Consider the following 40,635-nt stretch of genomic DNA (forward strand, 5'->3'; position numbering starts at 1 on the left):
CCGCCCCGCCCGCACCGCCGCCGCCCCGTGCGCCAGCGCCGCGTTGAGCCCCGCCGCCGGCCGGTCCCGCACCACGCCGGCGCCCAGCGCGGAGAGCTCGGCTGCGGCCTCCCCGTCGTCCGTGACGACCACCACATCCCGTACCGCGCCGCAGGTCAGCGCCGCCGCCACGGTGTCCAGTGCGAACGCGAGCGCGAGCCGCCGCCGCTGCGCCGGTGCGAACGCCCCCGCGAGTCGGGTCTTCGCCGCGCCCAGCGGCTTCAACGGCACCACCAGCGACCAGAACCCGGGCTCCGCCCGCGCCGCCGTCCCCGTCTCTGTCCCCGTCTCCGTCCCCGTGTCCATCCCGGACATTGTCGCCCTCCGTGCCGCGCACCGGCCGCCGCTCCTCCCCGCCGGAGCCCACGACACGGCTCCCACCACCCGGAACACCGCTGTCGGAGGCGGGGCGTACGGTGTTCTCGACAGACCAGGGGCATGGGGTGACACTTGACCCCCGGCACGACCAGTACCGACGCGTACTGGCGAGTACGACCAGCAGTCCCACAGGAAGGTGTCCGCGTGTCCCGCCGCAGAATCGGCTTCTGGTACCGCCTGGCGGCGGTCATCGCCAAACCGCCGCTGGTGGTGTTGTTCAAGCGGGACTGGCGCGGAACGGAGCACATCCCGGCCGACGGCGGCTTCATCACCGCCGTGAACCACAACTCGTACCTGGACCCGCTGTCGTACGCGCACTTCCAGTACAACACCGGACGCGTGCCCCGCTTCCTGGCGAAGGCCGGGCTGTTCAAGGGCTCGTTCGTCGGCACGATGCTGCGCGGCACCGGGCAGATCCCCGTCTACCGCGAGACCGCCAACGCCCTCGACGCCTTCCGCGCCGCCGTCGCCGCCATCGAACGGGGCGAGTGCGTCGCCTTCTACCCCGAGGGCACCCTCACCCGCGACCCCGACATGTGGCCCATGCCGGGCAAGACCGGCGCCGCCCGCGTCGCCCTCCTCACCAAGGCCCCGGTCATCCCCGTCGCCCAGTGGGGCGCCAACCTGGCGATGCCGCCCTACGCCAAGCAGGACAAGCTCCGGCTCTTCCCCCGCAAGACCCTCACCGTGGTGGCGGGGCCGCCCGTCGACCTCTCCCGGTTCCACGGCCAGGAGCCCACCGCCGACGTGCTCCGCGAGGCCACCGAGGAGATCATGGCCGCCATCACCCGCCTCCTTGAGGACATCCGGGGCGAGAAGGCCCCCGGCGAGCCGTACGATCCCCGCAGGGCCCGCCAGCAAGAGCGCCGCAAGGTCGCAGGGGAGGAAGCCAAGTGACACGTCCCGCAGACCCCGCACGTCCCCTCAAGGCAGCCGTCTACGGGACCGGCTCCTGGGGCACGGCCTTCGGCATGGTGCTGGCCGACGCCGGCTGCAACGTGACCCTGTGGGCCCGCCGCGCCGAGATCGCCGACGCGGTCAACACCACCCGCACCAACCCCGAGTACTTCCCGGGCGTGGAACTCCCCGCCGGCATGCGCGCCACCACCGACCCCGCGGAGGCCGCGGAGGGCGCCGACTTCACGGTCCTGTCGATCCCGTCCCAGACGCTCCGCGAGAACCTCGCCGCGTGGGCGCCCAAGCTCGCCCCCGACACCGTGCTCGTGTCGCTCATGAAGGGCATCGAACTGGGCACGTGCAAGCGGATGAGCGAGGTCGTCCAGGAGGTCGCGGACGTCCCCGCGGAACGTGTCGCCGTCGTCACCGGGCCCAACCTGGCCAAGGAGATCGTCGCGCGCATGCCGGCCGCCTCCGTGGTCGCCTGCAGCGACGAGAGCGCCGCCCGGCGGCTGCAGGCCGCCTGCCACACCCCCTACTTCCGCCCGTACACCAACACCGACGTCGTCGGCTGCGAACTGGGCGGCGCCGTCAAGAACGTCATCGGCCTCGCCGTCGGCATCGCGGACGGGATGGGCCTCGGGGACAACGCCAAGGGCTCGCTCATCACCCGCGGACTCGCCGAGACCACCCGCCTCGGGCTCGCGATGGGCGCCGACCCGCTCACCTTCTCCGGCCTGGCCGGCCTCGGGGACCTCGTGGCGACCTGCTCCTCGCCGCTGTCCCGCAACCACACCTTCGGCTTCAATCTCGGCAAGGGCATGACGCTCCAGGAGACCATCGCGGTCACCAAGCAGACCGCCGAGGGCGTCAAGTCGTGCCAGTCCGTCCTCGACCTCGCGCACCGGCACGGCGTCGACATGCCCATCACCGAGACCGTCGTCGGCATCGTCCACGAGGGCAAGCCCCCGATGGTGGCCCTCAAGGAGTTGATGTCGCGCAGCGCCAAGCCGGAGCGGCGCTGACGGCGGACCGGAGCGGCGTCGGCGGCGGACGCTGACGCGCGACGTAGGAGCGGGTACGCTCATCGCGATATGAGCAGCGAGAACCTCCCCACCACCCCCGGGCGCAAGCCGCGTGTGGCCGTCGTCTTCGGCGGACGCAGCTCCGAGCACGCCATCTCCGTCGTCACGGCGGGCGCCATCCTGGGCGCCATCGACCGGGCGAAGTACGACGTGCTGCCCATCGGCATCACCACGGACGGCCGCTGGGCGCTGACCGCCGACGCCCCCGAGCGGATGGCCATCGCCGGCCGGACGCTGCCGAGCGTCGACGACGTCGCGGAGCCCGGGGACGGCACCGTCGTCCTCTCCGCCGACCCCACCAGCCGGGAGGTCGTCTACACCGAGCCCAGCGCGGTGCCCAAGGCCCTCGGCGAGGTCGACGTCGTCTTCCCCATGCTGCACGGCCCGTACGGCGAGGACGGCACCCTCCAGGGCCTGCTGGAGCTCGCCGGCGTCCCCTACGTCGGCGCGGGCGTGCTCGCCTCCGCCGTCGGCCAGGACAAGGAGTACATGAAGCGGGTCTTCACCTCCTTCGGCCTGCCCGTCGGCCCGTACGAGGTGGTCCGCCCCCGCGAGTGGCAGCAGGACCCGCTCGCCGCCCGCCGGCGGATCGTCGACTTCGCCGAGCGGCACGGCTGGCCGCTGTTCGTGAAGCCGGCCCGAGCCGGCTCCTCCATCGGCATCACGAAGGTCGACGACGAGTCGGGCCTGGACGCGGCCGTCGAGGAGGCCCGCCGCCACGACCCGAAGATCCTCGTCGAGTCGCTGCTCACCGGCCGTGAGATCGAGTGCGGCGTCCTGGAGTTCGAGGACGGGCCGCGCGCCAGCGTCCCCGCCTGGATCCCGCCCGTCGGCGACCACGACTTCTACGACTTCGACGCCAAGTACATCGATGCCGCGTCCGGTGTCGTGCCCGCCCCTATCACCCCGGAGCAGACCGCCGAGGTGCAGCGGCTGGCCGTCGCCGCGTTCGAGGCGGCCTCCTGCGAGGGCCTCGTCCGCGCGGACTTCTTCCTCACCGACGACGGCGAGTTCGTCATCAACGAGATCAACACCATGCCGGGCTTCACGCCCATCTCCATGTACCCGCGCATGTGGGAGGCGTCCGGCATCGACTACCCCGACCTCGTCGACCGCCTCATCCAGGCGGCCCTGCGGCGCTCCACCGGTCTGCGCTGACCACCGGCCGCACCACCGCGGGCATCCCCACGGGGCACCCGTGGACGGTACGGGCCGGGCACGGCCTCGTGCGTACGGGCGACCAGCCGCGGCCGCACGGCCTGCGACACGCCCCGCCGCTCCACTCGCCGTGCAGGGCGTCCCCGTACCCGGTGGGGTGGATGCGCCGTCACGGGAGCGCCCCGCACGGCAGGCGAGCGGCTCCGAGGACACCGCCCCCCGGCACGCACGTGCGGCCGCGCGGGGGCCCGGTGGCGGTGCGGAGCCGGGCCGGACGCGCGCGGTGGCGGGGGGCGACGCCCGCCGGGCCTCTGCGGGGAGGCGCCCCGCCGCGGGGGCGCTTCGCCGCACAGGCCCGGCGGGGCTACAGGTGGACGACCGGGCAGGTCAGCGTGCGGGTGATGCCCTCCACCTGCTGCACCTTGGCGACCACCATCCGCCCCAACGCGTCGACCGTGTCCGCCTGCGCGCGCACGATCACGTCGTACGGACCCGTGACGTCCTCGGCCTGGAGCACGCCGGGGATCTTCCCGATGGTCTCGGCGACCAGTGAGGCCTTGCCCACCTCGGTCTGAATCAGGATGTACGCCTGTACCACGAAACCTCCAGGGCGGCCGCGAGGATCATCCTGGGTGGAAGGACCCAGGGAGGAAAGGGACGCCACGGTACCGCGTCGCCGCGCGCCGCGGGGAGACCCACGGGGCCGGTGGCGCGCCCGTGGTGGGCGCACGGCGGACAGAAGTTGACGGCTCGGCCCGTCTACTCGACCGTACCTACAGCAGTGACGGCTCGCGACCGCAACCGCACCGGGACCAGACCGGTCACTCCGGTCGTACGGTGAGCCCACGACGACATGGAGAGGTGAACCTCGGTGAAGGGCACAGTCGGCGAGCTCGGGGAGTTCGGGCTGATCAGGGAGCTCACGTCCCGGCTCACCACCACCCCGGCCGTACGCATCGGGCCGGGCGACGACGCGGCCGTCGTCGCCGCCCCCGACCGGCGGGTGGTCGCCAGCACGGACATCCTCGTGGAGAACCGCCACTTCCGGCGGGACTGGTCCACCGCGTACGACGTGGGCCGCAAGGCCGCCGCCCAGAACCTCGCGGACATCGCCGCCATGGGCGCGGTGCCCACGGCCCTCCTCCTCGGGCTGGTGGTGCCTCCCGAACTGCCCGCCACCTGGCCCAGCGAGCTCATGGACGGCCTGCGCGACGAGTGCCAGGTCGCCGGGGCTGCCGTGGTCGGCGGCGACGTCGTGCGCGGCGACACCATCACCGTCTCGATCACCGCCCTCGGGGACCTGCGCAACCACGAACCCGTCACCCGCGGCGGCGCCCGGCCCGGTGACGTCGTCGCCTACACGGGCTGGCTCGGCTGGTCCGCCGCCGGGTTCGCCGTCCTGTCCCGCGGCTTCCGCTCGCCCCGCGCCTTCGTCGAAGCGCACCGCAGGCCCGAGCCCCCGTACCACGCGGGGCCCGCCGCGGCTGAGCTCGGCGCCACCGCCATGTGCGACGTCAGCGACGGCCTCATCGCGGACCTCGGGCACATCGCCGAGGCCAGCAAGGTCCGCATCGACCTGCGGTCCGGCGCCATCGACGTGCCCACCCAGATGAACGACATCGGCCAGGCCGTCGGGGTGGACCCGCTCCAGTGGGTGCTCACCGGCGGCGAGGACCACGCCATCGTCGCCACCTTCCCGCCCGACGTGAAGCTGCCGGCCCGCTGGAAGGTCATCGGGGAGGTCCTCAACCCCTCCGCGCTGCCGCAGGTCACCGTCGACGGCGCGCCCTGGCACACCAAGGGCGGCTGGGACCACTTCGGAGGCCACGAGTGACCGCCCGCCCGGCCCCGCCCCGCGTCCTGACCGTCGCCGGATCCGACTCCGGCGGCGGCGCCGGCATCCAGGCCGACCTGAAGACCATGCAGGCGCTCGGCACCCACGGGATGAGCGTCCTCACCGCGGTCACCGCCCAGAACTCCCTGGGCGTCCAGGGCGCCTGGGAGCTGCCGGTGGAGGCGATACGCGCGCAGTACCGCAGCGTCGTCGACGACATCGGCGTCCAGGCCGTCAAGACCGGCATGCTGGCCTCCGCCCCGCTGGTGGAGGCCGTCGCCGACCTGCTGGCCGGGACCGCCGCCCCGGTCGTCGTCGACCCCGTCGGCGTCTCCAAGCACGGCGACCCCCTGCTCGCCGCCTCCGCGCTGGACTCCGTCCGCACCCGGCTGCTGCCCGCCGCCACCGTCGCCACCCCGAACCTGGACGAGGTGACGCAGCTCACCGGCGTACGGGTCGAGACGGAGGACGACATGCGGCGGGCCGCCGACGCCGTCCTGTCCTACGGGCCGGGGTGGGCGCTCATCAAGGGCGGCCACCTGCCCGGCGACGCCGCCGAAGCCGTCGACCTGCTCACCGACGGCACCGAGGAGCACTGGCTGCGCGCGCCCCGGTACGACAACCGGCACACCCACGGCACCGGCTGCACCCTCGCCTCCGCGACCGCCTGCGGACTCGCCAAGGGCCTCACCGTCCCCGAAGCGGTACGGGAGGCCAAGGAGTACGTCACCGGGGCCGTCGCCGCCGGGTTCGCCCTGGGCGGCGGCATCGGCCCCGTCGACCACGCCTGGCGCCTCGGCACGCGCGCGTAAGGGCGCCCGGGAACGGCAAGAAGCCGGTCCACCCGAAGGTGGACCGGCTTCCAAGGCAACCGCAGAGGCTGCGCTACGACGAAGAACGTCCGTCGCGTGTTAGCGCGAGACCTTGCCGGCCTTGATGCACGAGGTGCAGACGTTGAGCCGCTTCGGCGTCCGACCGACCACGGCACGCACGCGCTGGATGTTCGGGTTCCAGCGACGGGACGTACGGCGGTGCGAGTGCGAAATGTTGTTGCCGAAGCCCGGCCCCTTGCCGCAGACGTCGCAGTTGGCAGCCACGGGTCACTCCAAAGACTTCAGATGCACTTACAGTGAAATCCGGCGAAGCCGGAATCAGATCGGTGACATCGGGGTCGGTGACTGAAGTGGCGTTGCCGGGGGAACGGCCCGATTCTCATCGGGCAACCGGAGCAGCATACAACGACCACTTCGGCAGAACGAAATTACCACGGACGGCCGGGGCCCCGGCCGCGGCCCCCGTGATGCGGCCCGGCCTCCCCGCGGGGTCTACCCTGCGGTGCAGCCCACCGCGCGAGGAGGACCACCAGGTGCCGCACACCGCCCAGACCGTCGACCCCGCAGCGGTACGCGCCTGGTGCGCCCTGGCGGCGGAGGCGCTGGGCCGGGAACGCGAGGAGATCGACGCGATCAACGTCTACCCGGTCCCGGACGGCGACACGGGGACGAACCTGTACCTCACCGCCGACTCCGCGAGCCGGGCCGTCGAAGACGTCTTCACGGCTCACGCGACCGGCGCCCCCGAGCTGCCCGACGTGGTCCGGGCCATGGCGCACGGCGCGCTGACCGGCGCCCGCGGCAACTCCGGCACGATCCTCGCGCAGCTGCTGCGCAGCGTGGCCGAGGTGCTCACGCGCGGACGGGACGGCCACCACCTGGCGGAGGCCCTGCGCGCGGCGGCCGCCGCGGCGCGGCAGGCCGTCGCCCACCCCGTGGAGGGCACCATCCTCAGCGTGGCCTCCGCCGCGGCCGAGGCCGCGTCCCGCGCCCCGTCCGCCGCCCCCGCCGCCACCGCCGCCGCCGCGTACGAAGGCGCCCGCACGGCCCTGGAGGCCACCCCCGAACAGCTCGCCGTGCTGCGGGAGGCGGGGGTCGTCGACGCGGGCGGGCGGGGACTCGTCACCGTGCTGGGCGCGCTCGTCGAGGCCCTCACGGGGGAGGCGCCCGAGCGGACCCCGGACCACCAGGCGGGCGTGGTCGCCCCGCGGGTCCTCAAGGAGACGTGCACGGCCGACGGGCCCGGTTACGAGGTGATCTACCTGCTGGAGGCCGGCGACGACGCCGTGGCCCGGCTCCGGGCCCGCCTCGACGCACTGGGCGACTCCCTGGTGGTCGTCGGCGGCGACGGCCTCTGGCACGTCCACGTCCACGTGGACGACGCGGGCGCCGCCGTGGAGGCCGGTGTCGAAGCCGGCCGCCCGCACCGCATCCGCATCACCCACTTCGCGGCGGCCGCCGCCGGCCACGGCCACCCCGCCGAACCCGCCCAGCGGGCCGTCGTCGCCGTCGTCCCCGGCGACGGCCTCGCCGCCCTCTACGCCGAGGCCGGCGCCGTCACCGTCCCCGCCCGGCCGGGGGAGCCGCCCGCCGGGGGTGTGCTCCTCGACGCGATCCGCCGCGCCCACGCGCGCGAAGTGGTGCTGCTGCCCAACGACGCCGACCTGTGGCAGGCGGCCGCGGCCGCCGCGGAGCAGGCCCGGGCCGAAGGCGTGCGCGTGGCGCTCATCCCGACCCGGGCCGCCGTCCAGGGCGTCGCCGCGCTCGCCGTCCACCAGCCCGAGCGGCGCTTCGACGAGGACGTCGTCGCCATGACCGCCGCCGCCGGCACCACCCGCTACGGCGAACTCGCCGTCGCGGCTCACCGGTCCTTCACCTCCGCGGGCGTCTGCCAGGCCGGGGACGTCCTCGGCCTCATCGAGGGCGACGCCGCCGTCATCGGGCGCGACCTGGCCGACACGGCCCGCACGGTGCTGGACCGGATGCTCGCCGCGGGCGGCGAGCTCGTCACCCTGATCCTCGCCGACGACGCCCCGCCCTCCCTCGCCGACCACCTGGAGGCCCACGTCCGGGCCCGCCACCTGGCCGTCGACACCTGCGTCCACCGGGGCGGCGACCAGCACGCCCCGCTGATGATCGGCGTCGAGTAGCGCGGGGTCCCCGGCGCTGTCAGTGGGTTGGTGTGCAATGGCTCCAGGCGCACGCACCCGCGGGGGAGGCGCCGGACCGCGCCGGACGAGCCGCCGGCCGGGCAGCGGCACCCCCGGCAGGCGGCGGCGGCCCGGCCCGTCGGCACCGCCCGCCGGAGGGCCGGCGGCCCGGAGGGCCGCCGCACCGACCGGAGGACGCGCGGCGACCGTCGTGGGACGACTGCGACGACCGCCGCGCGAAGAAGCGCACGGAAGCTGTACGGAGATGAGGTGCCCGGCCCATGCTGGACGAGCCGCTGACCAAGGTCCTCGGCCCCGCCACCGCCAAGGTGATGGCGGAGGGCCTGGACCTGCACACCATCGGGGACCTGCTGCACCACTACCCGCGGCGGTACGCCGAGCGCGGCGAGCTGACCCGGCTGTCCGACCTGCCGCTGGACGAGCACGTCACCGTCGTCGCCCAGGTCGCCGACGCCCGTGTCCACACCTACAGCGGCTCCCGGGGGAGCGGCAAGCGCCTGGAGGTGACCATCACCGACGGCAGCGGCCGGCTCCAGCTCGTCTTCTTCGGCAAGGGCGTCCACAAACCCCACAAGGACCTCCTGCCCGGCACCCGGGCGATGTTCGCCGGCAAGGTGTCCCTGTTCAACCGCAAGCTCCAGCTCGCCCACCCGGCGTACGAGCTCCTGCGCGGCGAGGGCGCCGACGACGCCGTGGGCTCCTGGGCCGGGGCCCTCATCCCGATCTACCCCGCCACCACCAAGCTGGAGTCCTGGAAGATCTCCAAGGCCGTGGACGCCGTCCTGCCCCGCGCCCGGGACGCCGTCGACCCGCTGCCCCCCGCCCTGCGCGAGGGGCGGGGCCTTCTCGACCTGCCCGACGCCCTCCAGAAGGTCCACCGCCCCGGCAGCAAGGCCGACGTCGCCGACGCCCGCGACCGGCTCAAGTGGGACGAGGTGTTCGTCCTCCAGGTCGCGCTGGCCCGCCGCCGGTACGCGGACACCCAGCTGCCCGCCGTCCCCCGCAAGCCCGCCCCCGACGGGCTCCTCGACGCGTTCGACGCCCGGCTGCCCTTCACCCTCACCGAAGGCCAGCGCACCGTCACCCGTGAGATCTTCGACGACCTCGCCACCGACCACCCCATGCACCGGCTCCTCCAGGGCGAGGTCGGCAGCGGCAAGACCCTCGTCGCCCTGCGGGCCATGCTCGCCGTCGTGGACGCCGGCGGGCAGGCCGCCATGCTCGCCCCCACCGAGGTGCTCGCCCAGCAGCACCACCGGTCCGTCACCGAGATGATGGGCGATCTCGCCGAGGGCGGCATGCTCGGGGGCTCCGAGCACGCCACCAAGGTCGCCCTGCTCACCGGCTCCCAGGGCGCCGCCGCCCGCCGCAGGACCCTCCTGGACCTCGCCACCGGCGAGGCCGGCATCGTCATCGGCACCCACGCCCTCATCGAGGACAAGGTCCAGTTCCACGACCTCGGCCTCGTCGTGGTCGACGAGCAGCACCGGTTCGGAGTCGAGCAGCGCGACGCCCTGCGCGGCAAGGGCCACTCCGGCGGCGAGAAGCGGACTCCGCACCTCCTTGTCATGACCGCCACGCCCATCCCGCGCACGGTCGCCATGACCGTCTTCGGCGACCTGGAGACCTCCGTCCTCGACCAGCTCCCCGCCGGCCGCTCCCCGATCTCCAGCCACGTCGTCCCCGCCCGGGACAAGCCGCACTTCCTCGCCCGCGCCTGGGACCGCGTCCGCGAAGAGGTCGAGGCAGGCCACCAGGCGTACGTGGTGTGCCCCCGCATCGGCGACGACGAGGACGACACCGCGTCCGCGAAGAAGCAGTCCGCCGAGGACGCCGCCGAGAAGCGGCCGCCGCTGGCCGTCACCGACGTCGCCGAGCAGCTCGCCCGGGGCCCCCTCGCCGGCCTGCGCGTCGAGGTGCTGCACGGCCGTATGCACCCCGACGACAAGGACGCCGTCATGCGCCGCTTCGCCGCGGGCGACACGGACGTCCTCGTCGCCACCACCGTCATCGAGGTCGGCGTCAACGTCCCCAACGCCACCGCGATGGTCATCATGGACGCCGACCGGTTCGGCGTGTCCCAGCTGCACCAGCTGCGCGGCCGCGTCGGCCGCGGCTCCGCCCCGGGCCTCTGCCTCCTCGTCACCGACATGCCCGGGGCGAGCCCCGCCCGGCAGCGGCTGAACGCCGTCGCCTCCACCCTCGACGGCTTCGAGCTGTCCCGCATCGACCTCGAACAGCGCCGCGAGGGCGATGTCCTCGGCCAGGCCCAGTCCGGCGCCCGCTCCTCCCTGCGCATGCTCGCCGTCATCGACGACGAGGAGGTCATCGCCGCCGCCCGCACCGAGGCCGACGCGCTCGTCCGTACCGACCCCGACCTGGAGCAGCACCCCGCGCTGCGCACCGCGCTCGACGCGCTGCTCGACAAAGAGCGGGAGGAGTACCTCGACAAGGGATGAGGAGCCGGGGAACGCCCCCGCGGCCCGTGAGCCCATATCGTGGACCCGAACGCAGGGCGACCACGTGGTCGCCCTGCCGGACCACCTGCGAAGACCGAAGGACCGACATGACCCGCGTGATCGCCGGTGCCGCCGGCGGACGCCGCCTGGCCGTCCCGCCGGGCAACGGCACCCGCCCCACCTCGGACCGTGCGCGCGAGGGCCTGTTCTCCACCTGGGAGTCGCTCCTCGGCACGCTCGGCGGCATCCGCGTCGCCGACCTGTACGCCGGCTCCGGCGCCGTCGGTCTGGAGGCGCTCTCCCGGGGCGCGGCGCACGCCCTGCTCGTGGAGGCCGACAACCGGGCCGCCCGCACGGTCCGCGAGAACGTCAGGAGCCTCGGACTGCCCGGCGCCGAGGTCCGCACCGGCAAGGCCGAGCAGGTCGTCGCCGGACCCGCGCCCGCGGAGCCGTACGACGTGGTGTTCCTGGACCCGCCGTACGCCGTCCCGGACGACGATCTTCGCGAGATACTCCTCACACTCCGGCGAGAAGGGTGGCTCGCGGACGACGCGGTCGTCACCGTGGAGCGCAGCACCAGGGGCGGGGAATTCGGCTGGCCCGACGGGTTCGAAGCGCTGCGGGCCCGCCGCTACGGCGAGGGAACGTTTTGGTACGGTCGCGCCGCCTCTACGTGCGAAGACGCACCATGACCGGACCGGAGAGCGAGGGACTTCAGTTGCGCCGAGCAGTCTGTCCGGGGTCGTTCGACCCCATCACCAACGGACACCTCGACATCATCGGCCGTGCCTCCAAGCTCTACGACGTCGTGCACGTCGCGGTGATGATCAACAAATCCAAGAAGGGCCTCTTCACCGTCGAGGAGCGGATGGACCTCATCCGCCGGGTCACCCGGGAGTACGACAACGTCGTGGTGGAGGCGCACCACGGCCTGCTGGTCGACTTCTGCAAGGAGCGCGACATCCCGGCCATCGTCAAGGGGCTGCGGGCGGTCAGCGACTTCGACTACGAGCTGCAGATGGCGCAGATGAACAACGGCCTCACCGGCGTGGAGACGCTCTTCGTCCCCACGAACCCCACCTACAGCTTCCTGTCGTCCTCCCTGGTCAAGGAGGTCGCCGCCTGGGGCGGGGACGTGTCCCACCTGCTGCCGCCGGTCGTCCACGAGGCCCTGGTCGAACGCCTGCGCGGCACCTCGTCCGGCGCGTGACCCGCTGACACCTCCTCAGCCGCTGTCGGAGCGGTGCCGACTGGCCGTACAGTCGTCCCGTCCGTCTCCAATCCGGCTGTAGGAAGTGGCGAGCACACGGTGGACGTGCAGAAGAAGCTCGACGAGATCGTCGAGGCGGTCGGGAACGCCCGCTCCATGCCCATGTCGGCCTCCTGCGTGGTCAACCGCGCCGACCTGCTCGCCCTGCTGGAGGAACTGCGGCAGGCGCTGCCGGACTCGCTCGCCGAGGCCCGGGAGCTGATCGGCGGCCGGGAGCAGATGGTCGAGCAGGCCCGCGAGGAGGCCCAGCGGATCATCGAGGCCGCCCACGCCGAGCGCGGTTCGCTCATCTCCGACACCCAGGTCGCCAGGGAGTCCCGGGAGCAGGCAGACCGCATCCTGGCGGAGGCCCGCCGCGAGGCCGAGGAGATCCGCGCCGAGGCGGACGACTACGTCGACTCCAAGCTCGCCAACTTCGAGGTCGTGCTCACCAAGACCATCGGCTCCGTCGACCGCGGCCGCGAGAAGCTCCTCGGCCGGGGCCCCGGCCTGGACGCCGACGGGTACACCGACGAGGACGCGCCCGAGTACAGCGACGACCCGCAGACCCTGGTCCAGCGTGCCGACGCGTACGTGGACGCCAAGCTGAGCGCCTTCGAGGCGGTCCTCAGCAAGACCCTGGAGGCCGTCGGGCGCGGCCGCCAGAAGCTGCACGGCCGGACCGCCGGCGACGACCTCGGCGACCACATGGCCGCCCAGGACGCGGCCGGCTCCCACCAGGTCCACACCAGCGACGCCGACTACCTCGCCGGCCTCGCCGAGATCGCCGACCCCGGGCCCGTCACGGGAGCACCCGAGCCCCTCGCCCCGGCCGCGGCCATCCCGCAGCAGGTCCCGCCGCCCCCCGCGCACCAGCCCGACCCGTACGGCTACGGGACGGTCCAGCAGCCCCAGGACGCCTACGCCGCCTACCAGCAGCCCGAGCCGTACGCGTACCAGCAGCAGGGCTACGGCCCGGCCGCGGCCCAGGCGTACGACCAGCACGGGTACGCGGCCCTGCAACCGGACCCGTACGCGTACCAGGAGCCGCAGCAGTACCAGGCCCCGCAGCAGGTGCCCCAGCAGGCCGCCGCGCTCGACGAGACCAGCTTCTTCGACACGAGCATGATCGACCTGGAGCAGCTGCGCCGCTACGAGCAGGGCCGCTGACGACCTGCTGTCCGTGACCGGATTGGGCCCAGGGCGGAGCGTCCAGTATCCTGGCTGTTCGGTCGCGAGTACGTCCGCGATCCCTGCTGCCCGCGTCACCCTCGGTGCGTGCGGGACGGCACACTCCACGACTCCGAAAGCAGGAAGAGCCCTGAGTACGCGCCTCGACCACCGCAACCCCCTCGTGTTCGACACGCACGAGCTGGGGCGGCGTCCGGGTGCCCTCCAGCGGCTCTCCCGCGAGGTGGCGGCCCCCGCCGACCTCGGCATCGACGGAGTCGTCGGCGTACCGGAGGGCTCGCCGGTCGAGCTGGAGCTCCGCCTGGAGTCGGTCATGGAAGGGGTGCTTGTCACAGGCACCGCCCGTGCCGCCGCCGAGGGGGAGTGCGTAAGGTGTCTGGAGCCGCTGCGACGCGACGTCGAAGCGGACTTCCAGGAGATGTTCTCGTACCCCGACACCGACGACCGGGGCCACCGCAAGGCGGCCGCGGACGACGATGCCGAGGAGGACGAGGGCCTCATCCCCCTCGAGGACGGCATGTTCGACCTCGAACCCGTGCTGCGTGACGCGGTGGTGCTCTCACTGCCGATGCAGCCGGTGTGCCGGGAGGACTGTGCGGGGCTGTGCGCCGACTGCGGCGCCAACCTGAACGACGACCCGGACCACCACCATGACGCCGTCGACATCCGTTGGGCGGCACTGCAGGGACTCGCCGGTTCACTCCGGACCGGCGATAAGGACGACATGAGCGGCGCCGCCGAACCGGGCGCCGACGAGAAGCAGGAGAAGTAGCCGTGGCTGTTCCGAAGCGGAAGATGTCGCGCAGCAACACGCGCCACCGCCGGTCGCAGTGGAAGGCTGCGGTCCCCACCCTGGTTTCGTGCGAGCGTTGCCAGGAGCCGAAGCAGCAGCACATCGCGTGCCCGAGCTGCGGCACGTACAACAAGCGCCAGGTCCTCGCGGTCTGAGCGGCTGGTGAGAGGCACCGTGTCTAGCCACACCACGGCGGATCACGCCAAGAAGCAGGCGGACAACACGGCCTCGTCCCACACGCTGTTGGAAGGGCGGCTCGGCTACCAGGTCGAGTCCGCCCTTCTGGTGCGTGCGCTGACCCACCGTTCCTACGCGTACGAGAACGGCGGTCTGCCCACCAACGAGCGGCTGGAGTTCCTCGGGGACTCCGTGCTCGGCCTGGTGGTCACGGACACGCTGTACCGCACCCACCCCGACCTGCCCGAGGGCCAGCTGGCCAAGCTGCGGGCCGCGGTGGTCAACTCGCGTGCGCTGGCGGAGGTGGGCCGCGGCCTCGACCTGGGCGCCTTCATCCGGCTCGGCCGGGGTGAAGAGGGCACCGGAGGCCGGGACAAGGCGTCCATCCTCGCCGACACCCTCGAAGCGGTGATCGGCGCTGTCTACCTCGACCGGGGCCTTGAGGCGGCCTCCGAACTGGTCCACCGCCTCTTCGACCCGCTGATCGAGAAGTCCTCGAACCTCGGTGCCGGACTGGACTGGAAGACCAGCCTCCAGGAGCTCACCGCGGCCGAGGGCCTCGGCGTTCCGGAGTACCTGGTCAGCGAGACCGGGCCGGACCACGAGAAGACCTTCACTGCTGCCGCCCGCGTCGGTGGTGTCTCGTACGGCACCGGCACCGGCCGCAGCAAGAAGGAAGCGGAGCAGCAGGCCGCGGAGTCCGCGTGGCGGGCCATCCGCGCCGCCGCGGACGAGCGCGAGGCGGCGGCGAAGGCCGAGGCCGAGGCCGGCGCCACGGCGACGGCCGTGCTCCGGGCAGGAGAGGCCGCCGACCCCTCTTCCGCCCCCGCCGAAGACGGGACGGCCGTGGGCTCCACGGCGGACCCGGCCTCGGCCTGACGCTCACGCTTCCCGCCCCGCCGCACCGCGCCCGCCGCCGGTGCCGGCGGGGCTTCGCCCGTTGAAGTCCCCGCTGACGAGGAGACCGTCCCGTGCCCGAGCTGCCCGAGGTGGAGGTGGTCCGGCGCGGGCTCGCGCGCTGGGTCAGCGGCCGCACGGTCGCCGACGTCGAGGTGCTGCACCCGCGTGCCGTGCGGCGGCACCTCGGGGGCGGCACGGACTTCGCGGCCCGCCTCAAGGGACACCGCTTCGGCACGGCGCAGCGGCGCGGCAAGTACCTGTGGCTGCCCCTGGACGACGCGGAAGCGGCCGTCCTCGGTCATCTCGGCATGAGCGGTCAGCTCCTCGTGCAGCCGGAGGGCGCGCCGGACGAGAAGCACCTGCGGATCAGGGTCCGCTTCGACGACGTGCTCGGCACGGAGCTGCGCTTCGTCGACCAGCGCACCTTCGGCGGGCTCTCCCTCCACGACACCACCCCGGACGGGCTGCCCGACGTCATCGGCCACATCGCCCGGGACCCCCTGGACGAGGTCTTCGACGACGCCGCGTTCCACGCCGCGCTCCGGCTGCGGCGCACCACCGTGAAGCGGGCCCTGCTCGACCAGAGCCTGATCAGCGGCGTCGGCAACATCTACGCCGACGAGGCGCTGTGGCGGTCCCGGCTCCACTACGACCGCCCCACGGCGACCTTCACCCGCCCCCGCTCGTACGAACTGCTGGGGCACGTCCGGGACGTGATGAACGCGGCCCTGGCGGTGGGCGGCACCAGCTTCGACAGCCTGTACGTGAACGTGAACGGCGAGTCCGGTTACTTCGACCGGTCCCTGGACGCGTACGGCCGCGAGGGGAAGCCCTGCCGACGGTGCGGCACCCCGATACGCCGCCGTGCGTGGATGAACCGCTCCAGCTACTTCTGCCCCCGCTGCCAGCGCCCCCCGCGCGCCGTCTGACACCCGGCAGGCCGGGCGGCCCCGCAAGCACGGCGGCGACCAGGCGTGTCGCCGGGGCGCCTCCTTCCCGCGACCGAACGCCGGTCGGCCGGCAGCCGGCCGCCCGCCACACCCGGGAATCGCCTCGCCCCCTACGCGGGTAGGCGGACACCCCGAACGCACCGGGCCCGCCCCCTCCGCACCTGCCGAAGGCCGCCGCCGTCAGCGGTGCTCCGCGTCGTACCGCTCCCGGGCCGCCAGCACCTCCGCCATGCTGCCCTCCAGGAGGCGGATCAGCCCCAGGAGCCGTTCCGCGACCCCGTGGCCCAGCGGCGTCAGCTCGTAGTCCACGCGCGGCGGGTTGGTCGGCTGCGCCTCCCGGTGCACCAGGCCGTCCCGCTCCAGCGCGTGCAGCGTCTGGGAGAGCATCTTCTCGCTGACGCCGTCCACCCGGCGCCGCAGCTCGTTGAAGCGCAGGCTGCCCTCGTACAGCGCGCCCAGGGTGAGCGCGCCCCACCGGCCGGTGACGTGCTCCAGGGTGCGGCGCGACGGGCACGCCTTGGCGAACACGTCGAACGGCAGGTCGCGTCCCGCGTCCGCGGAGACCCCCGCCGCTTCCACCACCGTTTCGTCCATGCCACCACCATACGCGGACGCAGCGCTAACCAATGGGTTGCGCTTTCGAAAAGTTAGTGCTTACCTTGCGGTGTCACTCCACCAGACCCACGACCCGGGAGCACCACCGTGACCACGCCTGTCGTCTCGATCGCCTACCACTCCGGCTACGGCCACACCGCCGTCCTGGCCGAGGCCGTCCGCGCGGGCGCCGCCTCGGCCGGCGCCACCGTCCACCTCCTGAGCGTCGACGCGCTCACGGACGCCGACTGGGAGCTGCTGGACGCCTCCGACGCGATCGTCTTCGGCTCGCCCACCTACATGGGCACGGCCTCCGGTGCCTTCCACGCCTTCGCGGAGGCCACCTCCAAGCGCTGGTTCACCGACGCCTGGCGGGACAAGCTGGCGGCGGGCTTCACGAACTCCGCCTCCAAGAGCGGCGACAAGCTGCACACCCTGCAGTTCTTCCAGATCCTGGCCGCCCAGCACGGCATGCACTGGGTGAACCTCGGCCTCAAGCCGGGCTGGAACGCGAGCACCGCGTCCGAGTACGACCTCAACCGCCTCGGCATCTTCGCCGGGGCGGGCGCCCAGTCGAACAACGACGAGGGCCCCGACGCGGTCCACAAGGCGGACCTGGCCACGGCCGAGCATCTCGGCCGCCGCGTCGCCGAAACCGCCCGCACGTTCGCCGCGGGGCGTGCCGCCGTCGCCTGACACCTGAACGCCCCTTGGCCGGGGGCCGCGCCGCCGTCGCCTGACGACCGGACGCACACGAGGGCTCCGTCGCCGGGAAGGTGACGGAGCCCTCGTGCGTGCGGGAGCCGACCTGGGTAGGCGCGTGGGCGCATGCTGTTCGGCGGCACCGCTCTCCGGTGCTGATCCTGGTGGCGCCGCCCGGCTGGAGCCGACCTCCAGTCAGCCTCCGACGAAGCGCCCCGGTCTGGTGGACCGTCCCGTGTCCGCGGGCCACTGTGATCACTTCCGGTGCTTTGTCCTCGCCTTGCGCTCTGCTTCCTTGCGCTTCTTGATCGTGTAGGCGGACCAATCACCGCGATGCAGGTCGCAGCGCGACGCCCCGACCATGGCGAGTCGGCGACACCTGGTCCTCTTCTCTGTCAGTGCTCCACACCTGGACTGCGTCGCCATGTTTCTCCCCCCAGTGCCTCCGTATTGTCGAACCCGTAAGCCTTCCAGCACGTCGACGGACTGGGAAGGCGCGCACGGGCGCATTGCCGCGTCGGTCGACGCGCGGGGGCGCATGCTCTCCCGGCCGCAGAAGGGGGCGAGTGCTCCGGGCTGCGCTGGGCGCCCGCGTTGACGGGCTGTCGGGTGGCGGAGGAGACGCCCGGCAACGTTTCCGGGTCACCGGTCGTGCGAAGCCGCGCGCCGGAGGCGGGGCCGATACGCCGTGCCGCTCACTCTCCGGGGTGGTCGATGCCGAACTCGTACGCCACTTCCCACCGGACATCCGGCACGACGATGTCGGCGGTCTCTACAGGGCGGCCGTCCGTGTCGTAGTAGGTCCGCTCGATCACCAGCAGCAGGTCGCCAGGGTGCATGCCCAACAGATTGGCTTGCTCCTGGGTGGCGCGACCCGGTCGGGGCAACTCGACGGCAGTCTCGATCACCACGCCGATGGATCGCATCCGCTCCACGACCCCCATGCCGGCCAGCGGTCCCATCTCCGGGAGCACGACCGGGGTGCCCTCCGTGATGGCCATGGGCTCCCAGGATTCGGAGAGCTGTACGGGCTGCCTGTCGGCCATGAACTCGTAGCGAGTCACTACGCAGAGATCCCCGGGCTCGATCGCCAGGCGCTCGGCGATCCGCTGAGGTGCCGGCGTGCGTGCGGTGCTGTGAGCCTCCCACGTACCGGACTTCCCGCGCTCCTTCATGTCCGCGCGGAAGGGGGAGCCGCCTCGGCGCTCGCGGTGGCGTGAGCGGACCATGCGCATGCGTTCACGCGGCCTCCGTACGTAAGTGCCAGAGCCTGCCCGGCCCTCAAGAAGCCCCTCGATGATCAACCGGTCCACAGCTCGCTGCGTGACGTTCCGTCCTACGCCGTACTCGGCGGCAAGGTGGGCGTGAGAGGGCAGTCGTTCGCCCACGGCCCATTCGCCCGCCAGGACGCGAGCACGTAGGGCATCGGCTACCTGCAGATACGGAGCCTCACGGGGCATGGGCGGCTCTCCGATTGCCCCGGCCGGGGCGGGCGGTGCGTTGTGGTCGACATTGACAAGCTACTGCATGAGGTGAAAGCTACTTAAGTAGGAGCACGAAGCGTGGTCACGCGTTCACGGGAGATACCTGTGTGCATCTTCAGGTCGCGGGTCGAGGCGCTTGCCGCCTACCTGGGAGCGCTGACCGGGCGCGAGCCGCGGATCCGAGGCCAGTCGTCACACGCCCGGGTGGAGGTCGACTTGCCGAACCCCCTGCCGGACGAGGCCCGCATAGAGCTGCTGGCGGCTCTGGCGGCAGCCGATCGCTACGGCCACGACGTGACCGCCGAGGGCGCGTCGGTATGGGCGGAGATCGTGGTCCGACAACGAAAGAACCCCGGCGAGGTGGCTAGACCTCCCGGGGCACGGCCAACCTGATGAGAGCAGGTCGACATGAAAGACTCTATCCGCCGGATCGCCGCATGGCTCCGGCTGGTGTTCGGATCCGGCTGCGGCCGACGGAGGGCGGATGCCCGGCCGAGCGCTGGGGCCCCGGCAGGGCGGCACCTGCGCTGGCAGGTGGTGCACTTCGGCCCCGGTTGGGGATGGACAGCGTGGCCCCGACCTCCGTACGGACTCCGCGAGATGCTCGACGGCGACGCGGTCGCCCTGGTCCGGCCGTATCCGGTCTCGTATGAGCGTCGGCAGCAGCAGCGGCGCCTCACGCTCGTGATGACGGCGCACGTCGGCATCGACCTCGACCGGCGGGTCCCGCAGGGAACGGGGGGTGCCTGGTGACCGCGCACCTGAAGCGGGTCGAGCCGCCGAGTACGGAGCCGTGCGGGGCGCGGCCCCCGGGGGAGCGGCCGGGCCTGGATGCTCACCGTCTGGCGTGCGTCCTGCCCGGCGGGCACCAGGGTGAGCACCGGGACGCGCTTCGGCGGACCTGGGAGGCCCCCCGCGCGCGGGCGGAGCGCAAGCCGGTCCGCATGTGCGTGCGCTGCCACCACATCACGGACACGCCCATGGTCGTGTCGGAGATCCACTCCGCGAGTGGCCCGGGGTTTACCGTCTACTGCTGCCCGACGTGCGCCCCGTACTACTTTGCGCACCCCGAGCGGCAGCCCGGCTGGCCCGGGAACCCGGACGGCAAGCTGTGAGCGCGCCGCCGACCGTCACCGCGTGCGACGGGGACACGGCGGCTGTCCGTCGCCTCTCCATCACGGAGGCGTGGGCAGAAATGCACCGGACCGGCACGTCCGGAGCCTGCGTGATCGGCAAGTGCGACCGCTGCACCCCTCCGCTAGACCTGTACGTTCAGGCGCGGGGGCGCCCCCTGGCAGGCCCGCCGGCCGTGTCGATCCGCTGCACGTGCGTCTGCCACGGGCGTCGCCCGGTACGCAGGGAGGTGATCACCGCCCAGTGAACGGGCCGGCTGCCCGCAGAGTGCCTTGGCAGGCAGGCGGCCCCTCACATCGTCGTCCGCCGTGCGCGGCCGAGTCGGCTCAGAAGCCGAAGAAGTGAGGGGCCGGGGTCGTGGCCTGCGGTCTTGTTGGCGATCAATGCTGCGACCTGCGACTTAGCCGTTGGTTGTTGTCATCGTCGGTCATCCTTGCGTACCCCCGGACGGCCCGAAGGCGGCCCGGAGGAAGCGCCACTACCGAAGAATGAACCAGGGGCTGGCGCCCGTGCCTTGAGGGTGGCCGTAGTCGGGATACAGCTTGCCGTTGCGGATCGTGTACCAGGGGCTGGCGCCCATGCCCTTGGGGTGGCCGTAGTCGGGGTAAAGCTTGTCGCCTCGAACTGTGAACCAGGGGCTGGCAGCCATGCCTTGAGGGTGGCCGTAGTCGGGATACAGCTTGCCGTTGCGGATGGTGAACCAGGGGCTGGCGCCCATGCCTTTGGGGTGGCCGTAGTCCGGATATGCCTTCATCGTGACGCCTTGCGCTCGGAAGTCGTGTGGACGCCTGAGGGGCAGGTCCCGGAGAACCTGCCCCTCAGGTCACTTGCCCTTCGGCTTGTGCTTGGTCGGGTCAACGAGCTTGTAACTCTGGCCAGCCTTGGGTGTCGGCGGAAGGGGCTTGCCCTTCACGGCCGTGACCTCGGTCTTGGAGCCGGGGACCTTGTACTGTCCCGACTTCGGCGCCGGCGTACCCGGCGTGAGCTTCTTGGCCATCTTGATCACCTACCCTTCGAGCTGGATACCGCTCGATGTTGACCCCGCACTTCTGGCTGAAGGGTTGAGCCATGTAGGGTCGTTGGGCGCCTAGGAACGCACACGACCCCAGTTCAAGCAGGTACCGACCCCGTGTCAGTCCTTCTGAGCTGGGGTCTTTCGTGCTGTCAAAAAGGATAGCGCCTCTTGTGGCTCAAATGGGGTACGTGCACCACAACTTGTGGGTCGGTCAGGCCGTCCGGTCACTAGATGTGGGGGTGGCTGCGAACCTTTCAGGCTACCGGCGGCCACTGACAAGGTCGGTGGAGCGGCTTTGGGCGGGAGCTGCCATGGGGCGAGAGATCATGGCCCCGTAAGCTTCCGGCGCGTCGGGCAGTCTGTGGACCTGCCCGGTAAAGCACGACGTTGGGGCCATGATCTTAGAGGCTCGCCCCATGGTGGCTGCCTAAAGCCGTGGAACCGACCGGCCCCAGCCACGACGTGTTCTGACCTCATGCCGCCGGCCAACCCTCACCAGGGCGCGCGTCGGCGCAGCGCGGGCGGAGCGGGCCGGAGGCAGGAGCGGCGCCCGCGGCGGAGCCGGGAGCGCGCCCGGCGGAGCGGAGCGCAGCCGGGGCTTGACCCCAGTGGACCTTGCCGACCTGCTCGGCATCCCGGTGGAGACGGTCTACCAGTGGCGCCGGAAGAACACCGGGCCACGCGGGTTCCGTGTCGGCCGACATCTCCGATTCCATCCCGAGGACGTGCGCGCGTGGGTCTCGTCCCTCATGGACAAGGGAGCCGCCTGATGGCCGGGCACATCCAGGACCGCTGGTACAAGACGGAGACTCGTCCGAACGGCAAGCCGGTCAAGGTCAAGACCGATCGCCACGGGGTCGGCATGCGCTACCGCGTCCGCTACGTCGGCCCGGACGGTACGGAGAAGCCCAAGAGCTTCCCCGACAAGCAGAAGCGCAAGGCGGAGACGTGGTTGGCGAACATCGAAGCCGACATGTCGCGCGGCGACTACATAGCTCCGGAGGCAGGCAAGGTCACCTTCGAGCAGTACGCCACGCAGTGGATGAAGACGCAGATCACGGACCCCGCTACACGTGAGGCCGTCGAAATGCGGCTCCGCCGACACGCCATCCCGCACATCGGCAAGCGCCCCATCGGGTCGTTTAACCCGACGCACCTCCGCCTCTGAATGCGGGGCCTGGAGGAAGCCGGTCTGTCGGCCGCGTACCGGCGGGGGATCTTCGCTCACGTCTCCACGGTCTTCACGGCCGCCGTGGAGGACAGGGTCATACGGGTCAACCCGTGTAGCGCCCGGTCGGTGAAGGCCCCGCGGCTGGACCCGCGCAAGGTGAAGCCGTGGGCCGCCGACCGCGTCAAGGCTGTGCGGACTGCGCTGCCTGAGCGGTACCAGGCACTCGTGGACATCGCCGCCGGATGCGGTCTGCGGCAAGGTGAAGCCTTCGGGCTCGCGGTCGAGGACATCGACTTCCTCGGTGGCGTCGTGCACGTGGTCCGGCAGGTGAAGCTTCTGCACAACAGGCCCGTGTTCGCACCGCCCAAGGGTGGCAAGGAGAGGGACGTTCCCCTGCCCGAGTCCATCGCGTTCGCGTTGGCCGGCCACCTGACGCGCTTCCCGGCCGCTGAGGTGACGCTGCCCTGGAAGTCGCTGGACGGTCCGCCGGTCACCGCCACCCTGATCTTCCGGAGCCCCGAGGGCCTGTCCCTCAACCGCAACCGGTTCAACGACCGCCAGTGGCGCCCGGCCCTGCGCGCCGCCGGTGTGGTCACGGGGCGGGACAACGGGATGCATGCGCTACGGCACTTCTACGCGTCCGTGCTCCTGGACGCGGGGGAGAGCATCAAGGCCCTGAGTGAGTACCTCGGCCACCATGACCCGGGCTTCACGCTGCGGACGTACACGCACCTGATGCCGTCGAGCGAGACCCGTACGCGGGCTGCCGTGGACGCGGTCTGGACCGAATCGGCTACCGAGGACGGCCCTGAGACGGCCCGTGAGGGCTCATAGGGCGCTGACCTGCGGAAATCTCAGAAGCCGAAGTTCTGCGTCCACCAGGGCCCGCCGTCAGCGAAGTGCACGCCGACGCCCAGGGTGTTGAAGTCGCAGTTCAGGATGTTCGCCCGGTGGCCCTCGCTGTTCATCCAGGCGTCCATGACGGCTGCCGCGTCGGCCTGGCCGCGGGCGATGTTCTCGCCGCCCAGGCCCTCTATGCCCGCCTGCGCCGCACGGTCCCACGGCGAGTCGCCGTCCGGGTCCGTGTGCGAGAAGAAGCCGCGCTCCGCCATCTCCTGGCTGTACGCCCGTGCCAGCGAGGCCAGTTCGCCGGAGGCGCGCACTGGGGAGCAGCCCGCCTTGGCTCGCTCCTTGTTGACGAGGTCCAGCACCGCCGCCTCCGCGGCCTCCGCGCGGCTCACCGCCGTCTTCACGGGGGCGGGCGCGGTCGTCTTCGGCGGGGGAGGGGCGGGTGCCGTCGTGCGGGGCGCGGTCGTGGCGACCTTCGTCGGCGTCGGGGACGCCTTCTTCGGCTCCGCCGTCTTCGTCTTCACCGGCGTGGGCGAGGGTGACGGAGACGCCTTCGCCGGCGTGGGTGACGGCGACGGGCTCGTGGAGGGGGCGGCGGCCGACACCGGCGCGGACGGCTTCGGGGCGGCGGCGGTCGAGCCGCCCTGCGCGTTCAGTTCGGGGCTGCCGTCGGGCTGCACCCGGTCCGACGAGCCGCTGCCGAGGGTGAACGTCTCCCCGCCGGGCAGCAGACCCGACGCGACGGCGACGGCGCCGACGGCCATCGCGGCGGAGGCGCCCAGCAGGCCCCCGCGTACCGGCAGTCCGGCCGCCCGCTTCCTGCGGCGGCGGTCGGCGGCCCGGTGGCCTCCGGCCGTGCCGGCCGCGTGGTCGCCGGCGGCGGGTGCGGCGTCTGAACGTCGGTGGCGTCCCATCTGCTCCGCCCTCCTGCTCCCAGTCGCTTCTCGGTGTCGTGCGCCCTTCGTCCACCGGTGCAGCCGTGACGCACCCGAACGAGTGACGCTCGTTGGGTGGGGACTGTACGCCATGACGTACGGAGCGGAAGTGAAGCAGGGGCCGTTGGCCGGTTAGCGTGCAGCCATGGACGACGACGTACGGATGACCGCCTGGGTGCGCGGACGGGTGCAGGGAGTGGGATTCCGCTGGTTCACCAGGGAGAACGCCCTGCGCATCGGCGGGCTCACCGGCTTCGCCCTCAACCTCGACGACGGTCGCGTGCAGATCGTGGCCGAGGGTCCGCGTGAGAATTGCCACCGTCTCCTCGACTGGCTGCGCACCGGCGACACGCCCGGGCGCGTCGACGGTGTCACTGAGATCTGGGACACACCGCGCGGCGGCTACGACGGTTTCGGCATGCGCTGACGGCCTCGTCGAAAGGCTCCGGGGCGGCCCTGCGCAGGGGTGCGGGAGGCCCCCGGGGGCGGTGGGTGCGCCACCGCGCGCCCTCGCGTGGGACGGAAAGTGGCAGGTGATTGCGGAGAAGGGGTTGTGGCGGCCGCTCCGGCACGCAAGGATGATCTCCACGCCCCACGGCCCACCGCGTGCGAGGCGCCGCCGCACTCAGCGCGGCGGCGGACCCCCCGGTCGCCCCGTGATACGAGGCGTGATCGTGTTGACCGTCAAACTTTTTGGTGAGACTCTGGAAACCCCGGCGCACCTTGCTGTGTGGCAGTAAGAACGCAGCGGCACCATCCCATTACTGCCAAGCACCGCGGGTGCGATTCCCTCACGACCCAACCGCAACGGTCGGTCACTCATTGTGGAGGACCATCCATCATGGCAAAGGCGCTTCTCGGTTATGTCGGCGGTACCGACCCGCGACTGCTCGCCGAGATGCGACGGCTGCAGCAGCGTGTCCAGGACCTGGAGTCCGAGCTCGTACGGATCCAGTCGGAGAACGACGCGCTGACCGCCGCCGCCGCTCACCACGAGCCGCTGCTCGACGGCATCGACATCGACGTACCCAAGAGCGAGCCTGCACTCACCTGACACCCGACAGGCAACCCGTCGAACCGGGACCTGCGGGACGGTGAGAACCGTTCTCGCGAAAGATATGCAAGGGACGCTTCGGCGTCCCTTCCTTCTTTTCTCCTCGGCGACCGCCCGGCCCCTCCCGCCGCCGGACTCACCCGTTGATCTGCCCCCGGTGTTCACGAGGCAAACAAAACCCGGCAGGTAGAGTCCCGCCGTGCACCTCAAGGCCCTGACCCTCCGCGGATTCAAGTCGTTCGCCTCCGCCACCACCCTGCGGTTCGAACCGGGCATCACCTGCGTCGTCGGCCCCAACGGCTCCGGGAAATCCAACGTCGTCGACGCGCTCTCCTGGGTCATGGGGGAACAGGGCGCCAAACCCCTGCGCGGCGGCAAGATGGAGGACGTCATCTTCGCCGGCACCACCGGCCGCCCGCCCCTGGGCCGAGCCGAGGTGTCCCTCACGATCGACAACTCCGACGGCGCCCTGCCCATCGACTACGCCGAAGTCACCATCACGCGGATCATGTTCCGCGGCGGCGCCAGCGAATACCAGATCAACGGCGACACCTGCCGTCTCCTCGATATCCAGGAACTCCTCAGCGACTCCGGAATCGGCCGGGAAATGCACGTCATCGTCGGGCAGGGGCAGCTCGACTCCGTCCTGCACGCCGACCCCACCGGCCGCCGCGCCTTCATCGAGGAGGCCGCGGGCGTCCTGAAGCACCGCAAGCGCAAGGAGAAGGCGCTGCGGAAACTCGACGCGATGCAGGCGAACCTCTCCCGCGTGCAAGACCTCACCGACGAGCTGCGCCGCCAGCTCAAACCCCTCGGCCGCCAGGCCGCCGTCGCCCGCCGCGCCGCCGTCATCCAGGCCGAGCTGCGCGACGCCCGCCTCCGGCTCCTCGCCGACGACCTCGTACGGCTCCGGGCGGCCCTGCAGGCGGAGCTCGACGACGAGGCTGCCCTGAAGGAGCGCAGGCGGGCCGCCGAAGCCGCGCTGCAGGAGGCCCTGGAGCGCGAGGCGGCCCTGGAGGACGAGGTGCGCCGCCTCACCCCGCGCCTCCAGCGCGCCCAGCACACCTGGCACGAGCTGTCCCGCCTCGCCGAGCGGGTCCGGGGCACGGTGTCCCTCGCCGACGCGCGCGTCAGGAGCGCCACCGCCCCACCGCCCGAGGAGCGCCGCGGCCGCGACCCCGAGGACCTGGAGCGCGAGGCCGCCCGCGTGCGGGAGCAGGAAGCCGAACTGCAGGCGGCCCTGGAGGCCGCCGAGCGCGCCCTGGAGGACACCGTCGCCCACCGCGCCGAGCTGGAGCGGTCCCTCGCGGCGGAGGAGCGGCGCCTCAAGGACGCCGCCCGCGCCCTCGCCGACCGGCGCGAGGGCCTCGCCCGGCTCACCGGCCAGGTCGGAGCCGCCCGTTCGCGGGCCGCCGCCGCGCAGGCCGAGATCGACCGGCTGGCGGCCGGCCGCGACGACGCACGGGACCGTGCCGCCGCCGCGCAGGAGGAGTACGAGCGGCTCAAGGCGGAGTCCGACGCCCTCGACGCGGACGACGCGGAGCTGACCGCCGCCCACGAGGCCGCCCAGCAGGAACTGGCCGAAGCGGAAGCCGCCTTCACCACGGCGCGCGAGACCGCCACCGAGGCGGAGCGCCGCCGCGCCGCCGTCCAGGCCCGCCACGACGCCCTCGCCCTCGGGCTGCGCCGCAAGGACGGCACCGGTGCCCTGCTGGACGCCCGCGACCGGCTCGCCGGCCTGCTCGGCCCCGCCGCCGAGGTGCTCTCCGTCGCCCCCGGGTACGAGGTGCCCGTCGCCGCCGCGCTCGGCGCCGCCGCCGACGCGCTCGCCGTGACCGGCCCCGCCGCTGCCGCCGAGGCGCTGCGGATCCTGCGGAAGCACGACGCGGGGAGGGCCGCGCTGCTGCTGGCCGGCGCACCCGAGCCCGTACCGGGGCCCGGCCGCACCGACGGCGTCACCCTCGCCGCCGACCTCGTGCGGGGCCCCGCCGAACTGCTGCCCGCCGTGCGCAGGCTGCTGCGGGACGTCGCGGTGGTCGACACGCTGGAGGACGCCGAACGGCTCGTGCACGCCAGGCCGGCGCTGATCGCCGTCACCGCCGAGGGGGACCTGCTCGGCGCCCACTTCGCACAGGGCGGCTCCGCCGGGGCGCCCAGTCTCCTGGAGGTCCAGGCGTCCGTCGACGAGGCCGCCGCCGAACTGGCCGACCTGGCCGTGCGGTGCGACGCCCTCGCCGTGCGGCAGGAGGAGGCGGCCGGGCGGCGGCGGGCCTGCCAGGCGCGCGTGCAGGAACTGGGGGAGCGGCGCCGCACCGCCGACCGGGAGCGGTCCGCCGCCGCCCAGCAGGTCGCCCGCCTCGCCGGTCAGGCCCGCGCCGCCGCGGGGGAGGCCGAACGGACCGGGGCCGCCGTCGCCCGGGCCCGGGAGGCCCTGGAGCGGGCGGTGGAGGAGGCCGAGGAGCTGGCGGAGCGGCTGCTCGTCGCCGAGGAGGAGCCCGCGGAGGAGGAACCCGACACGTCGGTGCGGGACCGGCTGAACGCGGACGGCGCCAACGCCCGCCAGACCGAGATGGAGGCCCGGCTCCAGGTCCGCACCCACGAGGAGCGGGTGAAGGGCCTGGCCGGCCGCGCCGATTCACTCGACCGGGCCGCCCGCGCCGAGCGGGAGGCCCGCGCCCGCGCCGAGCAGCGCCGCGCGCTGCTGCGCCACGAGGCGGAGACCGCCGGGGCCGTCGCCGCGGGCGCCCGCCGGCTGCTCGCGCACATCGAGGTGTCGCTCGTGCGCGCCGAGCAGGAGCGGTCCGCCGCGGAGGCGGCCAAGGCCGCCCGCGAGCAGGACCTGGCCGCCGCCCGCGCCGAGGGCCGCGACCTGAAGGCCGAGCTGGACACACTGACCGACTCCGTGCACCGCGGCGAGGTACTGGGCGCGGAGAAGCGGCTGCGCATCGAGCAGCTGGAGGGCCGCGCCCTGGAGGAGCTGGGCGTCGAGCCGGCCGCCCTCATCGCCGAGTACGGCCCCGACCAGCTCGTGCCGCCCGCGCCGCCCGCCGACGGCGAGGCGCTGCCCGACGACCCCGAGCACCCGCGCAACCGGCCCCGGCCCTTCGTGCGGGTCGAGCAGGAGAAGCGGCTCAGGTCGGCCGAACGGGCCTACCAGCAGCTCGGGAAGGTGAATCCGCTGGCCCTGGAGGAGTTCGCGGCGCTGGAGGAGCGCCACCGGTTCCTGAGCGAGCAGCTCGACGACCTGCGGAAGACCCGCGCGCACCTGCTCCAGGTGGTGAAGGAGGTCGACGAGCGCGTCGAGCAGGTGTTCACCGAGGCGTACCGGGACACGGCCCGCGAGTTCGAGGGGGTGTTCTCCCGCCTGTTCCCGGGCGGGGAGGGCCGCCTCGTGCTCACCGACCCGGACGACATGCTCACCACCGGCGTGGACGTGGAGGCGCGGCCACCCGGCAAGAAGGTCAAGCGGCTGTCGCTGCTGTCGGGCGGCGAGCGGTCGCTCACCGCCGTGGCGCTCCTCGTGTCGATCTTCAAGGCGCGGCCGAGCCCGTTCTACGTGATGGACGAGGTGGAGGCCGCGCTGGACGACACCAACCTCCAGCGGCTGATCCGGATCATGCAGGAGCTCCAGGAGAGCTCCCAGCTCATCGTGATCACGCACCAGAAGCGGACGATGGAGGTCGCGGACGCGCTGTACGGCGTGTCGATGCAGGGCGACGGCGTCTCGAAGGTCATCAGCCAGCGGCTGCGCTGATCACCCACCCAAGATCAATTCAACTCCTGAACTCAGAGGTCGGGGCGGCATGGGTACGGCGCCCCGCACCGTGGCGTAGATGGTGAGGCGAAAGCCATTGCCGCCCAGCTATTGACTTCACAACTTGAAGGAATAGTCTCTCCACCGTTGTATACACCTTCAAGTGGTGGGCGGCATGAGGTTGTGCGCCACTGGAAGGGCCCCGCCCCCACACCCGGCGACGAGGCCGGGTCCAGGAGTACTCGTGACCAGCACCGCGCGGCACCCGTCACCGGGCGCCCGGCAGGCCCACCCGGACCACCTCAGCCACGTCGTCTTCATCACGGCGGCGGCCGCCATGGGCGGCTTCCTCTTCGGCTACGACAGCGCCGTCATCAACGGCGCCGTCGAGGCGATCCGCGACCGCTACGACGTCGGCTCCGGCACGCTCGCCCAGGTCATCGCCATCGCGCTGATCGGCTGCGCCGTCGGCGCCGCGACCGCGGGCCGCCTCGCCGACCGCATCGGCCGCATCCGCGTCATGCAGATCGCCGCCGTCCTCTTCACCGCCAGCGCCGTCGGCTCCGCCCTGCCCTTCGCCCTGTGGGACCTCGCCCTGTGGCGGGTCGTCGGCGGTCTCGCCATCGGCATGGCCTCGGTGATCGGCCCGGCGTACATCGCGGAGGTCGCGCCCGCCGCCTACCGCGGCCGCCTCGGCTCCTTCCAGCAGGCCGCCATCGTCGTCGGCATCGCCGTCTCCCAGCTGGTCAACTGGGCCATCCTCAACGGCGCCGACGGGCGCCAGCGCGGCGAGATCCTGGGGCTGGAGGCATGGCAGTGGATGCTCGGCGTCGAGGTCCTGCCCGCCGTGCTGTACGGGCTGCTCTCCTTCGCCATCCCCGAGTCGCCGCGCTTCCTCCTCTCCGTCGGCCGCCGCGAGCGCGCCCGTGAGGTCCTCGCCGAGGTCGAGGGCCGGGGCGTCGACCTCGACGCGCGCGTCGCCGAGATCGAGCAGGCGATGCACCGCGAGCACAGGTCCACCTTCCGGGACCTGCTCGGCGGCCGCTTCGGCCTGCTGCCCATCGTATGGATCGGCATCGGCCTGTCCGTCTTCCAGCAGCTCGTCGGCATCAACGTCGCCTTCTACTACTCCGCGACCCTGTGGCAGTCCGTCGGCGTCGACCCCTCGAGCTCGTTCCTCTACTCCTTCACCACGTCGATCATCAACATCGTCGGTACGGTGATCGCGATGGTCCTCGTCGACCGCGTCGGCCGCCGCCCCCTCGCCCTCGTCGGCTCCGCCGGCATGGCTCTCGCCCTGGCCTGCGAGGCGTGGGCGTTCTCCGCGGAACTCGTGGACGGCAGACTGCCCGAGACGCAGGGCGTCGTCGCCCTCGTCGCCGCCCACGCCTTCGTCCTCTTCTTCGCCCTGTCGTGGGGCGTCGTGGTCTGGGTCCTGCTCGGCGAGATGTTCCCCAACCGGATCCGCGCCGCGGCCCTCGGTGTCGCCGCCTCCGCCCAGTGGCTCGCGAACTGGCTCATCACCGCCACGTTCCCCTCGCTCGCCGAGTGGGACCTGTCCGGAACGTACGTCATCTACACGGTCTTCGCCGTGCTCTCCATCCCCTTCGTGCTCAGGTTCGTGAAGGAGACCAAGGGCAAGGCGTTGGAGGAGATGGGCTAATCCCCGCTGCCCCTCTCCTCGTTCTTCCGGCTGCCCCGTCCCGCCTCTTCCGTGCGGGCCGGGGCAGCCGGCCTTCCCGGCCCCCGCGCCCGCCCCCGCCACCGTGCCGCGGGACGCGCCCGCAGCCGCGCGGGCCCTCCGGGCAAGGCCCCGGCGCCGTACACCGACGCAGCCACCCCCGCTGTGAGCACCCAGCCCAGCCCGTGCCGGCCCGGCCAGCTCCCCGCCAGCGGTCCCGCGAACCACTCCACCCGCGTGAAGAGCAGCCCCACCGCCAGCCCGGCCCCCCACCCGGCCACCGCCCACCACGCGAAGCCGCCCCGGTACCAGTAGCCACTCGACCGGGAGGTGTCGAGCAGCGCCCCCGCGTCGTACGTCCCGCGGCGCAGCATGTCCGCGCCGAACACGCCGATCCACGCCGAGAACGCCACCCCCAGCAGCGTCAGGAACGACACGAACGCCGCCAGGAAGCCCTGCGCCACCAGCATGAGCACCCCGCCCGCCACCGCGCTGATCACCGCGTTCAGCCCCACCGCCCACGCCCGCGGCAGCCGGAACCCCAGCGTCTGCGCGGTGAACCCCGCCGAGTACATCGACAGCGCGTTGATCAGCAGCGTCCCCACGAGCGCGATCAGCAGGTACGGCACCGACAGCCACACCGGCAGCAGCTCCCCGATGAACGAGACCGGGTCCCGCGTCGATGCCAGCCCGGGCAGCGACTCGGCCATCACCGCACCCATCAGCACCAGCGGGACCACCACCACGAACGCCCCCGCGACGGTCGCGCCCACCACCGCCGCCCCCGACGCCCGCCGCGGCAGGTAGCGGGTGAAGTCCGGTGCCGACGGAGCCCAGCTGATCGCCCCCGCCGTGAGCGTCCCCACTCCCACCACCATCAGCGCCACCGGCCCCGACGGACGGCCGAACACCCCGGCCCAGTCCGTCCGCGCGACCAGATGGCCCAGCACCAGCAGCGAGAACGCGCCGAACAGGTAGGCCGACCAGCGGCAGCACCACCGCAGCGCCCCGATCCCGAGCCCCGACACGAGGAACGTGCCGCCGACGAAGAGCAGCAGCGCCACGACGGACGGCAGCCCCCCGTTCCGCAGCCCGAACAGCAGATCCGCGACGGTGAGCAGGGCGTAGGCGCCGGTCACCGCGTTGACGGCCTCCCAGCCCCAGCGCGCCACCCAGATCACCGCGCCGGGCAGCAGGTTCCCGCGCTGGCCGAACGCCGCCCGCGACAGGGCCATGCCCGGCGCCCCGCCCCGCTTCCCGGCGATCGAGACGAGGCCCACGATGCCGTACGACACGACCGGCGCCGCCGCCGCGACGACCAGCACCTGCCAGAAGTTCAGCCCGTGCAGCACCACCAGGCTCGCGCCCATCGTGAGCAGCAGGACGGAGATGTTCGCCGCCACCCACGTGGGGAACAGTTCGCGGACCCGGCCCACGCGCGCGGAGTCGGGCACGGGCTCCAGCCCGCGACTCTCGTACATTCCCCGCAGAATTCCCTAAAAGGGGACATCCGGGCAAGGAGGTCAGGGGCGTCCGGAGGGTCTCGCGCATACTGGACGCACCATGGAATACGTCATCCTCGCTGTAGTCATCGCCCTGGTCGCGGTCGGAGCGGCCGGCTACCTCGTGGTGAGCGGCCGCCGCACCAAGCAGCTGCCGCCGCCCGAGGCGCCGACCGCCACCCCCACCATCACCGCCCCGCCCGCCGAACCGCGCGTCGGCGAGGAGGCGGAGACCCCGCGGGAGGAACCACGCCGCACGATCGAGGAGGTCGGCCTCCCGACCGCCGACGAGATCGTCACCGAGCCGACCGCCCTCGAAGACCCGGTCATGGCCGCGCCCCCGGCCCCCGAGGTCGAGGTCCCGGCCCCCACCGAGGGCCGCCTGATCCGGCTGCGCGCCCGGCTCGCCCGCTCCCAGAACGCCCTCGGCAAGGGCCTGCTGACCCTGCTCTCCCGGGAACACCTCGACGAGGACACCTGGGAGGAGATCGAGGACACCCTGCTCACCGCCGACGTCGGCGTGAAGCCCACCCAGGAGCTCGTGGAGCGGCTGCGCGAGCGCGTCAAGGTCCTCGGCACCCGCACCCCGCAGGAACTGCGCACCCTCCTGCGCGAGGAACTGCTCACCCTCGTCGGCACCGACTCCGACCGCACGGTCAAGACCGAGAGCGACCTCGACACGCCCGGCATCGTCATGGTCGTCGGCGTCAACGGCACCGGCAAGACCACCACCACCGGCAAGCTGGCCCGCGTCCTCGTCGCCGACGGCCGCTCCGTCGTCCTCGGCGCCGCCGACACCTTCCGCGCCGCCGCCGCCGACCAGCTCCAGACCTGGGGCGAGCGCGTGGGCGCACGCACCGTGCGGGGACCGGAAGGCGGCGACCCCGCGTCCGTCGCGTTCGACGCGGTGAAGGAGGGCATCGCCGAAAGCGCCGACGTCGTCCTCATCGACACCGCCGGCCGCCTGCACACCAAGACCGGGCTCATGGACGAGCTCGGCAAGGTCAAGCGCGTCGTCGAGAAGCACGGCCCGCTGGACGAGGTCCTGCTCGTCCTGGACGCCACGACCGGGCAGAACGGCCTCGTCCAGGCGCGCGTCTTCGCCGAGGTCGTCGACATCACCGGCATCGTCCTGACCAAGCTGGACGGCACCGCCAAGGGCGGCATCGTCGTCGCCGTCCAGCGCGAGCTGGGCGTGCCCGTCAAGCTGATCGGCCTTGGCGAGGGCCCCGACGACCTGGCGCCCTTCGAGCCGGAGGCGTTCGTCGACGCCCTGCTCGGCGACTGACCGCCGCCCCTCCGACGGCTCTGCCCCGGCCCTCCGACGGCCGCCTCCCCGCTGAAGGGGGGCGGCACCCGGAGCGCCGGGGCTTCTCCGTGCGGGCCTGTGCGGGCCCCGCCGGTCACGCCCGGTGGCAGATGTACGCCAGGGTGCCGAGCAGCAGCCGCGCCTGCGGCGCGTGCGGGGCGTCCAGGGAGGGGGCCCGCAGCCACCGGACCGGCCCCAGGCCGGCCAGGTCCGACGGCGGCGCCGTCACGTACGCGCCCGGCCCCAGGCACCGCAGGTCGAGGTCCGCGTCCTCCCAGCCCATCCGGTACAGCAGCCGCGGAAGCTCCGCCGCCGCCCCGGGCGCCACGAAGAACCGCACCCGGCCCGTGGGCGTCACGCAGACGGGCCCCACCGGCAGGCCCATCCGCTCCAGGCGCACCAACGCCCTGCGGCCCGCCTGCTCCGCCACCTCCAGCACGTCGAACGCCCGCCCCACCGGCAGCATCAGCGCCGCGCCCGGGAACCGCGACCACGTCTGCGCGACCACGTCCAGCGGCGCGCCCGCCGGGACCACCGGGGCGAAGCCCAGCGGATGCGCCCCCGGGGCCGCGCACGCGGAGTCGCCGCAGGAGCACTCACCGGCCGAGGCGCGGGTCCCCGGCACGACGTCCCAGCCCCACAGGCCGGTGTACTCCGCCGCCGCCGTGCACTCCGCCGAGCGGGCCGCCCGGCGGCGGGACGCCGTGAACGCCGTGAATCCGGTGAATCCCGTCCACCCGGAACGCATGTCGCGGATGCGCGTGCCGCCGATCGTGAAGCCCATGCCCCCTCCAACGGGTCGAACTCGCCGGTGGTTACGACTCGGAGTAGCGCCGTGACACTGCGTGGGGTCGTCCCTCGTTCGGGTGGTACGCAGAAGCTGCCGCGGTGGTGCGTGACCCCGCGCGCGCTGCGGTACGCCTCAGTGCGCCCGGCTCCCGATCGCCGTACGCCAAGTCAACCGCGCCCCGCTCTCCGCGCGTTCATTCGAAGGGGTGGCGAATGGTGGCGTTTACTGAAACGGGCTCGCGGTGCGGGTGATCGTAGGATTACTTTCGGTGCATGAACTCCGGGTAGCGTTCTGGCTCATGGGTATGCCGGAGGCAAGCGGGTTCCCGTGCGGGGCGGTGCGCAGAGGCGGCGCCCGGGCAGCGGCCCGCGGCACACGGTGATCCGACAAGGGTTCGGCAACACGGCGACACGGCAGATGGGGGCCTTTCAGTGGGCGGCAGCGGCGCAGACGGTCCTACGGCCACCGGGAAGCGCCCGAACGAGCAACTCGGCTCGTGGTTCGTGCGCAGCGGCTGGTCGAAGGGCGAGCTCGCACGTCAGGTGAACCGCAGGGCGCGTCAGATGGGCGCACACCACATCAGCACCGACACCTCGCGCGTACGGCGCTGGCTGGACGGCGAGCAGCCCCGCGAGCCCATCCCGCGCATCCTGTCCGAGCTGTTCTCCGAACGGTTCGGGGCGGTCGTCGGCATCGAGGACCTCGGTCTGCGCCCCGCCCACCAGTCGCCCTCCGTCTCCGGAGTCGACCTGCCCTGGGCTGGACCGCAGACCGTGTCGCTGCTCAGCGAGTTCTCCCGCAGCGACCTCATGCTCGCCCGCCGCGGCTTCCTGGGCAGCTCCCTCGCCCTCGCCGCCGGGCCCGCGCTCATCGAGCCCATGCAGCGCTGGCTCGTGCCCGCCCCCGCCGCGGACCGCGCCGAGCCCGCCGCCGCGGGCCGCCGCCCCAAGCTCTCCAGGGCCGAAGTGGAGATGCTGGAGTCCACCACCGTCATGTTCCGCACCTGGGACGCCCAGTGCGGCGGAGGGCTGCGCCGCAAGGCCGTGGTCGGGCAGCTCCACGAGGTCACCGACCTCCTCCAGGAGCCCCATCCGGCCCCGACCGCCCGGCGCCTCTTCCGCTGCGCCGCCGAACTGGCCGAGCTGGCCGGCTGGATGAGCTACGACGTGGGCCTCCAGCCCACTGCCCAGAAGTACTTCGTGCTCGCCCTGCACGCCGCGAAGGAGGCCGGCGACAAGCCCCTCGGCTCGTACATCCTGTCCTCCATGAGCCGCCAGATGATCCACCTCGGGCGGCCCGACGACGCCCTCGAACTCATCCACCTCGCCCAGTACGGCAGCCGCGACTGCGCCACGGCGCGGACCCAGTCCATGCTGTATGCGATGGAGGCCCGGGCCTACGCCAACATGGGCCAGCCCAGCAAGTGCAAGCGTGCCGTCCGCATGGCCGAGGACACCTTCGCCGACGCGGCCCTCGACGACGACCCCGAGCCCGACTGGATCCGGTTCTTCTCCGAGGCCGAACTCCACGGCGAGAACTCCCACTCGTACCGTGACCTCGCCTACGTCGCCGGGCGCAGCCCCACGTACGCCTCCCTCGCCGAACCCGTCATGCAGCGGGCCGTCGACCTGTTCTCGACGGACGACGAGCACCAGCGCTCCTACGCCCTCAACCTCGTCGGCATGGCCACCGTGCACCTCCTCAAGCGGGAGCCCGAGCAGGCCGCCGGCCACGCGGAGCAGGCCCTCAGGGTCGCCAAGCGGGTCCGCTCCGAGCGCGTCAACACCCGGCTCCGCAAGACCGTCGCCAACGCCGCGCGGGAGTTCGGGGACCTCCAGGAAGTCGTCCACCTCACGGAGAAGCTCGCCACCGAACTCCCGGAGTCCGCGGAAGCGGTCTGAACCCGCCCGCAGCCTCCCCGGTCGCCCCCGCGGCCACCTCCCCGCCCGCGCCCGCAGACTCCGGCCGCGGCGGTCCGCCCCGTACAGCCCGACTCGGTTCCCCCACCGCCAGGTCAACGGGTGCGACCGCCGCGGCCGGTACCCGTCCCCGCGGCCGCGAGCGACAGGGGCAGAGGATAGCCCCGTTACCCAACCGTGATGCGGCAGTTCATGGTGACGTAACACACCCGAAGGGTTCGTCACCCGGCCGAAACAACGGGCGGCATCGACGGAAACCGCGCTGCGCGAATCTCCTGCGTCATAACCGGCCACCTCCCAGCCGCGCAGCCTCCCGGCGCGCACCCCCGCACAGGCCGACCGACGACGAGGAGACCGCCGCGATGTCCCCAGGCATCCTGACGCTCGCCGCAGACGAAGCCCCCGCGCTCTCTGCCGCCAACACCGGATTCATGCTGATCTGCTCCGCCCTCGTGATGCTCATGACCCCGGGCCTCGCCTTCTTCTACGGAGGCATGGTCCGCGTCAAGAGCACCCTCAACATGCTGATGATGAGCTTCGTCAGCCTGGGTATCGTCACCGTTCTCTGGGTGCTCTACGGCTTCAGCATCGCCTTCGGCGCCGACACCGGATCGGTCGTCGGCTGGTCCTCCGACTACGTCGGACTCAGCGGCATCGGCCGCGACGAACTGTGGGGCGCCACGACCATCCCGGTCTTCGTCTTCGCCGTGTTCCAGCTGATGTTCGCGATCATCACCCCCGCCCTCATCAGCGGCGCCCTCGCCGACCGCGTCAAGTTCGGCGCCTGGGTCCTCTTCATCACGCTGTGGGCCACCGTCGTCTACTTCCCCGTCGCCCACTGGGTGTGGGCGGAGGGCGGCTGGCTCTTCGACATGGGCGTCATCGACTTCGCCGGCGGCACCGCCGTCCACATCAACGCCGGCGCCGCCGCCCTCGGCGTCATCCTCGTCATCGGCAAGCGCGTCGGCTTCAAGAAGGACCCGATGCGCCCGCACAGCCTCCCGCTCGTCATGCTGGGCGCCGCCCTCCTCTGGTTCGGCTGGTTCGGCTTCAACGCCGGCTCGTGGCTCGGCAACGACGACGGCGTCGGCGCCGTGATGTTCGTGAACACCCAGGTCGCCACCGCCGCCGCCGTCCTCGCCTGGCTCGCCTACGAGAAGGTCCGCCACGGCGCCTGCACCACCCTCGGTGCCGCCTCCGGCGCGGTCGCCGGACTCGTCGCCATCACCCCGGCCGGCGGCTCCTGCTCCCCGCTCGGCGCCCTCGCCATCGGCGCCATCGCCGGCCTCGTCTGCGCGATGGCCGTCGGCCTGAAGTACAAGCTCGGCTACGACGACTCCCTCGACGTCGTCGGCGTCCACCTCGTCGGCGGCATCATCGGCTCGGTCCTCGTCGGCTTCTTCGCCACCGGCACCGTCCAGTCCGACGCCAAGGGCCTCTTCTACGGGGGCGGCGTCGACCAGCTCGTCAAGCAGGTCATCGGCGTCGCCGCGGTCCTCGCCTACTCCCTGGTCGTCTCCGCCGTCCTCGCCCTCGTCATCCACAAGACGATCGGCATGCGCGTCAGCGAGGACGACGAGGTCGCCGGCATCGACCAGGTCGAGCACGCCGAGACCGCGTACGACTTCAGCGGGGCCGGTGGCGGCGCCGCCCCCCGCAAGACCGTCCTCGCCACGGCCGACACCGCCGCGGCGGCACAGCAGAACAAGAAGGTGGACGCATGAAGCTCATCACCGCCATCGTCAAGCCGCACCGGCTCGACGAGATCAAGGAAGCCCTCCAGGCATTCGGAGTGCAGGGCCTGACCGTCACCGAAGCCAGCGGCTACGGACGCCAGCGCGGCCACACCGAGGTCTACCGTGGCGCCGAGTACACCGTCGACCTCGTCCCCAAGATCCGCATCGAGGTCCTCGTCGAGGACGACGACGCCGAGCAGCTCGTCGACGTCATCGTCAAGGCCGCCAGGACCGGCAAGATCGGCGACGGCAAGGTCTGGAGCGTCCCCGTCGAGACCGCCGTACGCGTCCGCACCGGCGAGCGCGGACCCGACGCACTGTAAGGAGCTGCCGGGTGTCGAGCCTCCACCACACCTCAGGAACCTCAGGCATGTCAGAGACCTCGGGAACCTCAGGAACCGAACACTCGCAACCCGGCGGCTACGCGGCGGCCCGGCTGAGCCTCCTCCAGCAGGAGGCCCGGCCCGGGCCGTCGCGCCGTGCCGAGCTGGCCCGCCTCACCGACGACTGGCTGGCCGCCCTCTTCACCGCCGCCGCCCCGCCCCGCGGCACCGCCCTCGTCGCCGTCGGCGGCTACGGCCGCGGCACACTCTCCCCCCGCAGCGACCTCGACCTGCTGCTCCTCCACGACGGCACCGCCGAACCCGCCGCCGTCGCCGCCCTCGCCGACCGCGTCTGGTACCCCGTCTGGGACCTCGGCCTCGCCCTCGACCACTCCGTACGCACCCCCGCCGAGGCCACGAAGACCGCGGCCGACGACCTGAAGGTCCAGCTCGGCCTCCTCGACGCGCGCCCCCTCGCCGGCGACCGCGGCCTCGTCGCCGCACTGCGCACCGCCGTCCTCGCCGACTGGCGCAACCAGGCCCCCTCCCGCCTCCCCGCCCTGCACGCGCTCTGCCAGGAGCGCGCCGAACGCGCCGGGGAACTCCCCCACCTGCTGGAACCGGACCTCAAGGAGTCCCGTGGCGGCCTGCGCGACGCCACCGCCCTGCGCGCCGTCGCGGCCTCCTGGCTCGCCGACGCCCCCCGCGACGGCCTCGCCGACGCCACCCGGACCCTCCTCGACACCCGGGACGCCCTCCACCTCACCACCGGCCGCGCCACCGACCGCCTCGCCCTCCAGGAACAGGACCAGGTCGCCGCCGCCCTCGGCGTCCTCGACGCCGACACTCTGCTGCGCCGGGTCTACGAGGCGGGCCGCACCCTCGCCTACGCCTCCGACGTCACCTGGCGCGACGTCCAGCGCGTCCTGCGCGCCCGCTCCGCCCGCCCCCGCCTGCGCGCCCTCCTCGGAGGCACGAAACCCCAGCCCGAACGCACCCCCCTCGCCGAAGGCGTGGTGGAGATGGACGGCGAAGCCGTCCTCGCCCGCACCGCCCGCCCGGAACGCGACCCCGTCCTCCCGCTGCGCGCCGCCGCCGCCGCGGCCCAGGCGGGACTGCCGCTGTCCCGGCACGCCGTACGGCACCTCGCGACCGCCGCGAAACCCCTGCCCGCGCCCTGGCCGGCGGAAGCCCGCGAGCAGCTCATCACCCTGCTCGGCGCGGGCGAGCCGACCCTCGCGGTCTGGGAGGCCCTGGAGGCGGAGGGCCTCGTCACCCGCCTTCTGCCCGACTGGGAGCGCGTCCGCTGCCGGCCCCAGCGCAACCCCGTCCACACCTGGACCGTCGACCGCCACCTCGTCGAGACGGCGGTCCGCGCCTCCGCCCTCACCCGCCGCGTCGGCCGCCCGGACCTCCTCCTCGTCGCCGCCCTCCTGCACGACATCGGCAAGGGCTGGCCCGGCGACCACTCGGTCGCCGGCGAGACCATCGCCCGGGACACCGCCGTCCGCATCGGCTTCGACGCCGCGGACGCCGACGTCCTCGCCGTCCTCGTCCGCCACCACCTGCTCCTCGTCGACACCGCCACGCGCCGGGACCTGGACGACCCGGCCACCGTCGAGTCGGTCGCGAAGGCGGTCGGGTCCGTGTCCACCCTGGAGCTGCTGCACGCCCTGACCGAGGCGGACGCCCTGGCTACCGGACCGGCCGCCTGGTCCTCGTGGCGGGCCTCGCTCGTCGCCGACCTCGTCAAACGGGTGGCCGGCGCGCTGGCCGGGGACGCCCCCCGGGTGGCCCGGCCCACGGCACCCGGCGCAGCGGAGGAACGGCTCGCCGTCGAAGCCCTGCGGACCGGCGAACCCGTCCTGGACCTGCACGCCGAAGCCGCCCCGCAGGACGGCGCACCCGAACCGGTCGGCGTGGAGCTGCTCATCGCCCTGCCCGACCAGCCGGGCGTCCTCCCCGCCGTCGCCGGCGTCCTCGCCCTGCACCGGCTCACCGTGCGCTCGGCCGACCTCCGCGCCATCGACCTGGACCCGGCCTTCGGCAGTTCCGCCGTCCTGGTCCTCAACTGGCGGGTCGCCGCGGAGTACGGCTCCCTCCCGCAGGCCGCGCGGCTGCGCGCCGACCTCGTACGGGCGCTGGACGGGTCCCTGGACGTGGCGGCCCGGCTGGCGGAGCGGGACGCCGCGTACCCGAGGCGGCGAGGCGTCAAGGCCCCGCCGCCCCGGGTGACGGTCGCCCCCACGGGCTCCGCCGCCCGAGCGACGGTCATCGAGGTGCGGGCTCAGGACGCCCCCGGGCTGCTGCACCGGATCGGCCGGGCACTGGAGGGGGCCGACGTCCGGGTGCGGAGCGCCCACGTGAGCACGCTGGGCGCCAATGCGGTGGACACCGTGTACGTGACCAGCGGAGACGGCAGGCCCCTCGCGGGCGAGGAGGCGGCGGAGGTCGCCAGGGGCCTGGAACGGGCGCTGTCGACGGCGTGACCGGACAGGGAGCCGGCCGTTCTGGCTCGGGTGGCTCGGGTGGCTCGGGTGGCTCGGGTGGCTCGGGTGGCTCGGGTGGC

General features: G+C 72.9%; 36 protein-coding genes and 2 pseudogenes. 28 read left to right on the top strand and 10 right to left on the bottom strand.

Going from position 1 to position 40,635, the window contains the following annotated elements:
* Nucleotides 1-345: pseudogene (locus BJP40_RS26505) on the bottom strand (2-phospho-L-lactate guanylyltransferase); the annotation flags it as partial.
* A gap of 216 nt (nucleotides 346-561) precedes the next feature.
* On the opposite strand from BJP40_RS26505, the gene BJP40_RS26510 reads away from it, so the two are divergent.
* The 3 genes from BJP40_RS26510 to BJP40_RS26520 all read left to right on the top strand — a co-directional run bounded on the left by BJP40_RS26510 (nucleotide 562) and on the right by BJP40_RS26520 (nucleotide 3,557).
* The gene (locus BJP40_RS26510) at nucleotides 562-1,314 is read left to right on the top strand and encodes a 1-acyl-sn-glycerol-3-phosphate acyltransferase (protein ID WP_071267834.1); all 753 of its coding nucleotides are present in this window, start codon (nucleotides 562-564) and stop codon (nucleotides 1,312-1,314) included.
* The gene (locus tag BJP40_RS26515) at nucleotides 1,311-2,339 is read left to right on the top strand and encodes an NAD(P)H-dependent glycerol-3-phosphate dehydrogenase (RefSeq protein ID WP_079171494.1); all 1,029 of its coding nucleotides are present in this window, start codon (nucleotides 1,311-1,313) and stop codon (nucleotides 2,337-2,339) included. The genes BJP40_RS26510 and BJP40_RS26515 overlap by 4 nt, the downstream gene beginning before the upstream one ends.
* A gap of 69 nt (nucleotides 2,340-2,408) precedes the next feature.
* Complete coding sequence (locus BJP40_RS26520; RefSeq protein WP_071282962.1) at nucleotides 2,409-3,557, top strand: D-alanine--D-alanine ligase family protein; 1,149 nt, start codon at nucleotides 2,409-2,411, stop codon at nucleotides 3,555-3,557.
* Between the two features lie 364 nt (nucleotides 3,558-3,921).
* Here the strand turns inward: BJP40_RS26520 and BJP40_RS26525 are convergent, their stop codons facing one another.
* A complete protein-coding gene (locus BJP40_RS26525; protein WP_071267838.1) occupies nucleotides 3,922-4,155 on the bottom strand; it encodes an Lrp/AsnC family transcriptional regulator in 234 nt (77 codons plus the stop codon).
* Between the two features lie 273 nt (nucleotides 4,156-4,428).
* On the opposite strand from BJP40_RS26525, the gene BJP40_RS26530 reads away from it, so the two are divergent.
* Together BJP40_RS26530 and thiD are read left to right on the top strand one after the other, a co-directional pair.
* Nucleotides 4,429-5,391 carry a thiamine-phosphate kinase gene (locus BJP40_RS26530; RefSeq protein WP_071267840.1) on the top strand — a complete coding sequence of 321 codons (963 nt, stop codon included), beginning with the start codon at nucleotides 4,429-4,431 and terminating at the stop codon, nucleotides 5,389-5,391.
* Entirely contained in the window at nucleotides 5,388-6,203 is an 816-nt protein-coding gene (thiD, locus tag BJP40_RS26535) for a bifunctional hydroxymethylpyrimidine kinase/phosphomethylpyrimidine kinase (protein WP_071282963.1), read from the top strand. The genes BJP40_RS26530 and thiD overlap by 4 nt, the downstream gene beginning before the upstream one ends.
* A gap of 99 nt (nucleotides 6,204-6,302) precedes the next feature.
* On the opposite strand, the gene rpmB is transcribed toward thiD, so the two are convergent.
* Nucleotides 6,303-6,488 (bottom strand): 50S ribosomal protein L28, encoded by a 186-nt coding sequence (rpmB, locus tag BJP40_RS26540; protein WP_003957616.1) that lies wholly within the window; start codon nucleotides 6,486-6,488, stop codon nucleotides 6,303-6,305.
* A 269-nt stretch (nucleotides 6,489-6,757) separates the two neighbouring features.
* On the opposite strand from rpmB, the gene BJP40_RS26545 reads away from it, so the two are divergent.
* The 9 genes from BJP40_RS26545 to mutM all read left to right on the top strand — a co-directional run bounded on the left by BJP40_RS26545 (nucleotide 6,758) and on the right by mutM (nucleotide 16,093).
* Nucleotides 6,758-8,374, top strand: coding sequence for a DAK2 domain-containing protein (locus BJP40_RS26545; RefSeq protein ID WP_071282964.1), 1,617 nt, complete (start codon nucleotides 6,758-6,760; stop codon nucleotides 8,372-8,374).
* A 281-nt stretch (nucleotides 8,375-8,655) separates the two neighbouring features.
* Nucleotides 8,656-10,854, top strand: a complete 2,199-nt coding sequence (recG, locus tag BJP40_RS26550) for an ATP-dependent DNA helicase RecG (RefSeq protein WP_071282965.1) — start codon at nucleotides 8,656-8,658, stop codon at nucleotides 10,852-10,854.
* Nucleotides 10,855-10,961: 107 nt separating this feature from the next.
* Nucleotides 10,962-11,546, top strand: a complete 585-nt coding sequence (gene rsmD / locus BJP40_RS26555) for a 16S rRNA (guanine(966)-N(2))-methyltransferase RsmD (RefSeq protein WP_071282966.1) — start codon at nucleotides 10,962-10,964, stop codon at nucleotides 11,544-11,546.
* On the top strand, nucleotides 11,543-12,064 hold the full coding sequence (coaD, locus tag BJP40_RS26560) for a pantetheine-phosphate adenylyltransferase (RefSeq protein ID WP_071282967.1): 522 nt from the start codon (nucleotides 11,543-11,545) through the stop codon (nucleotides 12,062-12,064). The genes rsmD and coaD overlap by 4 nt, the downstream gene beginning before the upstream one ends.
* A gap of 99 nt (nucleotides 12,065-12,163) precedes the next feature.
* A complete protein-coding gene (locus tag BJP40_RS26565; protein WP_071282968.1) occupies nucleotides 12,164-13,273 on the top strand; it encodes a cell division initiation protein in 1,110 nt (369 codons plus the stop codon).
* Nucleotides 13,274-13,457: 184 nt separating this feature from the next.
* Nucleotides 13,458-14,066: a DUF177 domain-containing protein gene (locus BJP40_RS26570; protein WP_071282969.1), complete on the top strand. Its 609-nt coding sequence runs from the start codon at nucleotides 13,458-13,460 to the stop codon at nucleotides 14,064-14,066.
* Nucleotides 14,067-14,068: 2 nt separating this feature from the next.
* Nucleotides 14,069-14,242, top strand: coding sequence for a 50S ribosomal protein L32 (gene rpmF / locus BJP40_RS26575; protein WP_003957604.1), 174 nt, complete (start codon nucleotides 14,069-14,071; stop codon nucleotides 14,240-14,242).
* A gap of 19 nt (nucleotides 14,243-14,261) precedes the next feature.
* Nucleotides 14,262-15,143: a ribonuclease III gene (gene rnc, locus BJP40_RS26580; RefSeq protein ID WP_071282970.1), complete on the top strand. Its 882-nt coding sequence runs from the start codon at nucleotides 14,262-14,264 to the stop codon at nucleotides 15,141-15,143.
* Between the two features lie 92 nt (nucleotides 15,144-15,235).
* The gene (mutM, locus tag BJP40_RS26585; protein WP_071282971.1) at nucleotides 15,236-16,093 is read left to right on the top strand and encodes a bifunctional DNA-formamidopyrimidine glycosylase/DNA-(apurinic or apyrimidinic site) lyase; all 858 of its coding nucleotides are present in this window, start codon (nucleotides 15,236-15,238) and stop codon (nucleotides 16,091-16,093) included.
* A gap of 201 nt (nucleotides 16,094-16,294) precedes the next feature.
* Here the strand turns inward: mutM and BJP40_RS26590 are convergent, their stop codons facing one another.
* Entirely contained in the window at nucleotides 16,295-16,708 is a 414-nt protein-coding gene (locus BJP40_RS26590) for a helix-turn-helix domain-containing protein (RefSeq protein WP_071282972.1), read from the bottom strand.
* Between the two features lie 108 nt (nucleotides 16,709-16,816).
* On the opposite strand from BJP40_RS26590, the gene BJP40_RS26595 reads away from it, so the two are divergent.
* The gene (locus BJP40_RS26595; RefSeq protein ID WP_071267856.1) at nucleotides 16,817-17,404 is read left to right on the top strand and encodes a flavodoxin family protein; all 588 of its coding nucleotides are present in this window, start codon (nucleotides 16,817-16,819) and stop codon (nucleotides 17,402-17,404) included.
* Nucleotides 17,405-18,105: 701 nt separating this feature from the next.
* On the opposite strand, the gene BJP40_RS26600 is transcribed toward BJP40_RS26595, so the two are convergent.
* The gene (locus tag BJP40_RS26600; RefSeq protein ID WP_071282973.1) at nucleotides 18,106-18,870 is read right to left on the bottom strand and encodes a GntR family transcriptional regulator; all 765 of its coding nucleotides are present in this window, start codon (nucleotides 18,868-18,870) and stop codon (nucleotides 18,106-18,108) included.
* A gap of 129 nt (nucleotides 18,871-18,999) precedes the next feature.
* On the opposite strand from BJP40_RS26600, the gene BJP40_RS26605 reads away from it, so the two are divergent.
* Together BJP40_RS26605 and BJP40_RS35950 are read left to right on the top strand one after the other, a co-directional pair.
* Complete coding sequence (locus tag BJP40_RS26605; protein WP_071282974.1) at nucleotides 19,000-19,287, top strand: hypothetical protein; 288 nt, start codon at nucleotides 19,000-19,002, stop codon at nucleotides 19,285-19,287.
* Nucleotides 19,288-19,494: 207 nt separating this feature from the next.
* Nucleotides 19,495-19,647 carry a hypothetical protein gene (locus BJP40_RS35950; protein ID WP_256220828.1) on the top strand — a complete coding sequence of 51 codons (153 nt, stop codon included), beginning with the start codon at nucleotides 19,495-19,497 and terminating at the stop codon, nucleotides 19,645-19,647.
* A gap of 859 nt (nucleotides 19,648-20,506) precedes the next feature.
* Here the strand turns inward: BJP40_RS35950 and BJP40_RS26625 are convergent.
* Both BJP40_RS26625 and BJP40_RS34670 read right to left on the bottom strand, forming a co-directional pair.
* Nucleotides 20,507-20,782: a hypothetical protein gene (locus BJP40_RS26625; protein WP_143066034.1), complete on the bottom strand. Its 276-nt coding sequence runs from the start codon at nucleotides 20,780-20,782 to the stop codon at nucleotides 20,507-20,509.
* Between the two features lie 69 nt (nucleotides 20,783-20,851).
* Nucleotides 20,852-21,025 carry a hypothetical protein gene (locus BJP40_RS34670; RefSeq protein WP_177204492.1) on the bottom strand — a complete coding sequence of 58 codons (174 nt, stop codon included), beginning with the start codon at nucleotides 21,023-21,025 and terminating at the stop codon, nucleotides 20,852-20,854.
* Nucleotides 21,026-21,642: 617 nt separating this feature from the next.
* Between BJP40_RS34670 and BJP40_RS26635 the strand changes: the two genes are divergently transcribed.
* Nucleotides 21,643-21,813 (top strand): helix-turn-helix domain-containing protein, encoded by a 171-nt coding sequence (locus tag BJP40_RS26635; protein WP_071282980.1) that lies wholly within the window; start codon nucleotides 21,643-21,645, stop codon nucleotides 21,811-21,813.
* Nucleotides 21,813-23,048: pseudogene (locus BJP40_RS26640) on the top strand (tyrosine-type recombinase/integrase). Before BJP40_RS26635 ends, BJP40_RS26640 begins: the two are co-directional and overlap by 1 nt.
* 20 nt (nucleotides 23,049-23,068) lie before the next feature.
* Here the strand turns inward: BJP40_RS26640 and BJP40_RS26645 are convergent.
* Nucleotides 23,069-23,977, bottom strand: coding sequence for a CAP domain-containing protein (locus BJP40_RS26645; RefSeq protein ID WP_071282981.1), 909 nt, complete (start codon nucleotides 23,975-23,977; stop codon nucleotides 23,069-23,071).
* Nucleotides 23,978-24,143: 166 nt separating this feature from the next.
* Here BJP40_RS26645 and BJP40_RS26650 point away from each other — a divergent pair, with 166 nt between their 5' ends.
* From BJP40_RS26650 to BJP40_RS26665, 4 genes are all read left to right on the top strand, one after another.
* Entirely contained in the window at nucleotides 24,144-24,425 is a 282-nt protein-coding gene (locus BJP40_RS26650) for an acylphosphatase (protein WP_071267868.1), read from the top strand.
* 414 nt (nucleotides 24,426-24,839) lie between these two features.
* Nucleotides 24,840-25,052, top strand: coding sequence for a hypothetical protein (locus BJP40_RS26655; protein ID WP_071267870.1), 213 nt, complete (start codon nucleotides 24,840-24,842; stop codon nucleotides 25,050-25,052).
* A gap of 199 nt (nucleotides 25,053-25,251) precedes the next feature.
* Nucleotides 25,252-28,806: a chromosome segregation protein SMC gene (gene smc, locus BJP40_RS26660; RefSeq protein WP_071282982.1), complete on the top strand. Its 3,555-nt coding sequence runs from the start codon at nucleotides 25,252-25,254 to the stop codon at nucleotides 28,804-28,806.
* Between the two features lie 244 nt (nucleotides 28,807-29,050).
* Complete coding sequence (locus tag BJP40_RS26665; RefSeq protein WP_071282983.1) at nucleotides 29,051-30,469, top strand: sugar porter family MFS transporter; 1,419 nt, start codon at nucleotides 29,051-29,053, stop codon at nucleotides 30,467-30,469.
* Here BJP40_RS26665 and BJP40_RS26670 read toward each other — a convergent pair.
* Complete coding sequence (locus BJP40_RS26670; protein WP_079171496.1) at nucleotides 30,466-31,968, bottom strand: cytosine permease; 1,503 nt, start codon at nucleotides 31,966-31,968, stop codon at nucleotides 30,466-30,468. The two genes, BJP40_RS26665 and BJP40_RS26670, sit on opposite strands and share 4 nt — an antisense overlap.
* 82 nt (nucleotides 31,969-32,050) lie before the next feature.
* Here BJP40_RS26670 and ftsY point away from each other — a divergent pair, with 82 nt between their 5' ends.
* The gene (gene ftsY / locus BJP40_RS26675) at nucleotides 32,051-33,277 is read left to right on the top strand and encodes a signal recognition particle-docking protein FtsY (protein WP_071282984.1); all 1,227 of its coding nucleotides are present in this window, start codon (nucleotides 32,051-32,053) and stop codon (nucleotides 33,275-33,277) included.
* A gap of 115 nt (nucleotides 33,278-33,392) precedes the next feature.
* Here the strand turns inward: ftsY and BJP40_RS26680 are convergent, their stop codons facing one another.
* Nucleotides 33,393-34,082: a bifunctional DNA primase/polymerase gene (locus BJP40_RS26680; protein WP_071282985.1), complete on the bottom strand. Its 690-nt coding sequence runs from the start codon at nucleotides 34,080-34,082 to the stop codon at nucleotides 33,393-33,395.
* 437 nt (nucleotides 34,083-34,519) lie between these two features.
* Between BJP40_RS26680 and BJP40_RS26685 the strand changes: the two genes are divergently transcribed.
* From BJP40_RS26685 to BJP40_RS26700, 4 genes are all read left to right on the top strand, one after another.
* Nucleotides 34,520-35,989, top strand: coding sequence for a hypothetical protein (locus BJP40_RS26685; protein ID WP_071282986.1), 1,470 nt, complete (start codon nucleotides 34,520-34,522; stop codon nucleotides 35,987-35,989).
* Between the two features lie 380 nt (nucleotides 35,990-36,369).
* Complete coding sequence (locus tag BJP40_RS26690) at nucleotides 36,370-37,731, top strand: ammonium transporter (RefSeq protein WP_071272354.1); 1,362 nt, start codon at nucleotides 36,370-36,372, stop codon at nucleotides 37,729-37,731.
* Entirely contained in the window at nucleotides 37,728-38,066 is a 339-nt protein-coding gene (locus BJP40_RS26695; protein ID WP_071272357.1) for a P-II family nitrogen regulator, read from the top strand. Before BJP40_RS26690 ends, BJP40_RS26695 begins: the two co-directional genes overlap by 4 nt.
* 47 nt (nucleotides 38,067-38,113) lie before the next feature.
* Nucleotides 38,114-40,555 (top strand): [protein-PII] uridylyltransferase, encoded by a 2,442-nt coding sequence (locus tag BJP40_RS26700; RefSeq protein ID WP_071282987.1) that lies wholly within the window; start codon nucleotides 38,114-38,116, stop codon nucleotides 40,553-40,555.
* Nucleotides 40,556-40,635 lie beyond the last annotated feature (80 nt).

It is taken from the genome of Streptomyces sp. CC53, from assembly GCF_001865245.1.
Classification (GTDB): Bacteria; Actinomycetota; Actinomycetes; order Streptomycetales; family Streptomycetaceae; genus Streptomyces.

Coding starts and splice junctions, on each gene's coding strand:
- BJP40_RS26520 (WP_071282962.1), top strand. CDS start 2,409: ATGAGCAGCGAGAACCTCCCCACCACCCCCGGGCGCAAGCCGCGTGTG.
- recG (WP_071282965.1), top strand. CDS start 8,656: ATGCTGGACGAGCCGCTGACCAAGGTCCTCGGCCCCGCCACCGCCAAG.
- rsmD (WP_071282966.1), top strand. CDS start 10,962: ATGACCCGCGTGATCGCCGGTGCCGCCGGCGGACGCCGCCTGGCCGTC.
- coaD (WP_071282967.1), top strand. CDS start 11,543: ATGACCGGACCGGAGAGCGAGGGACTTCAGTTGCGCCGAGCAGTCTGT.
- BJP40_RS26590 (WP_071282972.1), bottom strand. CDS start 16,708: ATGGACGAAACGGTGGTGGAAGCGGCGGGGGTCTCCGCGGACGCGGGA.
- BJP40_RS26600 (WP_071282973.1), bottom strand. CDS start 18,870: ATGCCCCGTGAGGCTCCGTATCTGCAGGTAGCCGATGCCCTACGTGCT.
- BJP40_RS35950 (WP_256220828.1), top strand. CDS start 19,495: ATGCTCGACGGCGACGCGGTCGCCCTGGTCCGGCCGTATCCGGTCTCG.
- BJP40_RS26625 (WP_143066034.1), bottom strand. CDS start 20,782: ATGAAGGCATATCCGGACTACGGCCACCCCAAAGGCATGGGCGCCAGC.
- BJP40_RS34670 (WP_177204492.1), bottom strand. CDS start 21,025: ATGGCCAAGAAGCTCACGCCGGGTACGCCGGCGCCGAAGTCGGGACAG.
- BJP40_RS26645 (WP_071282981.1), bottom strand. CDS start 23,977: ATGGGACGCCACCGACGTTCAGACGCCGCACCCGCCGCCGGCGACCAC.
- BJP40_RS26650 (WP_071267868.1), top strand. CDS start 24,144: ATGGACGACGACGTACGGATGACCGCCTGGGTGCGCGGACGGGTGCAG.
- BJP40_RS26655 (WP_071267870.1), top strand. CDS start 24,840: ATGGCAAAGGCGCTTCTCGGTTATGTCGGCGGTACCGACCCGCGACTG.
- BJP40_RS26670 (WP_079171496.1), bottom strand. CDS start 31,968: ATGTACGAGAGTCGCGGGCTGGAGCCCGTGCCCGACTCCGCGCGCGTG.
- ftsY (WP_071282984.1), top strand. CDS start 32,051: ATGGAATACGTCATCCTCGCTGTAGTCATCGCCCTGGTCGCGGTCGGA.
- BJP40_RS26680 (WP_071282985.1), bottom strand. CDS start 34,082: ATGGGCTTCACGATCGGCGGCACGCGCATCCGCGACATGCGTTCCGGG.
- BJP40_RS26690 (WP_071272354.1), top strand. CDS start 36,370: ATGTCCCCAGGCATCCTGACGCTCGCCGCAGACGAAGCCCCCGCGCTC.
- BJP40_RS26695 (WP_071272357.1), top strand. CDS start 37,728: ATGAAGCTCATCACCGCCATCGTCAAGCCGCACCGGCTCGACGAGATC.
- BJP40_RS26700 (WP_071282987.1), top strand. CDS start 38,114: ATGTCAGAGACCTCGGGAACCTCAGGAACCGAACACTCGCAACCCGGC.